Annotated in this window: 49 protein-coding genes and 1 pseudogene; 12 read left to right on the top strand and 38 right to left on the bottom strand. The window is 66.1% G+C overall.

The window, feature by feature from the left end:
- The 6 genes from JHC99_RS02790 to JHC99_RS02815 form a co-directional block, all read right to left on the bottom strand.
- On the bottom strand, nucleotides 1-597 hold a 597-nt coding region (locus tag JHC99_RS02790; RefSeq protein ID WP_292151947.1), incomplete at its 3' end, for a PhoH family protein.
- Entirely contained in the window at nucleotides 597-2006 is a 1410-nt protein-coding gene (gene miaB / locus JHC99_RS02795; protein WP_292151948.1) for a tRNA (N6-isopentenyl adenosine(37)-C2)-methylthiotransferase MiaB, read from the bottom strand. The genes JHC99_RS02790 and miaB, both read right to left, overlap by 1 nt.
- A gap of 61 nt (nucleotides 2007-2067) precedes the next feature.
- A complete protein-coding gene (locus JHC99_RS02800) occupies nucleotides 2068-2547 on the bottom strand; it encodes a Fur family transcriptional regulator (protein WP_292151985.1) in 480 nt (159 codons plus the stop codon).
- 5 nt (nucleotides 2548-2552) lie between these two features.
- Complete coding sequence (locus JHC99_RS02805; RefSeq protein ID WP_292151949.1) at nucleotides 2553-3041, bottom strand: GNAT family N-acetyltransferase; 489 nt, start codon at nucleotides 3039-3041, stop codon at nucleotides 2553-2555.
- A complete protein-coding gene (tsaB, locus tag JHC99_RS02810) occupies nucleotides 3038-3793 on the bottom strand; it encodes a tRNA (adenosine(37)-N6)-threonylcarbamoyltransferase complex dimerization subunit type 1 TsaB (protein WP_292151950.1) in 756 nt (251 codons plus the stop codon). The genes JHC99_RS02805 and tsaB overlap by 4 nt, the downstream gene beginning before the upstream one ends.
- A 74-nt stretch (nucleotides 3794-3867) precedes the next feature.
- Nucleotides 3868-4422 (bottom strand): NifU family protein, encoded by a 555-nt coding sequence (locus tag JHC99_RS02815; protein ID WP_292151951.1) that lies wholly within the window; start codon nucleotides 4420-4422, stop codon nucleotides 3868-3870.
- Between the two features lie 119 nt (nucleotides 4423-4541).
- Between JHC99_RS02815 and purH the strand changes: the two genes are divergently transcribed.
- Nucleotides 4542-6146, top strand: a complete 1605-nt coding sequence (gene purH, locus JHC99_RS02820) for a bifunctional phosphoribosylaminoimidazolecarboxamide formyltransferase/IMP cyclohydrolase (RefSeq protein WP_292151952.1) — start codon at nucleotides 4542-4544, stop codon at nucleotides 6144-6146.
- Nucleotides 6147-6179: 33 nt separating this feature from the next.
- On the opposite strand, the gene JHC99_RS02825 is transcribed toward purH, so the two are convergent.
- From JHC99_RS02825 to JHC99_RS02845, 5 genes are all read right to left on the bottom strand, one after another.
- Nucleotides 6180-6692: a phasin family protein gene (locus tag JHC99_RS02825; RefSeq protein ID WP_292151953.1), complete on the bottom strand. Its 513-nt coding sequence runs from the start codon at nucleotides 6690-6692 to the stop codon at nucleotides 6180-6182.
- Nucleotides 6693-6716: 24 nt separating this feature from the next.
- Nucleotides 6717-7487, bottom strand: a complete 771-nt coding sequence (locus JHC99_RS02830; RefSeq protein WP_292151954.1) for a creatininase family protein — start codon at nucleotides 7485-7487, stop codon at nucleotides 6717-6719.
- A gap of 73 nt (nucleotides 7488-7560) precedes the next feature.
- The gene (locus JHC99_RS02835; protein WP_292151955.1) at nucleotides 7561-8154 is read right to left on the bottom strand and encodes a TetR/AcrR family transcriptional regulator; all 594 of its coding nucleotides are present in this window, start codon (nucleotides 8152-8154) and stop codon (nucleotides 7561-7563) included.
- A gap of 1 nt (nucleotide 8155) precedes the next feature.
- Nucleotides 8156-9775 (bottom strand): DHA2 family efflux MFS transporter permease subunit, encoded by a 1620-nt coding sequence (locus tag JHC99_RS02840; RefSeq protein ID WP_292151956.1) that lies wholly within the window; start codon nucleotides 9773-9775, stop codon nucleotides 8156-8158.
- On the bottom strand, nucleotides 9772-10887 hold the full coding sequence (locus tag JHC99_RS02845; protein ID WP_292151957.1) for an HlyD family secretion protein: 1116 nt from the start codon (nucleotides 10885-10887) through the stop codon (nucleotides 9772-9774). The genes JHC99_RS02840 and JHC99_RS02845 overlap by 4 nt, the downstream gene beginning before the upstream one ends.
- A gap of 148 nt (nucleotides 10888-11035) precedes the next feature.
- On the opposite strand from JHC99_RS02845, the gene JHC99_RS02850 reads away from it, so the two are divergent.
- Both JHC99_RS02850 and nth read left to right on the top strand, forming a co-directional pair.
- A complete protein-coding gene (locus JHC99_RS02850) occupies nucleotides 11036-12361 on the top strand; it encodes an NAD(P)/FAD-dependent oxidoreductase (protein WP_292151958.1) in 1326 nt (441 codons plus the stop codon).
- Between the two features lie 65 nt (nucleotides 12362-12426).
- Nucleotides 12427-13116 carry an endonuclease III gene (gene nth / locus JHC99_RS02855; RefSeq protein WP_292151986.1) on the top strand — a complete coding sequence of 230 codons (690 nt, stop codon included), beginning with the start codon at nucleotides 12427-12429 and terminating at the stop codon, nucleotides 13114-13116.
- A 34-nt stretch (nucleotides 13117-13150) separates the two neighbouring features.
- Here nth and JHC99_RS02860 read toward each other — a convergent pair whose 3' ends face one another.
- Nucleotides 13151-15139 (bottom strand): hypothetical protein, encoded by a 1989-nt coding sequence (locus JHC99_RS02860; RefSeq protein WP_292151959.1) that lies wholly within the window; start codon nucleotides 15137-15139, stop codon nucleotides 13151-13153.
- 207 nt (nucleotides 15140-15346) lie between these two features.
- Between JHC99_RS02860 and JHC99_RS02865 the strand changes: the two genes are divergently transcribed.
- Both JHC99_RS02865 and JHC99_RS02870 read left to right on the top strand, forming a co-directional pair.
- Nucleotides 15347-15787 carry a VOC family protein gene (locus JHC99_RS02865; RefSeq protein WP_292151960.1) on the top strand — a complete coding sequence of 147 codons (441 nt, stop codon included), beginning with the start codon at nucleotides 15347-15349 and terminating at the stop codon, nucleotides 15785-15787.
- Nucleotides 15781-16404 carry a DUF6655 family protein gene (locus tag JHC99_RS02870; protein WP_292151961.1) on the top strand — a complete coding sequence of 208 codons (624 nt, stop codon included), beginning with the start codon at nucleotides 15781-15783 and terminating at the stop codon, nucleotides 16402-16404. The genes JHC99_RS02865 and JHC99_RS02870 overlap by 7 nt, the downstream gene beginning before the upstream one ends.
- 869 nt (nucleotides 16405-17273) lie before the next feature.
- Here JHC99_RS02870 and JHC99_RS02875 read toward each other — a convergent pair.
- From JHC99_RS02875 to JHC99_RS02950, 16 genes and pseudogenes are all read right to left on the bottom strand, one after another.
- The gene (locus JHC99_RS02875; protein WP_292151962.1) at nucleotides 17274-17798 is read right to left on the bottom strand and encodes a PIN domain-containing protein; all 525 of its coding nucleotides are present in this window, start codon (nucleotides 17796-17798) and stop codon (nucleotides 17274-17276) included.
- Nucleotides 17791-18612 (bottom strand): hypothetical protein, encoded by an 822-nt coding sequence (locus JHC99_RS02880; protein WP_292151963.1) that lies wholly within the window; start codon nucleotides 18610-18612, stop codon nucleotides 17791-17793. Before JHC99_RS02880 ends, JHC99_RS02875 begins: the two co-directional genes overlap by 8 nt.
- 92 nt (nucleotides 18613-18704) lie before the next feature.
- Nucleotides 18705-20027, bottom strand: a complete 1323-nt coding sequence (locus tag JHC99_RS02885; RefSeq protein ID WP_292151964.1) for a hypothetical protein — start codon at nucleotides 20025-20027, stop codon at nucleotides 18705-18707.
- Between the two features lie 568 nt (nucleotides 20028-20595).
- Nucleotides 20596-21039, bottom strand: a complete 444-nt coding sequence (locus JHC99_RS02890; RefSeq protein ID WP_292151965.1) for a DUF305 domain-containing protein — start codon at nucleotides 21037-21039, stop codon at nucleotides 20596-20598.
- On the bottom strand, nucleotides 21036-23129 hold the full coding sequence (locus tag JHC99_RS02895) for a heavy metal translocating P-type ATPase (protein ID WP_292151966.1): 2094 nt from the start codon (nucleotides 23127-23129) through the stop codon (nucleotides 21036-21038). The genes JHC99_RS02890 and JHC99_RS02895 overlap by 4 nt, the downstream gene beginning before the upstream one ends.
- The gene (locus tag JHC99_RS02900; RefSeq protein ID WP_292151967.1) at nucleotides 23126-23728 is read right to left on the bottom strand and encodes a cation transporter; all 603 of its coding nucleotides are present in this window, start codon (nucleotides 23726-23728) and stop codon (nucleotides 23126-23128) included. Before JHC99_RS02900 ends, JHC99_RS02895 begins: the two co-directional genes overlap by 4 nt.
- Nucleotides 23725-26946 carry a CusA/CzcA family heavy metal efflux RND transporter gene (locus JHC99_RS02905; RefSeq protein WP_292151968.1) on the bottom strand — a complete coding sequence of 1074 codons (3222 nt, stop codon included), beginning with the start codon at nucleotides 26944-26946 and terminating at the stop codon, nucleotides 23725-23727. The genes JHC99_RS02900 and JHC99_RS02905 overlap by 4 nt, the downstream gene beginning before the upstream one ends.
- An 11-nt stretch (nucleotides 26947-26957) precedes the next feature.
- Entirely contained in the window at nucleotides 26958-28166 is a 1209-nt protein-coding gene (locus JHC99_RS02910; RefSeq protein ID WP_292151969.1) for an efflux RND transporter periplasmic adaptor subunit, read from the bottom strand.
- Entirely contained in the window at nucleotides 28163-29416 is a 1254-nt protein-coding gene (locus tag JHC99_RS02915; protein WP_292151970.1) for a TolC family protein, read from the bottom strand. Before JHC99_RS02915 ends, JHC99_RS02910 begins: the two co-directional genes overlap by 4 nt.
- A gap of 631 nt (nucleotides 29417-30047) precedes the next feature.
- Nucleotides 30048-30470, bottom strand: a complete 423-nt coding sequence (locus JHC99_RS02920; protein ID WP_292151971.1) for a hypothetical protein — start codon at nucleotides 30468-30470, stop codon at nucleotides 30048-30050.
- The gene (locus JHC99_RS02925) at nucleotides 30464-30835 is read right to left on the bottom strand and encodes a hypothetical protein (protein WP_292151972.1); all 372 of its coding nucleotides are present in this window, start codon (nucleotides 30833-30835) and stop codon (nucleotides 30464-30466) included. Before JHC99_RS02925 ends, JHC99_RS02920 begins: the two co-directional genes overlap by 7 nt.
- Before the next feature lie 25 nt (nucleotides 30836-30860).
- A complete protein-coding gene (locus JHC99_RS02930) occupies nucleotides 30861-31067 on the bottom strand; it encodes a hypothetical protein (RefSeq protein ID WP_292151973.1) in 207 nt (68 codons plus the stop codon).
- A gap of 259 nt (nucleotides 31068-31326) precedes the next feature.
- On the bottom strand, nucleotides 31327-31509 hold the full coding sequence (locus JHC99_RS02935; protein ID WP_292151974.1) for a hypothetical protein: 183 nt from the start codon (nucleotides 31507-31509) through the stop codon (nucleotides 31327-31329).
- Nucleotides 31510-31727: 218 nt separating this feature from the next.
- Complete coding sequence (locus JHC99_RS02940; RefSeq protein WP_135196034.1) at nucleotides 31728-32075, bottom strand: putative quinol monooxygenase; 348 nt, start codon at nucleotides 32073-32075, stop codon at nucleotides 31728-31730.
- Between the two features lie 99 nt (nucleotides 32076-32174).
- Nucleotides 32175-32699: pseudogene (locus JHC99_RS02945) on the bottom strand (TMEM175 family protein); the annotation flags it as partial.
- Nucleotides 32700-32856: 157 nt separating this feature from the next.
- The gene (locus JHC99_RS02950) at nucleotides 32857-35427 is read right to left on the bottom strand and encodes an excinuclease ABC subunit UvrA (RefSeq protein WP_292151975.1); all 2571 of its coding nucleotides are present in this window, start codon (nucleotides 35425-35427) and stop codon (nucleotides 32857-32859) included.
- 166 nt (nucleotides 35428-35593) lie between these two features.
- On the opposite strand from JHC99_RS02950, the gene JHC99_RS02955 reads away from it, so the two are divergent.
- Complete coding sequence (locus JHC99_RS02955) at nucleotides 35594-36424, top strand: aldo/keto reductase (protein WP_292151976.1); 831 nt, start codon at nucleotides 35594-35596, stop codon at nucleotides 36422-36424.
- 127 nt (nucleotides 36425-36551) lie between these two features.
- On the opposite strand, the gene arsH is transcribed toward JHC99_RS02955, so the two are convergent.
- From arsH to JHC99_RS02990, 7 genes are all read right to left on the bottom strand, one after another.
- The gene (gene arsH, locus JHC99_RS02960) at nucleotides 36552-37304 is read right to left on the bottom strand and encodes an arsenical resistance protein ArsH (RefSeq protein WP_278069293.1); all 753 of its coding nucleotides are present in this window, start codon (nucleotides 37302-37304) and stop codon (nucleotides 36552-36554) included.
- On the bottom strand, nucleotides 37305-37721 hold the full coding sequence (locus JHC99_RS02965) for a GNAT family N-acetyltransferase (protein WP_292049194.1): 417 nt from the start codon (nucleotides 37719-37721) through the stop codon (nucleotides 37305-37307).
- Nucleotides 37721-38806: an ACR3 family arsenite efflux transporter gene (gene arsB, locus JHC99_RS02970; protein WP_292151977.1), complete on the bottom strand. Its 1086-nt coding sequence runs from the start codon at nucleotides 38804-38806 to the stop codon at nucleotides 37721-37723. The genes JHC99_RS02965 and arsB overlap by 1 nt, the downstream gene beginning before the upstream one ends.
- Entirely contained in the window at nucleotides 38803-39228 is a 426-nt protein-coding gene (gene arsC / locus JHC99_RS02975) for an arsenate reductase (glutaredoxin) (RefSeq protein WP_292151978.1), read from the bottom strand. Before arsC ends, arsB begins: the two co-directional genes overlap by 4 nt.
- A gap of 7 nt (nucleotides 39229-39235) precedes the next feature.
- Nucleotides 39236-39571 (bottom strand): metalloregulator ArsR/SmtB family transcription factor, encoded by a 336-nt coding sequence (locus tag JHC99_RS02980; protein WP_292151979.1) that lies wholly within the window; start codon nucleotides 39569-39571, stop codon nucleotides 39236-39238.
- 243 nt (nucleotides 39572-39814) lie between these two features.
- A complete protein-coding gene (locus JHC99_RS02985) occupies nucleotides 39815-40240 on the bottom strand; it encodes a DUF305 domain-containing protein (protein ID WP_135196042.1) in 426 nt (141 codons plus the stop codon).
- Between the two features lie 58 nt (nucleotides 40241-40298).
- A complete protein-coding gene (locus tag JHC99_RS02990) occupies nucleotides 40299-40574 on the bottom strand; it encodes a metal-sensitive transcriptional regulator (RefSeq protein ID WP_292151980.1) in 276 nt (91 codons plus the stop codon).
- A gap of 102 nt (nucleotides 40575-40676) precedes the next feature.
- On the opposite strand from JHC99_RS02990, the gene JHC99_RS02995 reads away from it, so the two are divergent.
- From JHC99_RS02995 to JHC99_RS03020, 6 genes are all read left to right on the top strand, one after another.
- The gene (locus JHC99_RS02995; RefSeq protein WP_292151981.1) at nucleotides 40677-43031 is read left to right on the top strand and encodes a heavy metal translocating P-type ATPase; all 2355 of its coding nucleotides are present in this window, start codon (nucleotides 40677-40679) and stop codon (nucleotides 43029-43031) included.
- A 147-nt stretch (nucleotides 43032-43178) separates the two neighbouring features.
- Nucleotides 43179-43673, top strand: a complete 495-nt coding sequence (locus JHC99_RS03000; protein ID WP_230974793.1) for a DUF305 domain-containing protein — start codon at nucleotides 43179-43181, stop codon at nucleotides 43671-43673.
- 117 nt (nucleotides 43674-43790) lie between these two features.
- Complete coding sequence (gene copC, locus JHC99_RS03005; RefSeq protein ID WP_045811500.1) at nucleotides 43791-44153, top strand: copper homeostasis periplasmic binding protein CopC; 363 nt, start codon at nucleotides 43791-43793, stop codon at nucleotides 44151-44153.
- 4 nt (nucleotides 44154-44157) lie between these two features.
- Nucleotides 44158-45072, top strand: a complete 915-nt coding sequence (gene copD / locus JHC99_RS03010) for a copper homeostasis membrane protein CopD (protein WP_292151982.1) — start codon at nucleotides 44158-44160, stop codon at nucleotides 45070-45072.
- A 62-nt stretch (nucleotides 45073-45134) separates the two neighbouring features.
- Entirely contained in the window at nucleotides 45135-45467 is a 333-nt protein-coding gene (locus JHC99_RS03015; RefSeq protein ID WP_292151983.1) for a hypothetical protein, read from the top strand.
- A 48-nt stretch (nucleotides 45468-45515) separates the two neighbouring features.
- On the top strand, nucleotides 45516-45662 hold the full coding sequence (locus tag JHC99_RS03020; protein WP_164952583.1) for a hypothetical protein: 147 nt from the start codon (nucleotides 45516-45518) through the stop codon (nucleotides 45660-45662).
- A 98-nt stretch (nucleotides 45663-45760) separates the two neighbouring features.
- Here JHC99_RS03020 and JHC99_RS03025 read toward each other — a convergent pair whose 3' ends face one another.
- Genes JHC99_RS03025 through JHC99_RS03035 form a run of 3 tightly spaced genes read right to left on the bottom strand, consistent with a single transcriptional unit; the run spans nucleotide 45761 to nucleotide 47929 of the window.
- Nucleotides 45761-46252, bottom strand: a complete 492-nt coding sequence (locus JHC99_RS03025) for a nuclear transport factor 2 family protein (RefSeq protein ID WP_165117299.1) — start codon at nucleotides 46250-46252, stop codon at nucleotides 45761-45763.
- A gap of 49 nt (nucleotides 46253-46301) precedes the next feature.
- Nucleotides 46302-46778, bottom strand: coding sequence for a DUF411 domain-containing protein (locus JHC99_RS03030; RefSeq protein WP_084375403.1), 477 nt, complete (start codon nucleotides 46776-46778; stop codon nucleotides 46302-46304).
- Nucleotides 46775-47929 (bottom strand): acyltransferase, encoded by a 1155-nt coding sequence (locus JHC99_RS03035; RefSeq protein ID WP_292151984.1) that lies wholly within the window; start codon nucleotides 47927-47929, stop codon nucleotides 46775-46777. The genes JHC99_RS03030 and JHC99_RS03035 overlap by 4 nt, the downstream gene beginning before the upstream one ends.
- Between the last annotated feature and the right edge of the window lie 204 nt (nucleotides 47930-48133).

The raw sequence follows: 48133 nt of genomic DNA on the forward strand, positions 1-48133 counted from the left end.
CCCCAGGATGTCGTTCAGCGCCTCCCAGATCGGGGCCAGATAGGGATCGACCTTCTCGTTCAGGTCGCCGGGCAGGAAGCCCAGCTTCTCGCCCGCCTCGACCGCCGGTCGGGTGATGACCAACCGGTCCACCTGTCCGCGCCGCAGCAGGGACGCGCCGTATGCGGCGGCCAGAAAGGTCTTGCCCGTCCCCGCCGGCCCGACGCCGAAGCTCAGTTCGTGGTTGGCCAGGACGTCCAGATACCGCGCCTGCGCGTCGGTCTTGGGCACGATGGCGCCGCGCTTGCCGATCGGCAGCGCCATGGGGTCCACCCGTCGGCCACCGCCGGTGACGCCTGTGCGGGCCGTGCCGATGGCGGCGCGGACGTCGGCCTCATTCACCTCGGCGCGCTTTTCCGCGCGGTCGGCCAAGGCCTCGATCACCTGTTTGGCATTGGCCCGGTCGCGGGCGCCGCCGTTGATGGAGATGCCGCCGCCCGGGGCCTCGATCAGCACCTTGAACGCGTCCTCGATCAGGGCGACGTGGCGGCTGTTCGGCCCGATGACAGCCCGCAGGGCGTCGTCTTCCAATGCAAGAAATTCTGACTCTCTGGCCACTACGCCGCCTTCTGCTGGAGCAACCGCCCCGTCAAACTGTTCTGCTCGCCACTGGCGATCTGGACCGGAACGATCTGGCCGATCAGATGATCCGCGTCCTCGACGTGAACCGATTGCAGATAGGGCGAGCGGCCGATCGCCTGACGGCCGTGGCGGCCCTTCTTCTCGAACAGGACGTCCAGCGTCCGCCCGGCCTGGGTTGCGTTGAACGCCGCCTGCTGTTCCAGCAACAGGGCCTGGAGCGCGTGCAACCGCTTGAGCGCCACCTCGGCCGGGACCGGCGCGGCCATGGTCGAGGCAGGTGTGCCCGGCCGCGGCGAATACATGAAGGAGAAGGCCGAGGCATACTGGACCTGGCGGACCAGATCCATCGTGTCCTCGAAATCCCGGTCAGTCTCGCCAGGGAAGCCGACGATGAAGTCGCCCGAGATGGCCATGTCCGGCCGGGCCTCGCGGATACGCACGATCAGCTCGATGTATTTCGCGCGGCCGTGCTTCCGGTTCATCAGCCTCAGGATGCGATCCGAACCCGACTGCACGGGCAGGTGCAGATAGGGCATCAGGGCCGGGTTATGCGCATGGGCGGCGATCAGGTCGTCGGCCATATCGTTGGGATGGCTGGTCGTATAGCGGATGCGGTCGATGCCGGGGACGGTCGCCAGGGCCGTCGTCAACTGCGCCAGCGACCAGACCTCACCGTCCGGCCCTGGCCCGTCATAGGCGTTGACGTTCTGGCCCAGCAGGGTCAGCTCGCGCACGCCCTGCGCCGCCAGACCGCGGGCCTCGGCAAGGATATCGGCGGCCGGCCGCGACCATTCCGCGCCCCGGGTATAGGGCACCACGCAGAAGGTGCAGAACTTGTCGCAACCCTCCTGCACGGTCAGGAAGGCAGTCGGTCCGTTGACGCCGCGCACTTCGGGCATGGCGTCGAACTTGGCGTTGGGGGCGAAGTCGGCGCCGATCCGTTCGCCGCGCGCGCGGGCCGTCCGGGTCAGCAGTTCCGGCAACTGGTGATAGGCCTGTGGGCCGACGACCAGATCGACGGCCGGCTGGCGGCGCATGATCTCCTCGCCTTCCGCCTGGGCGACACAGCCGGCGACGGCGATGGTCATGGCCCCCCCGCCCGATGCCGCCTTGTCCTGCTTCATCAACTTCAGCTTGCCGAGCTCGGAATAGACCTTTTCGGCCGCCTTCTCGCGGATGTGGCAGGTGTTCAGGATGACGAAATCGGCCCCCTCGGGCGCATCGGTCGTCGCATAGCCGAGCGGGCGCAGGACGTCGGCCATGCGCTCGGAATCATAGACGTTCATCTGACAGCCGTAGGTCTTGATGAACAGGCGTTTGGGCTCGGGCGAAGCGACGGCGAGTTCGGCCGCGCGCTCCGTTGCCGGAACGAGAGTGTCGGTCATGGCCGGTTCTTAATCGGTTTGAGCCCCCGACGCCACGTTCGGGCGCGGTGACCCCGTCCGATCAGGACAGGGAGCCCGGATCGACGCGGGCCGCGTGGCGCTTGAACACCAGACCCTCGCGGGCCTCGGGCTCGGCGCCCTCGATGGCCTTGCCGTAGAGCTCCAGCTTGTGGCCGATCAGTTCGAAGCCCAGCCGACGGGCGATCTCGTCCTTGAGGCGCTCGATCTCGGCATCGAAGAACTCGATGACCTCGCCCGTGCGGGTGTCGATCAGATGGTCGTGGTGGTCCTCGCCGGCCTCTTCATATCGCGACCGGCCGTCGCCGAAATCGTGCTTCTCGACGACCCCGGCCTCCTCGAACAGGCGGACGGTACGATAGACGGTGGCGATGGAGATGTGCGGGTCGATCGACGAGGCGCGCCGATACAGTTCCTCGACGTCCGGATGATCCTCGGCGTTCGACAGGACGCGCGCGATCACGCGCCGCTGTTCGGTCATGCGCATGCCGCGGTCGGCGCAGAGTTTCTCGATACGGTCCATAGTACTCACGATAGGGCTGCGGGGGCGTCGTGGGAAGCGTCGCCACACAAGTTGAGAACGAGAATAAGTGCGTCGGTTCGTCCCTGAGGGGTTTCATAGTAGGCCCGCCGTCGGCCGGTCTCGACAAAGCCTGCGTCGGCGTACAGGCCCCGCGCCGCGACATTGTCCTCGGCCACCTCCAGAAACAGGCGTTCGGCACCCGCGCTGCGGGCCATGGCACCGCCCGCCTCGACCAGCCGCCGGGCCAGGCCGCGTCGCCTTGCGTCAGGGCGGACGGCCAGGGTCAGGATTTCGGCCTCGTCCAGCACGACCCGACACAGGATGAAGCCATCCGGTGCCGCGATGCCGAAGACGCCCGCCTGACTGATCAGGTCCGCGAGCGCCGCCGCATCCCAGGGATGGTCGAACGCCCCGGCATGAACGGCGGCCAGGTTTTCCGCGTCGGCCGGGCTCGCGAGACCCAGAGGCCCGTGATCGGCGGTCGACGCGGTCACGGCTGCGGTCGCGGCGGCCGCGCCTGACCGGGCAGGCGGGTCGGCGGCGTGGCGTCCGGCGCGCGCAGATAGAGCGGGCTGGGCGGATGATCTGCCGGATCGGCGACGAAGGTCAGGGCGGCGAGGGCCTCGGCCGCGGGATTGACGATCAAACCGGTTGCCTCTTGCGATGGCATTCGCTCAAGCGTCGCCGCTTGCTCGGCCGGCGTCGGCCAATGGCGCGGGAGTGCGTCAACGATCAGAGGCGCGCCGCTCCCGACCAGAGACCACGCAAAGTTGTCCTGAGGCATCACCAAAAGGGCGCACGCGGCGTCCACGCTCAAGGCCTGCGCAGGCTCGTCCGCCATGCCGTCGTGAAAGGTTTGCAGGTAGACCTGCCCGCGCCGCGCGTCGATCGTGGCGGCGACGCCCATGAAGCCTGTCGGCTCAGGGTGTTTCGACTGCGCCAGCGCTGCCAGCGTCGAGATCCCGACCACCGGAATATCCAGCGCCGCCCCCAGTCCCTGCGCAAAAGCCAGTCCGACGCGCAGACCGGTGAACGAGCCGGGCCCGACCGTCACACCGATCCGGTCCAGAGCCTCGAACCCCCCCAGCGCCTCGCCGGCATCGGCCACCACGTCGCGCACGAAGCCGCCGATGCGCTCGGAATGGCCCTTGATCATCGGCTCCGAGCGCACCGCCAGCGGGCGATCGTCCTCGAACACCCCGACGGTGCAGGCCCCCAGGGCGGTGTCGATGACCAGCAGCTTCATCGGCAGGATGTTTCCCTGAGAGTATCTCGCGCTCAAGCAGCGAGCGACCGCGTCGTGAGCGATAGCGCCCTGGCTTATGCCACCTGCTCCACCCGCGTCACCTCGGGCACATAGTGGCGCATCATCTGTTCGACGCCGGACTTCAGCGTCATGGCCGAGGACGGGCAGCCGGAACAGGCACCGCGCATCTTGAGCGTCAGGACGCCGGTCTCTTCGTCGAAGGCGTCGAACAGGATGTCGCCACCGTCCTGGGCCACCGCCGGACGGACCCGGCTGTCGAGCAGGGCCTTGATCTCGGCGACCACCTCGGAATCCTCGCTGTCAGCTGAAACCTCGGGCGCATCGCGCAGCATGGGCGCGCCGGACGTATAATGGTCCATGATGGCGGCCAGGATCGGTGCCTTCATCTCCGACCAGTCCAGCCCGTGTCCGGCCTTGGTCACGGCGATATAGTCGGTGCCGAAGAAGACGCCTGCGACGTCCTCCTGCTGGAACAGGGCCTCGGCCAAAGGAGAGGCCGTCGCCTGATCGACGTTCAGGAACTCGCGCGCGCCATGCGGGGCGACATCGCGCCCAGGCAGGAACTTGAGCACGTTCGGATTGGGCGTGGGTTCGGTCTGGATGAACATGGTCGGGAAATGCGCCTGCGCGCGGCGGATCGCAAGGGCGGGCGGGGTGACCCGAGACCTCGATCGGTGCTAGAGGCGCGCCCGTCCCCTCCCCGCCGGATTCGCCCCCAGGACTCGCTATGCCCGCAGCCCCCGACTTTCCGCCCGCTCCCGACGTCGTCAAACCCGTCCGCGCCCTGATCTCGCTGTCGGACAAGGCGGGGCTTGAGGATGCGGCGCGCGCGATGCACGAGGCCGGGGTCGAGCTGGTTTCGACCGGCGGCACCCGCGCGGCCATCGCGGGGTTCGGCCTGCCGGTGAAGGACGTCGCCGACCTGACCGGCTTCCCGGAGATGATGGACGGCCGGGTCAAGACCCTGCATCCCGTGGTCCACGGCGGCCTGCTGGGCGTGCGCGACGCGGCCGAGCACAAGGCGGCGATGGACGAACACGGCATCGGCCCGATCGATATCGTCTGGATCGACCTCTACCCGTTTGAATCGACCGTAGCCTCGGGTGCCGGTTTCGACGCCGTGATCGAGAATATCGACATCGGCGGCCCGGCCATGATCCGCTCGGGCTCCAAGAACCATGGCTATGTCGCCGTGGCCGTGGACGCCGCCTCGATCGGCGAGATCGTCGCCGCGCTGAAGGCCGACGGCTCGACCTCCCTGGCTCTGCGGAAACAACTGGCGGCCCGCGCCTTCGCCCGCACCGCCGCCTATGACGCCGCCGTCTCGGGCTGGTTCGCCGGTCAGCTGGAAGACGCAGCACCGGCCCGCAAATCCATCGCCGGCAGCCTCGCCCAGACCCTGCGTTACGGCGAGAACCCGCATCAGACCGGTGCCTTCTATCGTACCGGCGAAACCCGTCCGGGCGTCGCATACGCGACCCAGATCCAGGGCAAGGAACTGGGTTACAACAACATCGCCGACGCCGACGCCGCCTACGAGCTGGTCGCCGAGTTCGAGGCCCCGGCCTGTGTCATCGTCAAACATGCCAACCCCTGTGGCGTCGCGGTCGGCGCGGACTTGTCGCAAGCCTACGCCCGCGCCCTGGAGTGCGATGCGGTCTCGGCCTTCGGCGGGGTCATCGCCGTCAATCGCCCGCTGAACGCGGCGGACGCCCGGGCCATCACCGACATCTTCACCGAGGTCGTCATCGCCCCCGGCGCCGACGACGAGGCCAGGGCCGTCTTCGCCGCCAAGAAGAATCTGCGCCTGCTGATCACCGACGGCCTGCCCGACCCGCACGGGCTCGGCGAAGTTTTCCGCAGCGTCGCCGGTGGCTTCCTGGTCCAGTCGCGCGACCGCAGCCACATCACCGCTGCGGACCTGAAGATCGTCACCCGACGCCAGCCGACGCCTCAGGAGATCGAGGACATGCTGTTCGCCTTCACGATCGCCAAACACGTCAAATCCAACGCCATCGTCTATGCGAAGGACGGCCAGACGGCGGGTATCGGGGCGGGCCAGATGAACCGCCGCGACTCGGCCCGCATCGCCGCCATCCGCGCTCGCGAGGCCGGCGAGGCCAAGGGTCTGGCCCATTCGCTGGCGCAAGGGTCAGCCTGTGCGTCCGAGGCCTTCTTCCCCTTCGCCGACGGTCTGCTGGAAGCCGTGGCGGCCGGCGCGACCTCGGTGATCCAGCCAGGTGGTTCCATGCGCGACGCCGAGGTCATCGCCGCAGCAGACGCGCAGGGGATTGCTATGGCCTTCACCGGCGTGCGGGTTTTCCGGCACTGAGACAAGCTCGCTCCCGGCAGGGAGTAGCCGTGTTTACCGCTTCAGGCGCGCCGCATTGGCGACGGCGGTGCGGTGGATGGGCTTCAGGGCCTCGGACTGGGCCTTCAGCATCTCGGCGTTGAGGGTCAGCATCTGTGCCGCCGCACGGCTCCACCAGCCCAGCGCATAGTCATACTGGACGGCGGCGAAGGCCTGGGGGCTGGCCGATGTGGCCATGGCCGAGGCGGCCTTGCCCGCGCGGGCCATTTCGTCGGCCGCCGTGTGCGACAGACGCTCGGACAGGGCACCCAGGTTGCGGGTCAACGACGCCGCCGACTCGGCCATGGCCTCGGACTTCTCCGAGCTCATCAGCGCGATTTCCTTGAGGTCGGTCTTGCGGGGATCGGCGACGCCGGCGGCCAGGATCTCCAGGCGGGCGGCGATGACGTCCCCGGCCGCCTTCATCATCTCGCCGCCGGCCACCGCCGTGGCGGTCGCGGAGGAGGCATTCTTGCCCACGGCGCGGGTGTCGCGCAGGAAACGGTCGAGCTGGCTGGTTGCGGTCATGCGTCGTTCCTGAACCCCGTTCACTCAGGGCGCAAGCGGCGATGTCTCGGCGGCGAAGCCGGTGACGTCACGGATCAGGGCAGGGACAGCCGCGTCGATGATCCTCTGGCCCTTCTCGGGCGAGGCCTGGCCGGGGTCCGAGCCGATGCGGCCGTCGGGGAACCGGGCGCGATAGTCGAGCGCGGAGCGGATCGGCCCGTTCGGTGCGATCTGGGGTGAATAGGCGGCGGTCTTGATCCGGTCGGGATAGGCGGCCTGGGTCACGGCGATCTCGGACGGGGTGGCGTGCATGCCGTGACCGGTCGGGAAGATCGAGTTGCACAGGCCGTTGACGCCGGGCAGGTCCCACCAGTTGCGCAGCTTCAGGATGAAGGGCGCATCGTCGCCCCGGAACGAATGGGCCGCATAGATCTCGCTGAAGGTCGCCTCGATGGTGGCGACGTTTCCACCATGACCATTCAGGAAATAGATCCGCTCGAACCCGTGCCGGCTCAGCGACGCCACCCAGTCCGAGATCGCCGCCATGAAGGTCGAGGGCCGGTACGAGATGGTGCCGGCGAAGGCCAGGTGGTGCTGGGCCATGCCGATGTTGAAGGTCGGCGCGACAGTCAGGCTGTCGTTGCCCGCCTCCGCGGCATGGGCGATGATCTCGGGACACAGCCAGTCAGTGCCGAGCAGGCCGGTCGGCCCGTGCTGTTCGTTGGACCCGATCGGCACGATCACAGTCTTCGACAGGGGGGCACCCGCGTTCAGCCGCGCGGCGATCTCGGGCCAGGACGACAGATGGATCAGCATGGGAACTCCGAAATCAGGCCGAGGCGTTACAGGTTAGCCCGGCCTGCGGTCCGCCGGAACGGTGAAGCCGGTATCAGGGTGCGAAAGCTGTGACAAAGCGCCGGGCGGCTTCGGCTGCGCGCGCCTCAAGCGCGATCGGCGGGTGGGGCACGCCCAGCATCGCGCGCAGATGGCTGTGCCCCAGCACCATGCCGGTGAACATCTCTGCCGCCGAATCAGGATCGGGGATCGTCAGCACCCCCTTTCGGTCCTGAAGGACCAGCCATTCCGACAGGCGGTGCAACGATTCGCGAGGCCCACCGTCATAGATGGCCAGCGCAATCTCGGGCGCGGCAGGAGACATCAGGGCGACGCCGCGTAGCCCCTCCCCCCGGTCCGTCCTCAACAGCTTTTCCAGCAGGGTGAGCGCCAGGGCGGTCAGGATGGCGACGGGTGCACCATCGGTCCGCAGCGGCGCCGTGATGTCGTCCGCGCGCCGGCCGGCGAGGGCCCGCGCCAGCTCCACCTTGGAGGCGAAGCGGTTGTAGAGGGTCTGTTTCGACACCCCGGCCCGGCGCGCGATCTCCTCCATCGAGACGGTGACGCCACGCTCGGAGAACAGGGCCAGGGCGGCGTCCAGAATGGCCTCGCGTTTTCTCTGATCGATCTGTCCGGCGACGCGGGGCATCTCAGTGCGCCTCCATCGGCGGGGCGGCGGGATCGACCTTCACCGGCCTGGCCAGCAGAGTCACGCAGGCCGCGATGGCGCACCCGATCCCCAGAACCGCAAAGGCGTCGCCGAACGCCAGCGTCGTCGCCTGTTGGTGGAGGATGCCGTACATGGCCTTCATGGCGGCCCCCTCAGGGTCGATCGATCCGCCCAGTCGCTCGGTCAGGCCGGCCAGCATCTCCTGCATCCCGCTGTTGGCCTGGCTGATGCCGCTGGTCAGCTCGCCCATGTGGGCTGCCGTATTGGTCGTCAGCGAGGTGTTCAGAAAGGCCAGTCCAAAGGCCCCGCCGACGTTGCGGAACAGGTTGACCAGCCCCGAGGCACCCTTGACCATCGATGGCGGCAGAGTGGACATCGTCACCTGCTGGGACGCGATCATGGCGATCATGGATCCGGCACCGCGCATCGCCTGCACCCCGGCGAACTGCCAGAATCCCCACTCGTCGGTGACGACGCGGGCATCCCACATTCCCCAGGCGCACAGCATGAAACCGCCGAACATCAGGATCCGTGGATCGACCTTGCGCACCAGTCTTCCGGCGAACGGCGCGGTCGCGAACATGGCCAGGCCCGTCACCAGCATCGTGGTCCCGATCTCCGATGGCGAGTAATGCCGCACCCGCCCCAGGAAGACCGGCAACAGGAAGGTGCCGCCGAACAGGGCCACCCCGACCATGAAGGTCATCACGACGCCGACCGTGAAGTTGCGGTTCAGGAAGGCACGCAACTCGACGATCGGATTGTAGTAGACCAGGGTACGCCAGATGAAGGCGGGTCCGCTGACCGCGGCGACCACCGTGAGCAACAGGATCAGGTCGTCGGCGAACCAGTCGTTCTTTGAGCCTTCCTCAAGCACGAATTGCAGGCTCATCAGGAAGGCCGCCATCAGCCCCAGGCCCCACCAGTCGAACCCGGACTTCAGGGAGGGATCGCCCTTGTCGAACCGGGCATAGCGCCAGACCAGGAACAGCGACAGCATCCCGGGCACGACGTTGATGAAGAACAACCAGCGCCAGCTCAGGGCCTCGGTCAGATGTCCTCCCAGTGTTGGCCCGACCGTCGGGGCCAGAGTCACGATCAGGCCCATGACCACGCTGGCCGTGATCCGCTTTTCCGGCGGGAAGGCGGTGAAGACGACGGCGAACACCGTGGGAATCATGGCTCCGCCCACGAAACCCTGCAAGGCGCGGAACGGGATCATCACCTCGATCGAGGTCGCCAGCCCGGTCGCCACGCTCATGATCAGGAAGCCGGCACAGGAAATCAGGAACACATTCCGGGTTCCCCACAGTCGCGACAGGTATCCCGACAGGGGGATCATCACGACCTCGGGGATCAGGTAGGCGGTCTGGATCCAGCTGATCTGGTCGGCGGAGGCACCCAGGCCGGCCTGGATCTGGGGCAGGGACGAGGCGACGATCTGGATGTCCAGGATGGCCATGAACTGGCCGATCACCATCCCGGCAAAGCCGAGCAGCAGGAAGGTCCAGTTGATCGCGGGCCGGGCGGGCGGTGCCCCCACGCCGCCCGTTGTCGCCGTCGCCCCGCCGGCGGGGGCTGCGGCGGCGGCGGCAGTCATTGCCTTGAGCCGGACGGGGTCGCGTCGGCCAGCCGGGTCTGGCCCAAGGCGGCCTCGGCGAACGAAGCACCGCCCTGGCTCTTCAGATCCACCTTGACCTCGACCGACAGGCCGGGCCGGAGGGCGGCTCCACCCGCCGCGCGATCGACGACGATGCGGACGGGCACCCGCTGGGTGATCTTGGTGAAATTGCCGGTGGCGTTCTCGACCGGGATCAGAGCGAACTCCGACCCCGTGGCCGGGGCGAAGCTGTCGATACGGCCGGTGATATGCTGGCCCGGAAAGGCGTCGGCACCGATCTCGACGGTCTGGCCCAGACGCAGCCGTCCCAACTGGGTCTCCTTGAAGTTGGCGACCACATAGACGTCACCCAGGGGTACGATCGACAATAGCTGCCCGCCGGTGCGGACATACTGGCCGGGACGCACGCCGCGCGCGCCGACGACCCCGGCCGTGGCGGCCCGGATGACGGTACGGTCCAGATTGGTGCGAGCCACCTCGACCTGGGCGCGGGCCTGTTCCACGGCGGCGAGCGACTGTTGCCGCGTCGAGCCGAGCACGGCGGCGGTGCGCTGTTCGGCGACAAGGGCCGCCTGGGCCTGGGCCACGGTGGCGGCGGCCGAGGTGGCACCGGCCTGCTCAGTCTGGATACGTTGTTGCGAAACCCAGCCTTGTTCCGCCAGCTTGCCGTAACGATCGACCTGGGCGCGGGCCAGACCCGCCTGGGCCTGGGCCTGGGTGACGCCGGCGGCGCGCGACGCGATCAGGGCCTGCTCCTGGGCCGCACGGGCATCGACGTTGTCCACGGCGGACAACAGGGCGGCCAGGTTGGCCTCGGCCTGAGCCAGCTGGGCGCGTGCGTCGGAATCGTCCAGCCGGACCAGGATCTGGCCGGGCTCGACCCGCTGGTTGTCGCTGACCAGGACCTCGGTGACATAGCCGTTGATCTGGGGGCTGACGATGGTGGTGTCGGCCTGGACGAAGGCATTGTCGGTCGCCTCCCACCGCTGCTTGCCCTGCCACCAGAAGAACCCGCCGATGACAAGGATGATGAAGACCACGCCCGCCGCGATCAGGGGCAAACGCTTCTTGAGGGCAGGAGAGACGGCCATGGGGCAACTCGATCAGACTGGACGCGCGGCGTTCGGGGAGGAAACGGTCCCGGGGAGGACGATCGCAAAAATAGACCCAATCGTCTAAAAATCAATGCGTCGCGAAGAAGACTCGTGAACACGTCATGTTTCCGGCTATTCCAGCCTTGTGACCGCCTCCTCCGCGCCCTTGCCGTTCAACGCCGACATCGTGGTGATCGGTGCCGGTGCCGCAGGGTTGGGGGCTGCGCGTCGGTTGGCGGGGACAGGGCTTTCGGTCGTGGTTCTGGAGGCGCGTGACCGGATCGGTGGCCGGGCTCACACGATCGACCATCGCCAGATCCGGCACCGCGGCGGCAGCGAGGTCATGGCGCTGGATCTCGGATGCGGCTGGCTCCATTCGGCCGACGAGAACCTGCTCGCGGAGATGGGCCGCGACGCCGGCTTCACGATCGACGAGACCCCGCCGCCCTGGCGTCGACAGACCTTCAACCTGGGCCTGACGCCTGCAGAACAGTCGGCGTTCGGGGCGGCGTTCGAGGCCTTCGACGACCGCATCGCCCAGGCCGCCGCAAGGGGCGAGGACGGCCCGGCCTCGGATCAGTTCGCATCCCCCGACAGCGACGAGGCCCGCTGGAACGCCCGGATGGACGCCGTCTCCGGGGCCCTGAACGGGGCCAGGTTCGCCGAGGTCTCGACCCTCGACTACGACGCCTACCGCGATACCGGCGTCAACTGGCGGGTCCGCGAGGGCTACGGTCGGCTGGTCGCCTCGCTTGGCTGCGACGCCCCGGTCGTGCTGGATTGCCCCGTCACCCGCATCGACCGCTCCGGCGCGCCTCTGCGGATCGTGACGCCGCGCGGCACCGTCCTGGCCCGCGCCGTGATCCTGACCGTGCCCACCAGCCTGATCGGCGGCGAGACGATCCGCATCGAGCCACCGGTCCCGGCCCTGATCGAGGCGGCGCTCGGCGCTCCCCTCGGGTTGGCGTCCAAGCTTCACATGACGGTCGAGACGCCTGAGGACTTTCCCGCCGACAGCCAGTTGTGGGGCCGCACCGACACGGCCCAGACGGGCGGCTATCACCTGCGTCCGTTCGGCCGTCCCATGATCGAGGGCTATTTCGGCGGCGACCTGGCCTGGGGGCTGGAAGGCGAGGGCGAGGCCGCCTTCTTCGACTTCGCGGCCACCGAACTGTCGAACCTGCTGGGCTCCAGCTTCCGCCGCCGTCTCGCCCCGATCGCCACATCGATGTGGGGCGCGGAAAACTGGTCGCGTGGGGCCTATTCCCACTGCCTGCCGGGTCAGGCCGACGCGCGTCGCAGGCTCAAGCAACCGATCGAGGACCGCATCTTCGTCGCCGGTGAGGCCACCGCCGAAGCCTTCTACGGCACCGCTCACGGGGCCTGGGAGGAAGGCACGCGGGCCGCCGTCGATGCCCTGGTCTCGCTCGGCATCGACCCGCGCGAGACCGGCGGATACGACGAGGCATGAAGCCGCCCAAGTCCGCACCGCGCGGCCGGAAAGCCGCGCCTGCGCCTTTGAAACGCCCCGCCGTCATGACGGGCGCGGTCATTCCGACCTGGGGATGGCCGCCCGACGAGGATCGGGTGGATCAGATCTTCGAGCGGCTGGCCCGCGTCATGCCGGAACCCCGGACCGAGCTGACCTTCCATAGTCCCTACACCCTGGTCGTCGCCGTCGCCCTGTCGGCCCAGGCGACGGACGTCTCGGTCAACAAGGCCACCGACCGGCTGTTCGCTGTCGCCGACACGCCGCAGAAGATGCTGGCCCTGGGCGAGGAGGGGCTGATCCCCTTCATCGCGTCGATCGGCCTGTACCGCGGCAAGGCGCGCAACGTGATCGCCCTGAGCCGGATCGTCATGGACGACTACGGCGGCGAGGTTCCCCTGACCCGCGAGGCCTTGCAGACCCTGCCCGGCGTGGGGCGAAAGACCGCCAGTGTCGTCCTGAACGAACTGGGCATCGAGGCCGCCATTGCGGTCGACACCCACGTGTTTCGCGTCTCGCACCGCCTGGGTCTGGCCAATGCCGCGACGCCCGACAACGTCGAGGCCCAGCTGTTCAAGGTCGTGCCCGAGACCTTCCTGCCCAAGGCTCACCACTGGCTGATCCTCCACGGCCGCTACACCTGCACGGCGCGCAAGCCCAACTGCGGCGGCTGCCTGATTTCCGACCTGTGCCCCTCCCGCGCCGGGCTGATGGCCGCGGGCGAGGCGAAGGCCTGATCCTTCTTCCACAAGGGGAGAAGGGAGGCGTTTCTCAGTCCTCGGCCAGGACGATCACCCGGTCCTCGGGCAGGTATTCCAGCACCTCGGACTTGGACGGATTGACCACGACCCCACCCATGTTCCGGCCGTCGTCGTCGCCGTCCACGCGCTTCCTGCGATAGCCGATGGCCGTCTCGCCCCGCTGCCGGGCCGCCTCGGCGATCGTGTAGAAGCTGAGCGGCAGGGCCAGGTCCACATAGTCGCCGACCGGGCGCATGTAGATTTCCGATCCGTCCTCGTCCAGCAGATCGTCGAAGATCGACGACAGGTATTCGTTCTCCGACGCCTGAGCCAGCATCAGGCTGACCAGTTTGTTGGACACCACGAAATCGTCGGCGCGGGTGACCTCGGCCAGCTCGCGGTTCCGGATATCGATCATCTCCGACACCACCGAGATGTGCTCGCCGAGCCGTTCGGACAGTTTCCTGAGGTGCAGAAGGGTGATCAGCGTCCGCGTATCGGCCGACTGGGCCTCCATGTGATCCGAATAGCCCAGCACCATGACCGAGTCGTAGGACAGGGGGTCCAGCCCCTCCAGTGACGCCGCGTGGCTGGTGTCGATCCGCTTGGCCTCGAGCTTCATGTTCTTCGATCCCATCGGCATCGACAGGATCTCGGATTCGAAATCGGGGATGTCGCCGGCGACCGTCAGGACCGAACCCGGCTTGACGTATTTCGATAGCTCATGGGCAATCATCGGCCCGCGACGGTTCCAGCCGATGATCAGGGTCCGTTCGGCAGTCCGGCGCACAGCCTTGCGCGTCTTGATGGCGGTGGGCTCGACGGCACCGTCGGGCATGGGGGTCAATCTGATGGCCTCATCGTCCTCGGCGATGATGATGGCGCGGGTTCCCGCGACGATGACCTGATCCATCGGCGGGTTCATCTTCACCCGCCCGTCGGGATAGCGTAGGCCGATCAGGGCCGAATCCTCATAGCCCATGACCGCGTCGCCATAGGTGACGCCGACCAGTTCCTCGAGCTCGGTCGTGTAGATCTCGCAGCCGTCGAAATCGAGCAGTTCGGAATAGACGGCCGACAGCCCCGCCTGACGCGACGACTGGACCACGATGCGCGAGATCAGGTCGTCGGCCAGGACCAGTTGCACCTCGTCGCCGCCGACGATGCGGGCGACCTCGGCATTCTTGGCGTCACGCAGTTCGGCCGCGATCCGATAGCGTTCGTCGCGGCGCTTGGGATCGTTGGTCAGGGCCAGGACGGTCTTGATGACCTGGCTGTCGGGATCGTCGGCCCCCTCGGGCGACACCACGATGATCGAGCGGCAGGTCTGTGCGTTGATCAGCGACAGGTCAAACAGGTCGGTCGGATCGCCCGAACGGCAGATGATGCGGGTGTTCTTGAGCTCCGGCACCTTGTCGGCGATCTCGTCCTCCATCTCGACCTTGTCCTTGTTGGCCATGATGACGATGCGCGGCTTCTTGCGGCTCTCGTTGGCGACGACCAGCTCGGAGATGATGTCGAAGATCGACGGCGACCAGTTCAGGATCACCGTGTGATCCGCCTCCAGCACCCGCGACCGCCCCTTGCGCAGGGCCTCAAGCGCCGAATCCAGACCCGCCGAGATGATGGAAATCAGGGCCGAGAAGACCAGGATCCCCATCAGGGTCACGAACAGAGTCAGGAACCGGAACGGCCAGCCCGAGTCACCGCCCATGGTGCCGGCGTCCATCGTCCGCATCAGCGACTGCCATGCCGCCTCAAAGAAGTTGAACCCGCCGTCGGGCCCAAGCCGCGTCAGGGCCAGCATCGTGGCGGCGAACAGGATGACGATGAAGGTCACCAGCGACAGCCAGCCGACCAGGGCGATCGGCCCGGCGGCCATCGACTTGTCGAACTCGTACTTGAGCTTTTCCGCCAGGCTGGCCTCGCCGACCTGCTGGCCCTTGGTGGTGTTCGGTTTCGGCGCGGCCGCGCCCTTGGACGCGGCGCGAGCCGCGTTCGCACGAGTCAGTGATCCCATGATACGTTTTACTGTTTCCCCGCCGCGCATTCCCCCGCGCGACGTCGTGATGTCCGCCGATCCCCCTGACCGGCGATCTCGGCCCGATGCGCGAAGCGTCGAAGGCGTTGAACCGCGTTATGAATACGCCCAAGCCGGACGCTTTAGAAAGCGCAGATTTCGGACTATGACGGCGCAAAGACACCGTGCGGAAACCGGGCGACAGACATGCGATACCTTCACACCATGGTCCGGGTGGCCGACCTGGACGCCGCCCTGCATTTCTGGCGCGACCTGCTGGGTCTGGTCGAGACCCGCCGGATCGACAACGAAAAAGGCCGGTTCACCCTGGTCTTCCTGTCCGCCGACGCCGATGTGCTGCGCAGCCAGGCCGAGCGGTCGCCCGAGGTCGAGCTGACTTACAACTGGGATCCGGAGACCTATTCCGGCGGCCGCAACTTCGGCCACCTGGCCTATAGGGTCGACGACATTCACGCCGCCTGTCAGCGACTGATGGACGGCGGCGTGGCCATCAACCGCCCGCCCCGGGACGGTCACATGGCCTTCGTCCGCTCGCCCGACGGCATCTCGATCGAACTGCTTCAGGAGGGTGAGGCACTGGAACCGGTCGAGCCCTGGATCTCGATGCCGAACACGGGCGCATGGTGATGCGGGGCGCCGTCTGTGCCGTTGTGGCCGGGATGGCCGGCCTCGCCGCCGCCTGCGCCTCCACGACCGAGAGCAATCCGGGACGGACGGCGACCGAACAGCTGCTGATCGCCCGCGCCGCCGACCGGGCGGTCGAGGGGCTGACCCTGCCGGTGCCGCGCGGCAAGTCGGTCTTCGTCGACGACGCCTATTTCCGCTCCGAGAACGCTCCCTATGCGGTCAGCGCGGTTCGCCAGGCCCTGTCGGAAGCCGGCTATGCCCTGGCAGAAAAGCGCGAGACGGCAGAGGTGGTGTTCGAGATGCGCGCCGGGGCTCTGTCGCTGGAACAGATGCGCCGTGTCGTCGGCCTGCCGCCGCTGGCCGTACCGATCAACGAGAGCTTCAACGTCGTCTCCCTGCCGGAACTGTCGCTCTACAGCCGCCGCGACCGGGTCGGCGTCGCGGAGTTCACGGGCTTCGTCTACGACGCCAGGACCGGCGCGCCTCTGGGTGCCGTCGCCCCGATGATCGGCCAGTTCCGCATCCGCAGCCACAAGGTGCTGATGGTCATCGCCTGGGGCCAGCAGTCCGTCGATCCCGGCGAACGCGACCCCGGCGACAGCTGGCGTCAGTTCTGACCACTGATGGGCCAGACGAGGCCGGACGGCCATGATACTGTAGGGAAGGAATGGTGGACGCGACAGGGATTGAACCTGTGACCCCCTCGATGTCAACGAGGCGCTCTCCCGCCCGCGACCAGAAAGTGACACTGTGGCCAATCTTACAACCGGCTGGATCATGCCAAGCCCAAATTCAATTTCTTGACCGACGAATGCCATCAAATTCAATGACCTAAGCGGTCAGCCCCGAGAATCAGTTGATCGTGGAAGCTATAACGACGGTGGAAAGCTGAGCCCCCATCCGCAACCGTGACCGCCGTCATTTGCGCGCTCGTTCCATCTGGTTTCACCCTTTTAACTCTGTTGCTGGCTAGTTTCTGGCTAGCAGCACACACAGAGGCGTGGGCGTTCCGAACGGGTGCCGACGATCAATCGCCTGACTGAATGTCCGAGAAGCGCCATGAGCGGACATTGGCATGCCGCCGGACTCCGGACATTCAGCTGGGCCTGTCGATGTCAGATACTGAGATCGCCTCGTAGCCCAACAACCGAGACCGCACAGCCCTCAGCATAACTTCAGCTCGGATTGGCCGCTCTACAGATTTTATGGGCACTGACACAGTTTGAAATTCAGGCGTTAGGCGCACACGTCCTCACCTAGCAGGGTTCTTGCGACGGTCTCCCAGAGAGGAGGCGCATGGCCTCCATCTTAGGAGGAGGCTGTCATGAACATGGTCCTGAAGCGGGGCTCGCACGAATACAAGGTTCTGCGTAATGCGGACATCGCCAATGATCGCTACGTCGGCCTGATCGACGGCAAGATCATCATCGAAGCCGACACGCCGGAGGGTGTCTTGGCATCGTTGATCCGAGCAACGGCTTCGCAGTCAGGCGGCAGCAGGATCAGCGAACAGGTCGGCATCGACCCCTTGGGTGAGGTCGGGCACGGGGGGCGTGCAGATCGTCAGTAGCGTGCCGTCATCACGTCGAACCTTTCCGTTCAACCGCAGCAGGTCCTTGTTGTCGAAGGTGTGCATCTCGCTGACGTTTTCCAGCACGGCTACGGCGAGATGTAGGGCGTCCTGGGGCTTCTTGAGGCCATCGGCCATATGTAATCTGAACAGGTCTCGCGCCTTCACGCCCACGTCCCAGTCCGCAACGACCGTGGTCACCCAGTCCTGGGCCAGCAGGTTGGCGAACGGGTCTTGATCGCTGGCGGCCATGGCGACCCATTCGTCACCACACTTCATCTTTACGACTTCGGCCAAGGCGATGGTGGAAGTCATGATCTGGCGTCGCCCTTCACCGGCTAGGCGGACGACGTATCGGGTGGCGGGGAACTTGTCCGGCTCCTGCGCAATGTGGCCGATCCACACGCATGAATCCCAGTAGACGATAGGCGGACTAGGCAAGGTTACCGTCCCGGAAGCGATCCGTGTAGTCAGTCGAGTCCATCCCGCTGGCGAAAGAGCGATCGAACAGTTCGGTGTCGGAGACCGAGCCGGGCCGGACGTGCACGATCTTCTCGGCCGTCATGCCCGAGACCTTCCCGCCGTTGCTGTATTCAATCCAACCCCGAATTCTGACGCGCGCGTTCTGCCATATGTCTCGCAGTGACGTTTCGGCAGCAAACTGGTTCTGGAGGTCTTCTGGGATGCGGCACCAGATGATGCGGCCCCGGACGCGCTCCTTCAGCTTGAGCGCCGGCTGGCGCCTAAACTGGCCCGCATCGACGAGGTAGCCCTCCAAGGTCCCCCGAGCGCGCTTCGGCGACACGGCGGGGGTCGCAGCTTTCAATACCTCAAGGCCTAAGCGGGCGCTGGTCGGCGTCACGTTCAGCGATACAAACCCATCATCCTCGGGCTCGATCGACGTCAGCCCCACGCCGTTGAGGTTGCGGGCGAGAAACCGCTTTAGAACGATACTGTCGAGTTGAGGCGCCTCGTCTCCGTCCAGGGCATCGGACAGTCCTTGGTAGGCTTCGAACGTAGCCAGATCGGCCGATGCGAAGATAGCGGGACCCGTGCCGGGAAGCGTTACGATCTCACCCGTCGCGGTGAATGGGCTGTTGGTAGACGCAGCCACCAGCTTCCAGTCGTAGCCCGTGGCGTTCTCGCCACGCAGCAGTTCGAATGCGTCGGCGATTTGCAGCATCGCGTCGTGCACGGTCAGAAAGTCGGGGTGATCCGACGATGGCTTGACCGTGATCTTGATCCTGCGTGGCACTGCCGTCGCCCCTGCTGCCGGAGGACATTCACCCTCAGCGCCCCCCAATGCAAGCTATTGGCCGGCCCTGGTTAAGGTCGTCCTACATTGGGCTAGTGCTTGAGGTTGTTGCCGCCCTTGCCGCGACCGGTGTCGAGACGCTGATACTCGCCCAAACAGATTTTGCAGACGGCGACGTCGTCCGGCATAAAGTCGTAGGCGAGGTTCTGAGCGGCGTCGAAGGTTTCACACTGAAACTTATGCGAGTCGCCCCTCTTGCTCTGCCGGCCAGGGGTGTCGCGGAGATGCACGCAGGACGTCCGGTGAATCTTGGCGTATTTCTGGTGCAAGCTGACCATGACGGTGTATTCGCCCGGCTGTCCGTCGCGGGGGCCTTTGAGGCGGATGACGTTCTCATCGACCGTCGGCGCTTCCGCTGCTACCGCGCCGGCGCGCCGAGCCGCCCTCAGGGCCTCCGCCCTCTCATCGACGAGGTCCATGAAATTGTCCCAGGTCCAGATGTCGTCATCGATGCCGGACTTCATCGCCGGCGTCGTCTTGATCGTCGTGTGGATGCGCTGGAAGTTGTAGTGGTAAATATAAAGCGCCAGAGCCCGTTTCAGGTTGATCAGCGTTTTCGAATGGAGCGCTGACTTCCGCGCGAACCGGCCCAGATTCTGACGCAGCTTTTGGAAGAAGCTTTCGATGTGGTTGGTTGTGATCCAGTCTTCGTCTGGCACCCCGCTGCGAACGACGGGAGGGTGCATCTCGCGCTTGGGACGCTTTTTCTGCCGGTAGGGCATTTTGACGCCGGTGTATTCCTCGACGACCAGTTGCTGCTCGTTGTCGTCCTGCTTCTTCACCGTTGCGTAGTCGATGTCGTCGCCAAACTCAGACGCGACAGCCTCGTAGTAGGCGCGGTGGGAGTCAGTCGTGAGTTGGATGCGACCAGCGCATCGCGCTTTCAGGTCCGCAATGAACAGCTTCGCGTCCGCGTTGCCACGACCGCCGACATGCCACGCAACGATCAGTTTGCTCACGGGGTCGATCGCTATCCAAACCCAGAAAACACCCTGACCCTTGGGCGCGCGCATCTGGTTCCTGAGCAGCGTCATGCCCCGGATGCCAACGAATGAGAACATCTCGTCGGCCTCGACATACCGGACGGGGAGATCGCGCATCTTCTGGTCGAGGAAGTCGATAGCGGTGTCACCGGCATCAGCGAGAAGCTTCAGCACGGTCACTTGGCTCGGACGGCCAGACTGTCCCGTGTTGCCGTCCTTAGTCCGCGCCAGAGCATTGATGCCCTGGCGTTCCATCATATCCCGAAGGATCGCGGACCTCTTGCTGGTGCTAAGTCGGTTGACCATCGACAAGCGTATGCGCCAGCCATCAAAATGAGCCGTGAAATTCTCTACCGGGTCAACATTGATCATATGCAGAGGCTAGTTCAGTTCCTCATTGCTGATTGTTGCGGGGGGCAGCCCGGCCTGGGCCAGCCGATGATTGCGAAGTTTATCCCATCAGGGTCCTGACGCCGAGGATGTCGTCATCTGTCCCGACCGCCTCCTTGTGGCGCTAGCTTATCAGACGACCTGTCGAGAACTACGGCCTGGGTAACGGCCTTATGGCGATGAGGATGTATGACTATGTCAGCCCGCGCCGCGAAGAGGCCGGCTGATCCGATCAGACACAGAAGACCTATCCCACCCGCGACCATGCGGCTGCCCCGGTCCGTTGGTCCCATCACAAAGCAGACAGCGCCGACGCCACCCATGATCACGGCGTAGCCGAGGTAGAGCGGCACCTTGTGCGAGCCGAAGAGGATGAAGGCGAAGCAGAAGGCAACGCCGCCCGCGACGACGCTGGCTACAGCGGCAACCGTGACGTCCACGGTCAGGTTCGGCGGCGGTGGAGGCTTCTGCCGCGACCGTCTGGTCTTCGGGCGGCCCTCCTTCCAGCGCAGGTCGCGTCCCCGGATGGTAAGCCGCTTCCCGGCCACCGTCAGGGCCTGACGCCAGGAGCCGGAACATCCTCGTGTCGGGCCAACAGGATTCTCATCCTTGTGATCTCGGCCTCCTGAGCCGCGATGATTTCCCGAGCAAGGCTTTGGACGTCCGCTCCCTCACCGTGCTCGATGGCGACCTTCGCCATGGCGACGGCCCCATCATGGTGCGCGATCATGCCCCGGAGGAAGTCGATGTCGGCATCCCCCGTGTAGGCGATTGCCATGTTCCGGTGCATCCGGTCGTTTGCTTCGCGATAGGCCTGCGTAGAGGGCGCATCCGCGGTCGGCGCGGCTTGGGGGTCATGAGTGCCGGCATGCTGAACTTGTGACGTGGTGGCCGCATCCGATGTGGGGCGAGCCCGTCCTGACAGCATGCCAAAGGCGAAGGCCGACAACGCGAGGAACACGGCGATGGCGGTTGCCCATCCGATGCGTTTCATGAGGACTTCCCCTTAGGGGCCGGGCTTGTGCCAACGTCGGCCCTGCCATTCGATGCGCCGACGCGGCGGGTGGGGTCGCGATAGCCCAGGAGCCGGAGCGCGTTGAATACGACCAGAAGGGTCGAGCCTTCGTGCATCGCCACCGCAGGCCCGATGCCAAGTCCTAAGATGGTTGCGGGCACAAGGAAGGCGACCACCCCCAGGCTGACAACCAGGTTTTGCATGATGATGCCGCGTGTCCTGCGGCTCAGCCCAACCGCGAACGGCAGTTGCGAGAGATCGTCGGACATCAGGGCGACGTCGGCGGTCTCCAGAGCGACATCGGAGCCAGCCGCGCCCATGGCGATGCCTACAGTCGCCGTGGCCATTGCGGGGGCGTCGTTCACGCCGTCCCCAACCATCGCGATCTTACCGTCAGCGCGAAGGCGTTTGATGGCCTCGACCTTGTCCTCGGGCATGAGGTCTCCCCAGGCTTCGGTCAGGCCGACCTGGCTGGCGATGGCCTGAGCCGCTTTCTGATGGTCTCCCGAGATCATGATCATCCGAGAGACACCCAGCCCACGCAGGGCATCGAGCGTCGTGCGGGCTGCGGCCCGTGGCGTATCGAGCAGTCCGATCACGCCGAGATCGCGCTCACCCCGGCGGACGACCATCAGGGTTCGGCCCTCCAGCCGCAGGCGGGTAACGGCCGCTTCCGCCTCGTTGGTGAGCGATGCGATCCCGTCCACGCCGAACATCTCCGGCTTGCCGATCCATACCTGCCCACCATCATATTGGGCCGTCACGCCCTTCCCGGTCAGGCTCTTCAGGTCAGAAGCCGCTGCGACCACCACGCCGTCAAGGCGCTTCAGGCCGTCACGCGTTATCGCCTCCGCCAGAGGGTGATCGCTCAGCCGCTCGACCGCGACGGCGGTTGTCAGAAGGTCGAGTTCCTTCGCGCCGCCTACCGGCACGATGTCTGTGATCCGGGGCCGTCCCTCTGTCAGGGTGCCGGTCTTGTCGAACGCTATGGCGTTGAGCGATCCCAGGTTCTCAAGGGGGGCTCCGCCCTTGATCAGGACGCCGGCTCGGGCCGCACGAGCGACACCGGAGAGAACTGCGCTTGGCGTGGCGATGGCGAGGGCGCACGGGCTGGCCGCTACCAGGACCGCCATGGCCCGATAGAAGCTGTCGCGGAACGGCTCATCGACCACGACCCAGGCGAAGAGCAGGATGAAGGCCAGGCCAAGAACCACCGGCACGAAGATCCGCTCGAAGAGGTCGGTAAAGCGCTGGGTAGGGGACTTCTGGGTTTCGGCCTCGCTCACCATACGGACGACCTTCGCCAAGGTCGTGTCAGTGGATTTGCGCGTCGCCTCGATCTCGATCGATCCGGACCCGTTGATCGTCCCCGCGAAGACGATCGAGGCAGATGCGATCTGCGCGGGTCGCGCGCGGGCGGCCTCGGCATCGGTCACCGGTTGTTTGTCGACAGGCATGCTCTCGCCAGTCACCGGGGCCTGGTTGATGCTGGTCGCACCGACCACGACAAAGCCGTCCGCAGGCAGCCGTTCGTTCGGTCGAACCACGATCGTGTCGCCGACCGCGACCTCTTCGACCGGCACTTCTACAACCTCGTCGCCGCGACGGACGTGGGCGGTGCGAGGCGCGAGATCGGCCAGGGCCTCGATCGCGCGTTTAGCGCGCCCCATGGCGTAATGTTCTAGAGCGTGGCCGATGCTGAACAGGACGAGGAGCAACGCCCCTTCCGCCCAAGCACCGAGCGCCGCTGCACCGGCGGCGGCCACGAGCATCAGGGTGTCGATCTCGAATCGCCTGTTGCGGAGGTTGTCGAAGGCCTCGCGCACCGTGAAGAACCCGCCGAAGGCATAGGCGACCACATAGAGCGCGATAGGCAGCCAGGCCGGGATGCCGGCGACAAGCTTTTCAAGCCCGAAGCCCAGGGCCAGCGCGGCGCCGCTCGCCAGCGCGAAGATCACCTCGGTGTTCGGCCCAAGCATGCCTCCATGCGCATGGGGGTCGGCTCCGGCCTTCTCGCTGGCATGATCGTGGCCATCACCGGTTCGATGGTCAGTAGCGGACGAACTCATCGGATCGCCTCCTCGTTGTTTCCGGCGCGAGCCGCGTTGCGGAGAATTTCGACACCACCCTTGATCGCGAGCGCCGCGACCAGCAGTCCGACCACGAGGTCTGGCCAAGCCTGGTCGAGCCACAGCACAAGCCCGCCAGCGACGAGAATGCCGCCGTTTGCGGCGAAGTCGTTCAGGCTGAAGGTTTCGGCGGCCTCCATGTTGACGTCGTCGGAGGTGACCCGCTTCAGCAGTAGCAGGCAGATCAGGTTCACGATCGCCGCGATCATGGCTAGACCCATCATGGTCCAGCCGACGGGCTCCGCGCCGAAGTACCAGCGCCGGCCGACGTCGATGACGACGCCGACGGCGAAGAGGAGCAGCAACACACCGGACAGACGGGCTGCACCTTGTTTCCAGGACAAGGCACGACCCACGGCCAGGAAGCTGATCAGGTAGACGACCGAGTCCGCGCCGTTATCGACCGCGTTCGCCAAGAGGGCGCTGGAGTCGGCAAGAATGCCGCCGGCCCCCAAGCCTACGAACAAGAGCGCGTTGAGCACCAGAACCAGCAGCAGCGTCTGTCGCTGCTGCTGGTCGCTGAAGGCGTCGCCGGTCAATCGTCCATCCCTTCCGACGACCTGTGCTTGACGGCCCTGGCCGCGAAGGTCGGCAGGACAAGCAAGGTGAGGATGGTCGCCGTCAGAAGACCTCCGATCACCACTGTCGCCAGCGGCTTCTGGACCTCGGCCCCGGCTCCATGCGCCAGCGCCATAGGGACGAAGCCGACGATGGCGACCATTGCGGTCGTCAGCACGGCGCGCAGGCGGCTGGCGGCACCCTCGATGGCGGCGTCGTAGGGCTTGAGGCCCGCTGTCAACCGCTCTCGGATCGCCTGCATCAGGACCAGGCCGTTCAGGGTCGCCACGCCCGAGACGGCGATGAAGCCCACCGCCGCAGAGACCGAGAAGGGCATCCCGCGCAGAAGCAGCGCCAGCGCGCCGCCGACCAGAGCCAGAGGCACGCAGGCGAACACCAGGCCCGCCTCCGCGAACGACCCCAGCGCCAGGAACAACAGCACGCCGATCAGCACGAAGACGATCGGGATGACGAGACCGAAGCGCTGCACCGCCCGCTCAAGGTTCTCGAACTGGCCGCCCCATTTCAGATAAACGCCCGCCGGCAGGTCGATCTTCGAGACCTGGCTCTGGGCGTCAGTGACGAAACCGCCGAGATCGCGACCGCGAACATTGGCCTGAACCACCATGCGGCGACTGCCGTTCTCGCGACTGATCTGGTTCGGGCCTTCACCGACCTGAATGCGCGCGACCGAGGACAGCGGCACGATGACCCCCGTGTCGGAGACGATCGGCAAGGCTGCCAGAGACGCCGGATCGTTGCGGGCGTCGTCGGGTAGCCGCACGACGACGTCGAAGCGTCGGTCGCCCTCGAAGATGCGCCCGGCCTCGGCGCCGCCGACGCCGGCCGAAACCGCCTCACTGACATCCGCAGCGGACAGGCCGTAGCTGGCGGCGGCGATGCGATCGACACTGACCGTCAGGGTCGGCAGGCCAGAAGCCTGCTCGACCCGAACGTCCGCCGAACCGGTCGTCGCCCTGAGCGAAGTCGCGACCTGATCCGCGACCCGCTGAAGCGTGTCGAAGTCATCGCCATAGACCATTACGGCGAGATCGGTGCGGACGCCCGAGATCAGTTCGTTGAACCGCAGTTCGATCGGCTGGCTGAACTCGAAGTTGTTGCCGATCTGAAGCGCCGCGACGCCCTCGATCCGCTCGATCAGAGCCTCCTTCTCCAGGCTCGGATCAGGCCAGTCCTTGCGGTCTTTTAGCACGATGACGCTGTCGGAGATGTTCGGCGGCATCGGGTCCACCGCCGCCTCCGCCGTGCCGGTGCGCGAGAACATCGTCTCCACCTCGGGCTGGGCCTTGATGGCGCGCTCAAGGGCCATCTGCATGGCGAGGGATTGCTCCAGCGAGGCCGATGGCACACGCAACGCCTGCATGGCGATGTCGCCCTCATCGAGCGTGGGAATGAACTCCCGGCCCAGCGACATGAAGGAGACCGCGCCGATGGCGAGGGTCGCCACCGCCGAGATCAGCACGATCTTGGGCCGCGAGACCGCTGCCTGGATCGCCGGCTGGATGAACCGACGGGCGAACCGCAGAATCCAGGTCTCGTGTTCGACCGCCTGACCGTCCGGACCGACGTGAACCGACTTGGGATCACGCACGAGCAGGGCTGTCATCGCGGGCACGAAGGTGAAGGAGAAGATGAAGGCGCCAATCAGAGCCAGCATGACGGTCGCGCCCATGGGCTGGAACGTCTTGCCCTCAACACCTTCCAGCATCAGCAGCGGGGCGAACACCAGAAGGATAATCAACTGTCCGAAGGCGGCCGGCTTGACCATCTGGCGAGCCGACTGAATGGCCACGTCCAGTCGCTCATGGCGGGTCAGCATCCGCCCCAGAGCGGCCCGGCGCTGGGTCAGCATCAGCAGAGTGTTCTCGATCACCACCACTGCGCCATCGACCATCAGACCGAAATCGAGGGCGCCCAGGCTCATGAGGTTCCCGCTGATGCCGAACCGGTTCATGCCGATGACGGCGAACAGGAAGGACAACGGGATCATCAGGGCCGTGATGCTCGCCGCTCGGATGTTGCCCAGCAGCAGGAAGAGAACGACGATGACCAGCAGCGCGCCTTCGGCCAGGTTCCGGGCGACCGTCGAGATGGTCGAGTTGACCAGTTCGCTCCGGTTCAGCACCGGCACGGCGACGACGCCGGGCGGCAAACTGTCGTCCACGACCGACAGCCGTTCGGCGGCGGCTTGAGCCACGGTGCGGCTGTTGCCGCCCGCGATCATCAGCGCCGTGCCCAGCACAGCCTCGTGCCCGTCGCGGCTGGCGCCGCCCAAACGCGGAGCCTGACCGATCTCGACCGTGGCGACGTCAGCGACCCGAACAACCAGGCCGCCGCGATTGACGACGGGCGCCTGGGCCAGATCGTCGATCGTCAGCGCCAGGGCATCGGTGCGCACGACGAGGGCTTCGCCCGCGCGTTGGATGTAGCCCGCACCCGCCTGGGTATTGGCGCGCTCGACCGCCTCGACCAGATCGTTGAGTCCGAGCCCATAGGCGGCCAGTTGCGAGGCATTGGGTCGGACGGCGTATTCCTTGACGTAGCCGCCGACCGTATCGACCCCGGCAAGACCGGTGGTGGTTCGCATCTGGGGCGCGATGATCCAGTCCTGAACCGTGCGCAGATAGGTGGCGCGCTGTTCGGCGGTCGTCAGTCGGTCGCCTTCAGGGGTCAGATAGGCCCCGCCGGCCTGCCAGCCCGGTTGGCCGGGCTTGGACAGGTTCTCGGTGTTGAAGGGCACATAGTCGACCGTCCACATCAGGACCTCGCCGAGGCCCGTCGTGATCGGTGACAGGCCCGGTTCCACGCCCTCGGGAAGCCCTTCCGACGCGGCCGCCAGCCGTTCAGCGACCTGCTGACGGGCGAAATAGATGTCGGTCTGGTCAGTGAAGATCGCTGTGATTTGGCTGAAGCCGTTGCGCGATAGCGACCGCGTGCTGGTCAGTCCTGGTATGCCGGCCAGGGCCGTCTCCAGTGGATAGGTGACCTGACGCTCGATCTGTTCGGGAGCCAAGGCGGGGGCGACCGTGGTGATCTGCACCTGACGGTTGGTGATGTCGGGGACGGCGTCGATCGGCAGTTTGGTCAGTTCGAACAGACCCAGCGCCGCGACGAGGCTGACGGCAAGGACGATGAACCAGCGGAACCTAACGGACGCCGTGATGATGGATGTAAACATGATTGTCGCCCCTAGTGGCCGTGCTCGGCCTCGCCCTTGGCGAGTTCGGCTTTGAGGAGGAAGGCATTGGCCCCGGCGATGCGTTCGGCCCCGGTCAGGCCGTTCAGGATTTCAGTGCGATCTCCGGCTTGCCGACCCGCAAGGACCGGAACAGCGCGAAAGCCCTCGGCCGTTCGGACGAACACGACGGTGGCGCCCTCGACGGTCTGGATGGCGTCAGATGGCACGGTCAGGCCGCCGCCTTCACCGCCCGTGACCACGGAGCCTGAGACGGCCGATCCTGCGGGGGGCAGGCTGCCGCCCGTCGGTCGCGCGCGGATGACGGCTCCACCACCTTGTGCGCCCGCCCCAGCGGCAACGCCGGTGACGACGGCGTCGAACTCACCGTTGGGACCCTGCACACGCACCGACGATCCAGCGCGAACCTGAGCGGCAAGTGCCGGCGGCGCGTTGAAGACGATCTCGACCCGCGCGGGGTTCGTGACCTCGGCGATGATCCCGCCTTGAGCAGCAAAGCCGCCAGGTCCCACCTGAACGCTGGTGACGACGCCCGAGATGGGGCTCGTCACGCTGAGCCGACCCGCCGCATTGGGCGATCCAGCGGCCGAGGCCCTGGCTCGCGCAGCACGAGCCGACGCCTCGGCGCCGAGCGCCTGCGCATGGGCGACCTCGGCGTCGCGGCGGGCGACCACGCCCTGATCGGCGAGGCTCTCTTCGCGACTGTGCGCTTGCTCGGCGGCGACGGCGTTGGCCTGGGCGGCATCCGCATCGGCGCGGAGGGTGGCGGCGTCGCCGCTAACCAGGATGGCCAGCGACTGACCGGCGCGCACCGATTGCCCCGGTGCGACCAGAACGCGTTCGACACGACCGCCAACACTGGCGGCGACAGCAGCCCTGGCGTCGACCATCGGCTCCACCCGGCCGGACAGACGGGTCTCACCACCGCCGCCGCCCGTGACGGCGACAACCGAGATGTTCGCGGCGGTGATCTGCGCCGCCGTCAGGACGACGACGCCTTCCTGGCCGACCCCTTCCTCGGCGTGGCCTTCCTCACCTTCGGCATGATCGCCTTCTTCCCCGGCGTGCTCTCCCTCAGCGGACGCTGCGGGCGCTTCCGCTGATGACCGCGTCATCATGTAGAAGCCCGCGCCGCCAAGGACGACGACGGCGGCGGCCCCAGCCATCAGCCAGGTCTTGTTGATCCGTGATGTGCGTTTCATTGCGATGTTCCAAAGGGGGCGCGGCCTTGCAGGCGCGCGAGATCGATTTCCGCCCGGACCCGCGCGAGGCGAGCGTCCACGGCGGCGTTGCGGGCGGAGATCAGCGCGGCCCGAGACGACCGCAGTTCCAGTTGCGAGATGCGGCCCGCTTCAAAGCCGATGCGCGAAAGCCGGTAGGCTTCCTCGGCGGCGGACACGCCGGCGTCAGACGCGGAAACCCGGCTGGTCGAGGCGGACAGGCGAGCAAAGGCGGCGTTGCGATCAGCCTCCGCTTCCTGACGGGCTCCCATCAGTCGCGCATCGGCAGCCCTGAAGTCGGCCTGGGCTGCGTCGATGTTGCCTCTGTTCCGATCGAACAACGGCAGCGGGATGCTCAACCCGAAGGTCAGGGCGGTTGCGTCTTCAGCTTCGTAGCGACGCACACCGACAGAGGCGCGAACGTCGGGTCGGGCGCGAACCCGCTCCACCTCGATCCGGCTCTCAGCAGCCGTTCGCTCGGCTTCGGCCACCCGAACTTGCGGAGTCGCGCCGACCGTCGTCGCCGCAGTGGCCGGCACCCGATCGATCAGGCTGGTGTCGATAGATGTGACCGGCACCGGCAGCATCGCAACAGCCGTGAGACGGGCGAAAGCCGCGTCTCGCTCAGCCTTGGCTTCATCCAGCGTCGCTCGTGCCGCAGCGGCTTCGCTCTCGCCCTGGATGCCCCGCAGCAGGGGCTCGCGCCCCTCTTCCACGAGGATCAAGGCCGCGCGAGTGTCGGCGATAGTGACGGCCAACGCCTCCTCGGCCAGCAAATAGCGGCGCTGGGCGGCTTCGGCTTCGGCGTAGACCAGAGCCAGCCTGCCGCCGGCCTCGACCGTGGCTAGATCGCGCCTCAGCCCGGCGGTGCCGGCGTCTGCCTGGGCCACCGCCACCCGCGCACCGCGACGGCCCCAGAGTTCGAGGTCCTGCGTCAGCGACAGAGTAGTTTCGGCATTGTCGTAGCCGGAGAAGGGGCCGGAGCCGAAGGCGTTCTCCGCCTCCAGCCCGAGTTCAGGGTTGGGGCGAACCCGCGCCTGACGCACTCTAGCCTCGGCCGCGTCCAGAAGCGCATCGGCTTCTAGAGACGTCGGCGCCAAGCCAATACGTTCGAGCAACGCGTCGAAAGACGGTGCAGGGTCAGCCCACGCGGGGCTGCTAAGCGCCGTCGCAAATGCGACCATGGCGCAGCCGAACGCCAACTGCGTCCGGCGTATAATGAGGGGTGGCATTTGAATGTCCCAGAGATTGCTGACGAGGTGCGCGCACGGGCGCGCGGCTCGTCAGCCCCTAGGTGGACGCTTCAGCCCGTTGGGCGAATGTGAAGTCAAAGGCGCGTTGCTCGGCTTGAGCGCGGGCGTGGCCGAGTGATTCTTTGAGAACTTCAGCGGGGCCGGTTGCGGGAGCGCCACGCCGCTGTGATGACAATGACCATGAGCGCAAAGGCCATGATCAGCCGAGGGCGAGTCTGTCGGCTCGTCGGGTAGAGAGACCGAAGTAGATGTCTGGGTGACTTCGGCTTCGACTGCGCAGGTCGCCGCGTCTGCCACCGGCACAAGAACGAACACGGCGACGAACAGCGCAAGAAGCGCCGCGATCATCCAGTGTCTGTTCGAGGTCAAACCCATGAGGCCACATACCACGGATGGTCGTCCAATCAACGTTCGGATCGTCGCACCCAATAACAATCAAGCAAGGCTATTGTGTCCCACAGCCGGGTGTCGGCCTGTGCGTAGTCCGACCGCATCGTCGCTATCATAGAGGACTGGCGCTCTTCACTATTTTAACGCCGTCCCAAAGAGGTCGACCAGACTGCTATCCAAGACGCGCGGAGCCGAAATGAACGTCACCCGGTGGACGAAGTCACCCGGCCGGCGTGAATGGCGGGAGGAACCAATCTTCCTCGGCGAATACCAACTCGCCTGCGAACGGCTTGACGCCGTCAAGGCTCCGGCGGCGGTCATCGACCGCGATGGTTACATGGGCACGGAAACCTTTATTTTCCCAGTCCGCGCCGGCGATCCTGAATTCGCGATGACAGGTTTCGATTGCGCCCGACCGGAACATCAGTCCGATCGTTCCTCCCATGCGACCGACTAACCGGTTTGACGAGGCTGGGACAACCAGTGTCGATAGGTCTCTCACCAGGCCACCAAGATCGATCGGGCCGTGTGTTTTGGCGATCGTCACGTGCCAGTTGGCGGGAATGATGTTGCTGAAGCCGTTAGAGCGTGCCCACGTCTCGACTTGAGCAGCGTTGGCCAGGGGCCTGACAACGGTCAACATGACAAGGTGCCGTATTCGGTCAGGAAGCTGACCATGGCTTGAGCCTGCTCAGCCGATCCCAAAATGACGTAGACTGCCACGCTCCAATCGACCGCACCCGCTGGGACACCGTATTCGTGAGTGGCAGCGTCGATCGGCACATCATTCTGGTTCACAAACCGCATGTGAGCGATCAGATCGGCGTGAATCTGCCGACCCAGCCAGGCTGCGATAGCCTCGGTGGCGCAGCCATCGATCCTGATCACGGCAACAACCTCGCCTCCGTCCAGCGGTCGGGTTCCGATGAACACGTCCTGCCCGCCCGGCGTGACCTCTGGGCCGAGGAAGTGCTGCAAAAGGCCGTGGCCCAGCGGGAGATACGTCATGTGACGAGGCTCGCTGTCAGGCCGTCTAGTCCTTGACCAGGTTTATCGGCGGCTTGCGCGCCATACGCTCCGCGAGCGCCTTAATTTTCTCGCGAGAGGGTTGGGAGAACTCGGACACGACCTTGGGATCAGCGATTTCTCCGTCGTCTATGAACGGGCTGCCGTCGGGGTTGATCTGGCCGGTGGTGCGCTTCAGTTCCTGAAGGAGAGCGGCGCGTTCTGCCTTGTTCATCAACTGCCTCCTGCGCCTATGGCGACTCTTACCAAAATAGTGCCGAGTGACCAAATACGACCACTTGATCGACTCGTCTTTCGCAAATCGAGTCAAAAAACGCCGTCATGAGTCCGTATTCTGATTTGAGCGCTCCTATATCGATAACGCGGAGTCCAGCCTAATTATTGACCGCGTCCGGTACACTATATCTGAACGGTTGGACTCGAGTCTAAGGCGAACTCCGACCTTGTTTCATCACCGTTATTAGAATGCCGGTCTAGTGGACGGTGGCGTGACAGGAGCGGCGCAGCAACGACTGGACGGCGCCTTCGAAAGTGGGAGAGTGAACACAGTCGCGGCCATCGATGGTGCCGACGAACTGGACGGAGCCGTCCACACATCGGCGACGGACAGCCAGTTTGGCGAAGGGGATCGAGACGAAATCAGTTCTGTGCCGCATTGGGACATCTCCAGAGTTGGTCTGGAGGTCGTGTCTCGGGACAGGACGCCCCTCAACGCCTGATTTCAAACTGTGTCAGTGCCATTTTATGAACTACCTTGACCGACAGCGCGCACTGCAGGAGTATTAAGCAGCCCCCGGCGCTTGCGCTTCCACATACTTGGCCAATCAGCACCTGCATCGGGAAGAGAACAGCCAGGCAACTGGCGAGCCGCGCCTCAGTCCCGGACCTCACCGCTTTGGTCGGTAAGCTTGAACGCCAGAACTTGTGCGTCTTCGATCTTCGGGAGGCCGTCGAGCAGTTCCGGTGTCTTGGCGACGAGTGCACGGCCAACCTTTCCTGCCAGATGAGCTAGCCTCCCCGCGTCTCCCGGAAAGGTGTCGAAGATGGCGAAGTCGTCGTGACCGAAGCGGAGCGCATACCATGTCGTCGTGTCCGGCTCCTCCATCACGGCAGCCAGTCCGTCGCGCAGGAAGGCCTCGACATCAGCCTCCTTGCCGGGCTTTGCGCGCAGTCGCACGAACAGGGCCTTATTCACGGGTGAGCGGGATTCAGCATTGGCCATCACGGTCTCCTTTCGAGTCCAGGGCGACATGCAAACGCTCCACCGCAGTATTGGCTGCGCCTGAACTGCACAGCGTCTGCGCCGCACAGTGGGGGACGACTACCCGTCCGACACGTCTCTCAAGCTCGGCTCCTCGCCCGGATGGTAACGAGGCCTCGGCTGGGGCAGGAAGAAGAAGGCGACCGCGAGGAGGGTGACGGCCACGCCGATCCGCGGCGAGAAGGCTGAAATCGGAACCGCGACGATCTGGGTGCTTGCGGCAAGCCCGTAGCGACGCGTCATCTGCTGGATGAAATCCGCCGCGAGCCGCTCGTCCATCGTCCGTCGGCCCACCACGCCGTAGAACCATTTGGCCATCCAGGCGCAGGCGATAAGGGCGACGCCAGTTGTGAATACCACTGACGCGACGGGCTCGAACGCTGTTCCGAGATGGAAGACCCAGATGCGGATCGGGTACGGGACGACGACGATCGCCAGCAGGAACAGAAGGTTGATCGCGCCGAACCAGTGATCGCTCCGGGCGTAGATCCGACCGGAGTAATGGTGCTGCAGCCAGTAGGCGCCGATCACGACATAGCAGAGGAGCAGCGCCAGATGCTCGCGCCACTGTTCCGCCATGGCATGGAAAAGATCGGTGTAGCCCTGCGGCCCGGGGCGACCCCGGCACCTTGATCTCGACGATCAGCAGTCAGGGCGATCGCGAACACGGCATCGCTGAAGCCCTCGAAGCGGGTCAGGCCTCGCTCCGCGCCATGGGTCTTCGCATGAGGGCGTGGGGTCATCAGTTAGGATCCCGTTCCATGTGTGAAAGCCCCTTTGCGGCTGCCCCGCCCTGTAGAGCACGATCGAGATATAATGCCGTTCGGCTCTCCGGGGACGCAGCCACGACAGCCGGCGGGCCGCTAACGACGATCCGCCCGCCCTCGTCTCCGGCGCCGGGCCCGATGTCGATGACCCAATCGCTGGCCGCCGCGACCTTCATGTCGTGGTCGACCAGGATGACGGTGTTGCCGGCGTCGACCAGGGCGTTGAGTTGGCCGAGCAGGCGCTCGACATCGGTTGGATGAAGACCTGTGGTCGGCTCGTCGAGAACATAGAGCGCCCCGCCGCGCTGGGCGCGTTGCAGTTCCGTCGCCAGCTTCACCCTTTGCGCTTCGCCGCCCGAGAATTCGGTCGCGGGCTGTCCGAGGCGGAGATAGTTCAGCCCGACCTCGCGCAGCACCTTGAGCGAGCGGCAGACGTTGGGCGCGTCGCCGAAGAAGTCCCAGGCCTGCTCGACCGTGAGCGCCAGCACCTCGGCGATGGTCTTGCCGCTGTAGGTGATCTCAAGCGTCTTGGGATTGTAGCGGGCGCCATGGCAGGCGGGACACGGGGCGTAGACGCTGGGGAGGAACAGCAGTTCGACCATGACGAACCCCTCCCCCTCGCAGCGGGGGCAACGCCCTTTGGCGACATTGAAGGAGAACCGCCCGGCGTCGTAGCGGCGCTTACGGGCTTCGGGTGTCGCCGCGAACAGGGCGCGGACGTGGTCGAAAAGCCCGGTGTAGGTGGCCAGGTTGGAGCGAGGTGTGCGGCCGATCGGCTTCTGGTCGACCTCGATCAGCCGCCGGACCCCTTCCAGCCCGCCGACGATCCGACCCTCGGTCGGGACAGCGGTCGCGTCCTCGAATCCGGCTTCGTCATCCGCATCATCCCTGGCCGAGGGCGCGGCGCCAAGAGAGCCGGCAACCAGCTCGACCAGCGCCTTGCTCACTAGGCTCGATTTCCCCGAGCCGGAAATGCCGGTCACCGTGGTCATGACCCCGAGCGGGATGTCGCAGTCGACCTGCTTGAGGTTGTTGCGTGAGACGTCTTCCAGCCGCAACCATGCGGCGGGCTCGCGCTTCCGGCTCGCAATCCCGGCCCCTTCGTCGAACAGATGTCGTCTTGTCTCCGACGCGGCGACCGCGCCGAGCCCCTCGATTGGACCGCTGTACAGGATTTCGCCGCCGTGCTCGCCGGCTGCTGGCCCGACGTCGACGATCCAGTCGGCGCGGCGGATGATATCCATCTCGTGCTCTACGATGAACAGCGAGTTTCCGACCGCCTTCAGGCCCTCGAGTGCCCGGAGCAGGGCCTCGGTGTCGGCGGGATGCAAACCGGCCGACGGCTCGTCCATCACATAGACGACCCCGAACAGGTTCGAGACGACCTGGGTCGCCAGCCGCAGCCTCTGCAGTTCGCCCGGCGACAATGTCGGCGTGCTGCGTTCCAGCGTCAGGTAGCCGAGGCCCAGATCGAGGAGCACGGAGAGACGACGGCACAAGTCCCCGGCGATGCGCTCGACCACCAGGGCCTTCTCGGGATGCGTCTTGCGCAACGCCTTCAGCTTGCCGGCGTTCGCCTCGGCATAGGGCGCGAAGATTTTCGAGAAGCGGGCCATGGGCAGGCCGCTCATTTCGGCGATATCGAGGCCCTCGAAGCGGACCAGCAGGGACTCTCGACGCAGTCGCTTGCCGTCGCAGACCGGGCAACGTCGGCCGATCATGAAGCGCGCCGCGCGCGCCTTCATCATTGCGCTCTGAGTTGTGGCGAAGCTGTGCGTGACATGCCGCTTCGCGCTCGAGAAGGTGCCCATATAGGCAGGCTCCGTCTTGCGCCTGATCGCCCGCTGGATCTCCTCATGGGTCCACCCGGGATAGACCGGGACCTGTGGCTGCTCCTCGGTGAACAGGATCCAGTCGCGCGTCTTCTTCGGCAGGTCGCGCCAGGGCTTATCGACGTCGACGCCGAGGCTGATCAGGATGTCGCGCAGATTCTGGCCGCCCCAGGCCATCGGCCAGGCGGCGACGGCGCGCTCGCGGATGGTCTTGGAGGGATCGGGCACCATCGAGGCTTCGGTCACCTCATGGATTCGGCCCAGGCCGTGACAGCGTGGACAGGCGCCTTCGGGCGTATTGGGCGAGAAGGATTCGGCCTCAAGATGCGGCCGTCCCGGCGGATAGTCGCCGGCGCGCGAATAGAGCATGCGCAGCAGGTTGGAGAGGGTCGTCACGCTGCCGACCGACGATCGGGTGGTCGGCGAGCCCCGCTGCTGCTGCAGCGCAACCGCCGGCGGGAGCCCCTCTATGAGGTCGACCTCCGGGACTTCCATCTGGTGGAACAGGCGGCGCGCGTATGGCGAGACGGATTCCAGGTAGCGGCGCTGGGCTTCCGCATAGAGGGTGGAGAAGGCGAGCGACGACTTGCCGGACCCCGACACGCCGGTGAACACGACCAGCGCGTCGCGCGGGATGTCGACATCGATGTTCTTGAGATTGTGCTCTCGCGCGCCACGAATGCGGACGAAGCCGGTCGCCTTGAGCTCTCGCATGCGAAAATCCTGACCTTCTGTTAGTCCCGCCCAGCCCGTTCGGTTGCATGGGACGGGGATATTCCGGGCCTTCGTCATGGATGACTCGACGCCGGACACGATTAGCCGGAGGCGAAACACGGTCCCGGGCGTTCGCTTCAAAGACGTCCGAGGCCAAGAGACCGAAATGCGAACCGTGACGCTTCCCGACCACGCCGAAGTCTCCGCCCTCGGACAGGGGACCTGGCGGATGGGCGAAGACCCGCGCCGACGCGAACAGGAGATCGCCGCCCTTCACGCTGGCGTCGACCTCGGCATGACCTTGATCGACACCGCCGAGATGTACGGCGACGGCGCGACTGAAGACTTGGTCGGTGAAGCCTTGGCCGGGGTTCGCGATCAGGTCTTCCTGATCAGCAAGGTCTATCCGCAGAACGCCGGGAGGGGTCGCCTTGAGAAGGCGTGCGAAGGCAGTCTGAAACGCCTGAAGACAGACCGGCTCGACCTCTATCTGCTGCACTGGCGCGGCTCCGTGCCGCTCGCCGAAACCATCGAGGGCATGAACGCCCTCGTCCAAGCCGGAAAGATCCGGCGATGGGGGGTGAGCAACTTCGATCACGCGGACATGGAACAGCTGTTTCGGGCCGGCGGACAGGCCTGCGCGACCGACCAGATCCTCTACAATGTGACCGAGCGCGGCGCGGAGTTCGACCTCTTTCCGCTGCTGAACCGAAACCTGATACCGGTCATGGCCTACAGCCCGATCGGCCAGGGCGCGCTGCCGGCGTCCCCTGCCCTATCGGCTGTCGCCAGGCGCCACGGCGCCACGCCGTACCAGGTCGCCCTAGCCTGGGTCCTACGCGATCCGCGGGTCATCGCCATCCCCAAGGCTGGCGATGCGGCGCACGTCGCGGACAACCGCCGCGCCCTGGACTTGGCGCTGACGCGGGACGATCTCGCCGCCATCGACGCTGATTTTCCGGCTCCAACCCGCAAGACGCGGCTCGCCATGCTCTGAAGAGTGACTGGCGGTTGGCGAGCTTGCAAGTTCGGCCAAGCGCCAACAGCGGTCATTGGCGAAGTTGCGAGAACCAGACATGAGCTTGGGTTCGATGACCGAGCTTAACTGCGCCGATCCCGGCACCTCATTGTGCCGCGATGGCGATGGATGACAAATCGGACGCGGCGTCGACCGGAACGCCCTCCGCCTTTCGTTCGGAATACCGATCGACGAGCTGGACGGCGTGGGGCCGGACCAGAATGGTGAAGCGCACCAGTTCCTCCATCACGTCGACGATCCGCTCATAGTAGGCCGAGGGCTTCATCCGGCCGGCCCCGTCGAACTCCTGGAAGGCCTTGGCCACGCTCGACTGGTTGGGGATGGTGATCATCCGCATCCAGCGGCCCAGAAGGCGCAGGGTGTTGACGGCGTTGAAGCTCTGCGACCCGCCCGACACCTGCATGACGGCGAGGGTCCGGCCCTGCGTCGGGCGCATGCCGCCCTGGCTCAATGGCAGGTGATCGATCTGCAGCTTCATCAGCCCGGAGACCTGGCCGTGCCGTTCCGGACTGCACCAGACCATGCCCTCCGACCAGAAGGCGTGTTCGCGCAACTCGCGCACCGCCGGGTGGTCGTCGTCGCCGGGCGCGCCCGGCAGGGGGAGGTCGGAGGGGTCGAAGATCCGGGTCTCGCATCCCATGCGCTGCAGTAGGCGGGCCGCTTCCTCGACGCAGAGCCGCGAATACGACCGCTCGCGCAGCGATCCGTACAAGAGAAGGATCCGCGGCGCCGGGTCGGTCGAGCCCAATCCCCGGGCGGGCTCGGCGGACAGATAGGCCGCGTCCAGGGCCGGCAGGTTATCCGGATCCGGCAGCGAACGCAGACGGGTGAAGGTCATTCAAAGGTCCTTGGTCAAATAGACGGCAGACGCCGGGCAGAGGTCCGCGAACTCGCGAGTTTGCCGGATCGCGGGCGGCGCGGACTCACGATCGGCGGCGACAAAGCCGCGCCCGGTGAAGAAGCGCTCGGCCGTCGTGGTGAGCAGGTGCAGACGTGCAGCGCCCAGGTCGCCGGCGGTGGTCTCGGCGGCGGCCAGCACCCGACTTCCCAGGCCGCGGGCCTTCTGGTCGGCAAGTACGACCAGGGAGCGCAGCAGCAGGTCGCGCCGCTCCCCTTCCAGCCCGCCGTAGCCGATGACCGCGCCGTAGTGGTCGGCGCTGAAGTATCGCCCGGCGCCCGGCTCAGGCAGGTTCTCGCCACGCAGGGCCGCGATCAGATCGACATCGGTCGAGTCGACCAAATGCAGACTGACCATCAGCCGGCGTCCTTCGGCGGGGCCGTGTCCGGGAACCAGCGTCGGCCCATCCAGAGCGCGACCGACACGAGCAGGATCAACACCGGCACCTCGACAAGGGGGCCGATGACGGCCGCGAAGGCGACCGGCGAGGTCAGGCCGAAGGCCGCGATGGCCACCGCGATGGCCAGTTCGAAATTGTTCGAGGCCGCGGTGAAGGCCAGGGCGGTGGTGCGCGGATAGTCGGCTTCGATTAGCTTGCCCATGAGGAAGCTCACCACGAACATGACGAGGAAGTAGATCGTCAGGGGAATGGCGATGCGCAGGGCGTCCAGCGGCAAAGCCACCACCTCCCCGCCCTTGAGGCTGAACATGACCACGATGGTGAACAGCAGAGCGATCAGGGTGATCGGCCCGATGCGCGGCAGGAAGCGCCGCTCGTACCAGTCGGCGCCGCGGCGAGCGATCAGGCTGCGTCGGGTCAGGAAGCCGGCTAGGAACGGTAGGCCAAGGTAGACGAGCACCGCGCCGGCGATGGTCCAGACGCTGACGTCCTCCACGCTTCCCTGCAGGCCGAACAGGGGCGGCAGGACGGTGAGGAAGATCCAGGCATAAAGGTTGAAGAACAGGATCTGGAAGATCGAGTTGAAGGCTACGAGGCCGGCGACATACTGGTTGTCGCCCCGCGCCAGCTGGTTCCAGACCAGGACCATGGCGATACAGCGCGCCAGCCCGATCAGGATGACGCCGGTCATGTATTCCGGCTGATCACGCAGGAAGATCACCGCCAGGGCGAACATCAGCACCGGGCCCAGCACCCAGTTCTGGAACAAGGACAGGGCCAGGACCCGCTTGTCGGCGAAGACGCGCGGCAGTTCCTCGTACCGGACCTTGGCCAGCGGCGGGTACATCATCAGGATCAGACCGATGGCGATCGGGATATTGGTCGTGCCGATTGAGAGGCTGTCGACCCAGGTCGGCAGGCCCGGCGCCAGCGTCCCCATAGCCACGCCCAGGCCCATGGCCACGAAGATCCACAGCGTCAGCCAGCGGTCGAGGAAGGACAGGCGACGCGGCGCAGCGTCCTCCACGCGGGTGTCGATCATCGCTTCACCCGCTGGCCGGCGGCGTCGATGACGACCTCGCCGTCCTCCTTGGTGAAGGGCTTGAGATCATCGGCGGGCAGGAGGTCCAGAACGGCCTCGGACGGTCGGCACAGGCCGACGCCGAGAGGACTGACGACGATCGGGCGATTGAGCAGGATCGGATGGGCCTCGATCGCATCGAGCAACTGATCGTCCGTCAGGCCCGGGTCCCCTAGGCCCAGTTCGGCGAAGGGCGTGCCCTTCTCACGCAACAGATTGCGCAGCGGCTTGCCGGCCCGTTCGGCCAGCCAAGCGACCATGGTCCGCGACGGCGCGGTCTTCAGATACTGCACGACATGCGGCTCGATGCCGACGTGGCGGATCAGCTCGAGCGCGTTGCGCGACGTCCCGCAGGCGGGGTTGTGATAGATGACGATGTCCACGGGATCCTTAGGGGCAACAGGGCGCGAGTTCAGCCAGCAGGGTTTCGCACAGGTCCGCCCTGCCCCCGCAGCAGTCCTTGAGCAGGAAGAGGACCAGGTCGCGAAGCCGATCCAGGTCGGCCCGGTAGATGATCGACCGGCTGCGCCGCTCCGACCTGATCAACCCCGCGCGCGTCAGGACGCCGAGATGGGACGACAGGGTGTTGGCCGGGATCACCAGATGGTTGGAGATGTCACCGGCCGGCAGACCATCGGGTTCGTGACGCACGAGGAGGCGAAACGCCTCCAGCCGCGTCGATTGCGCCAAGGCGGCGAGAGCGAGAATCGAAACTTCGGTTTCCATATTTCCAAATTAGTCGAAATATGGAAGTGTTCAAGCCCGCTCGTCTGCGGGTGCGGCAGTTCAGGCATCGGTGACGACCTGATCTTTGACGACTGCCGCCTAAAAGATCGCAGAGTAGCGACAGCCGAGTTTAAGGGTCGCTGGGCTATACTCTCCGTCGAGACCATGGACTTTGGCCACGAGGTCGACAGTTGGCCGATTTCGCACGTCTGTCGGTCCGGACGCGGTGCGCTGATCTCGCGATCAGGCGGCGGGAGCCGCCGACGCTCCCTTCTGGGCGAGCCAGGCGTCGATCAGGGTGATTTCGCGCTCCTGCGCCGTGATCACCTCCTGGGCCAGGTTCCGCGCTTGGGCGTCCTTGCCTTGCGCGAGCTCCACACGGGCCATCGAGACGGCGGCGACGTGGTGACCTCGCATCTGCTTCATGAAGTCGATGTCCGCGTCCCCGGTGAAGGCGGGCATCGCCTCCATCATCGTGTTCATCGAGGCCTTGTAGCCTTGGGTGGCGACGGAGTCGCCGGGCGCAGGCGCAGCCATGCCGCCCTCCATTCCGCCATGGGCGTCCGCCGCTGCGGGGGCCTCAGGCGCGGCTACGGCGGGCTCTTCGGCTTGCGGGGAACAGGCCGTAGCCAAGGCGCAGGCGGCGAGGACGAGGCTGATGCGTTTCATGACGGCTCCTTGGGATCCCGACGTTAGCGACCAGGAGGGCCCATTCGTTCCGCCAACTCTACCGTCCGGCCCGCGCCAAGAGCTCGATCAGCTCGCCGGCCTTTGCCTTGCGATCCTCGGGATCGGCGCCGGTCATAGCGCCCATGACGCAGTGGTCGAGGTGATCCCGTAGCACTTCGGTCTCCACGCGATGGAGCGCGGCTCGAACGGCCTGAAGTTGGGTCAGCAAGTCGACGCAATACCGGTCATCTTCAACCATGCGGCAGATTCCCCGCACCTGGCCTTCGATCCGGCTGAGCCTGTTGAGGACTTTGGGTTTCGTGTCGGTTTGCATGCGGCCTGTCCTCCTGAGCACCCCCATATACCCCAGACGGGTATCTTGCGATATACCCCCCATGGGTATATGTTAGCTCTTCGGTCAGCCGGAGAGAGCGACATGTCCACGCATCCTCACAATCATGCCTCGGGTCACGCCTGCTGCGGGGCGAAGGCCTCGGATGGCGCGGCAACGGTCAAGGATCCCGTCTGCGGCATGTCGGTCGATCCGACGGCCACCGCTCACCGAGCCAGTCATGACGGTCAGGACTATTTCTTCTGCTCGGCGGGGTGCCGGACCAAATTCATCGGCGATCCGATGCGTTACCTGAACCCTCCCGTGGAGGCCGAGCCGGCCGTTCCCGGCGCCATCTACACCTGCCCGATGCACCCCGAGATCCGGCAGGAAGGCCCAGGCTCCTGCCCGATCTGCGGCATGGCGCTTGAGCCGGAGACGGTCACGGCGGAGGCCCCGCCCAACCACGAGCTGATCGACTTCACCAGACGCTTCTGGGTCGGTCTGGTCCTGACCCTGCCGGTCTTCGCCCTGGAAATGGGCGGACACCTGGCCAATCTCCACATGTTCATCCCGGGCCAGATGTCGAACTGGATCCAGTTCGCTTTGGCGACCCCCGTGGTTCTCTGGTGCGGCTGGCCCTTCTTCGAGCGCGGCTGGACATCGCTGCGCACCCGGCGGCTGAATATGTTCACCCTGATCGCCATGGGGGTCGGCGTGGCATGGCTTTACAGCGTCGTGGCCGTCGTCGCGCCAACCCTGTTCCCGCCCGCCTTCCTGAAGGCCGACGGCAGTGCGCCGGTGTATTTCGAGGCGGCGGCGGTCATCACCGTGCTGGTCCTCGTCGGGCAGATTCTGGAACTGCGCGCCCGCGAACAGACGTCGGGCGCGATCCGCGCCCTGCTGGACCTCACGCCCAAGACCGCGCGCCGAATCCGGGCGGACGGCATCGATGAAGATGTCTCGCTTGACCAGATCGCCGTCAGCGACCGCCTGCGGGTAAGGCCCGGAGAGAAGATCCCGGTCGATGGCGAACTCCTGGAGGGTCGGGTCGCTGTCGACGAATCCATGGTGACCGGCGAGTCCATGCCGGTGACCAAGGATGTCGGCGACCGCGTCGTGGCCGGCGCGCTCAACAAGACCGGATCCTTCATCATGCGCGCCGACAAGGTGGGCGCCGACACCCTGCTGGCGCAGATCGTCCAGATGGTGGCCCAGGCCCAGCGCAGTCGCGCCCCGATCCAGCGGCTGGCCGATACGGTCTCCGGATGGTTCGTTCCCACGGTGATCGCGATCGCCCTGCTCGCCGCCGTCGTCTGGGGCCTGGTCGGTCCCGAACCCCGCCTGTCCTACGCCCTGGTCGCCGCCGTTTCGGTGCTCATCATCGCCTGTCCCTGTGCGTTGGGTCTGGCGACGCCGATCTCGATCATGGTCGGGGTGGGACGTGGCGCCCACGCCGGCGTCCTGATCAAGAACGCCGAGGCGCTCGAACGCTTCGAGAAGGTCGACACTCTCGTTCTGGACAAGACCGGCACCCTGACGGAGGGCCGTCCGTCGGTGACGGCGATCCTGCCCGCCCTCGGCTTCGTGGAAGCGGACATCCTGCGTCTTTCGGCCAGCCTCGAGCGGGGCAGCGAACATCCGTTGGCCGACGCAATCGTCCGGGCAGCCAAGGACCGGGACATCCCCCTTACCGAGGCCGCGGACTTCGACAGCCCGGTCGGTCGCGGCGTTCGCGGGACGATGGAGGGTCGCCAGGTCGCCCTGGGCAACACCCGTTTTCTCGGCGAGCTTTCGATCGACGTCTCCGCGCTGGAGCCGAAGGCGGAGGCCCTTCGCCACGACGGCGCCACCGCCATATTCGTGGCGATCGACGGAAAGGCGGCCGGGGTCATCGGCATCGCCGATCCCATCAAGGCCACCACGCCGGCTGCGATCCTCGCGCTGAAAGCGGCCGGTCTGCGGCTGGTGATGATGACCGGGGACAACCGGACGACGGCCGAAGCGGTCGCGCGGCGCCTCGGCATCGACGAAGTCCAGGCGGAGGTTTTGCCGCAGGATAAGGCGTCTGTGGTTCAACAGCTTCGTTCGCAGGGTCGGATCGTCGCCATGGCGGGGGATGGCGTCAACGATGCCCCTGCCCTCGCCGCAGCCGATGTCGGCGTCGCCATGGGGGCGGGTTCGGACGTCGCCATCGAAAGCGCCGGCGTCACCCTGCTGGGCGGCGATCTGCAAGGCATCGTGCGCGCACGGCGTCTGTCCCGCGCGGTGATGGGCAACATCCGCCAAAACCTCGTTTTCGCCTTCGGCTACAACGCCCTTGGCATCCCCGTGGCGGCTGGCCTGCTTTATCCCGTCTTCGGCTGGCTTCTCTCGCCTGCCCTTGCGGCGCTCGCAATGGCGCTCTCCTCGGTCAGCGTCATCGGCAATGCGCTGAGACTGCGCGCGGTGAGGCTTTAGCCAGGATAGGCAATCAACAGTCCGCCCACCCACCCAAGGGAGGAACCGGCTGTGACGGGCCGGATTGATTCAGACGCTGACCGCAGTCTCCAGGCTTTCGCAGCGGCAGGCGAAGACGAACTGAAATTTCTGAAGAGGATACGGACGATGTCTCATCAACAGATGGACCACGGCGGGCAAGGCAACGCTCGTGGACTCGGCCCTTATCGGAGCCTGTACCTCGAGTTGGCGCTCGATTTCGTCATCATGTACCTGGTCATGTACACGATGATCGCCACGCTCGGTCACTTCTATCTCAATTTGAACAACGTCTACATGACCCTGATGATGGTCGCGCCGATGGCGGTCCTCATGCTCGTCTTCATGCGGTCCATGTACCCGTCGCGCAAAACGAACCTGGTCATTGGAGCGGTCGCCGTCGTGATCTTCGTCGGCAGCTTCGTCGGCATGCGCACCCAGGCGTTCGTTGGCGACGACGAATTCCTGCGATCGATGATCCCGCACCATTCCGGGGCTGTGTTGATGTGCGAGCAAGCCTCCCTGACCGATCCGGAGATCATCGCCCTGTGCGACGGCATCGTGCGTGGTCAACAGGAGGAGATCGCCCAGATGCAGGCGCTCCTCGAGAAGCGTCGCCGCTGACCCCGGCGTGCGGGGGAAGGCCTCAGCCGCCGCCCGCTTCCTCTTCATAAGGGACGCGGTCGTGTGGCGCGTAGAGAAGCAGAAGGCCGGGACCGGCCAAACGTCTGGAGACTGAGTATGCGTTACTTCAACCCCGCACCCTTCATCGCCGTCGCGGCGGTCGTGGCCTTCGCCGCCGGACCGGCGGCGGCCCACGCTCGCCTGGTCAGCGCCACCCCGGCGCCCGACTCCACCGTGGCCGCGACCCGGACGCTGACCCTGACCTTCAGCGAACGCAGCGTTCCCGCCTTTTCCGGCTTCGACGTCGTCAATGCGGCGGAGGAGAAGATCGCGATCCGCACCTCGGTCGCCGAGGACGGCAGGACCCTCACGGGCGCGCTGGCTCGCCCGCTGGCCGCCGGCGCCTACCGTGTCGACTGGCGTATCGCGTCGAGCGACGGCCACCGCATGACGGGATCCTACACCTTCACGGTGCGCTGACGCCGTGCTGGAAGTCGCGGTCATCGCGCTTCGCTGGCTTCAATACGGCGGCGGCGTCGTCCTTCTCGGCGCGCCGCTGTTCCTTCTCTACAGCTTCAAAGACGCCGACGCGCCGAACCTGGAATGGTCGCGACCGACATTGCGCCTCGCGGCGATCATCGTCGCGCTCGGCTCGCTCGCCGCCCTGGTGGCCCAGACTGCCGTCATGGCGGGGTCGCTGAGCGAAGCCGTGAAACCCGCGTCTCTGTCCTTTATGGTCACCGGCACAGCCCTGGGCATGGCGATGGTCGTGCGGGCCGCCGCCGCCTTGCTTGGGCTTGTCGCCTTGGTCGCCCTGAAACCCGGTCGCGCGCTCTGGAGCGTGACGGCCGCCTTGGGTCTGATCGTGGCCGCCAGCTTCGCATGGACGGGTCACGGCGCGGCCACCGAGGGTCCGGGCGGGCCCATCCATCTTGTCGCCAACATCACTCACGCGGTGGCAGCGGCCTTGTGGCTGGGCGCCCTGGCGGCGTTGACGGCCCTGCTTCTGCGCCGAGCCGGTCCGGACGACTTTGCAATCCATCGCGCCCTGCATGGCTTCGCCGGCATTGGAACGCTCGCGGTCCTGTTGCTGGTGCTGACCGGTCTCGTGAACAGCTGGTTCCTGATCGGTCCCGAGCGCGTGGCTTCGATCGCGGGCAACCTCTACGGCCAGCTTCTGGTCGCCAAGCTCGTCCTCTTCGGTTTGATGCTTGCGCTGGCGGCGAGCAACCGGTTCCGGCTGACGCCGACACTGGGCTATGCGCTGGAGACGGGCCAACCCTCCGTCGCCGCCATGAGCGCGCTCCGGCGCAGCCTGTTGATCGAAACGGGTCTGGGACTCGCCCTGATTGGCGTCGTGGCGGTCATGGGAACCCTGCCGCCCCCGGCGTCTCTGTAGGCTCGATTGCGATGATCAAAATGAGATCGTCGCTCCGCCGACCGTTGAAGTATGATCAGACAATGCCGTTCCTGCGTCATGACCTCCTCCGACTGACGACCGCGCTGCTCGCGGCGTTTGCCGTGCTGTTCGTGTCCACCGCTTCGATCGCCTGCGAAGCTCCGGTCGATCAGGATATAGCGCCCATGTCGATGAGCGGCGACGGCGTCCCGTGCGAGCCGAAGACCGTCAGGATCTCGTGCCATAAGGCGTGTCTGGCCATCTGCCAGGGCCTTGTCCCCCAAGGCGGTGAATCCACCCCCGCACGGGTCTATGCGTCTGTCCTCTATCCATCCCTTGATGCGCGGCATGCCGATTTCACCGTGGAGGCGGACGACCCGCCCCCACGACGCTGATCCTGTTGAAGATGACCGGACTCATTCAATCAAACAGAGATCAAAACCATGAAACGCACTCTCACCCTCGCAGCCCTGGTGCTGCTGGCTTCCGGTTCAGCCGCCTTCGCGGCCGCGCCGGACGCCGTGGCGCAGGCCGTATGCGCTTGCTGCGACGCTATCGCAGCCTGCGCGGAAGCCTGCACCTGCTGCTGATCGTATTATCGGGGACGCCCGCCCGCGAGGGCGGGCGTCTTCCCGATGTTCCTCACCGACGTCGCAGGGCCGGCGACCCGCTGGCGCGGGCCTGAGCGTCAGCCGGGCGCGCGCGACGACCAGTGAATGTGGTGGATGCGCCAGCCGTCGGCATGGCGTTTGAGGACCATGGTTTCGGTCGTCAGGCGGTCTACGGCGCGGCCGTTGAATTGGCCCGTGGTGCGGCCTTCGCTGGTGATCCAGGCGATGTCCCCGTCGGCCCATCCCGATCTGCGCGTCACCGTCGCTTCAGAGGCGGCGGCGAAGGCGGCGTCCGAGCCCAGGTGATGGGACGCATACTCGTCGCGCGATCGCTCCGCGCCACCCTCCTCGAAGATCATCACATCCGGCGCCATAATTGCCAGGGCGACGTTCGTGTCGCCGGCCTTCAGGGCGACGTGAAAGGCGTCGACGGCCGCCGCCGCGTCCGCAGCTTCCGCGGCGACCGAGCCGGCGGCTTGGGCATGCCCGTGGGCGTGGTCCTGGGCGAAGGCGGGTGTCGCCGAAAGAACGGCGAGCGACAGGACGAGGGCGAGAGAGGTGCGGGACATGGCGAACTCCGGATTGTGGGTGATCTGAACGGGCTGAGCGCGATCTGCGTCAGGCCGGCGGGTTGTGGCGGGCGAACACGCGGGTCGCGCCCGAGCGAAGCACCAGCAGGGTGTCGTAGGGCTCCTTGCGCCCCTGCGGCGTCTCCATGCCGGGCGAACCGAGCGGCATGCCCGGGACCGCGACGCCCACCGCCGCCGGTCTCTCGGTCAGCAGTCGAATGACGTCCGGGGCCGGCACATGACCCTCGACCAGATAGCCATCGATCAGACCGGTATGACAGGAGGCGAGCGCGTCCGGCATGCCCCGGCTGCTCCGGACCGATTGAAGGCTTGGAAGGACGGTGATGGTGGTGGTGAAGCCCGCTTGGCGCATGTGCGCGATCCAGGCGTCGCAGCAGGCGCAGGTGGGCGTCTTGAAGACCGTGAGGTTTCTGGACGGACGGGTCTGGGCGCAGGCGGACCCGCCCATGCCGATGAAGACGGCCGCGCCCATGAGTAGACGACGGTTCAGATTGGCGGGATTCAAAAGGGTTCTCCCTGATCGCTGTGGACGGATCGCTGCGCCTCGACAGGGTCGGCGCGCTGCGGCGCCAGCCGCGCCCGCAACCACCGTCGGCCAGGCTGCTCGACGAAGACATGGATGGCGGCCGCGGCGGCGAGCGTCAACACAAGCATGGCGGCCAGTTCGACCAGGCCCATTCGATAGTCCGCACCCCAGCCGGAGAACGCCTGCGCCGCATTGCGCCACACCATCAGGATGGGGATGTGGACGAGATAGAGGGCGAACGACGCTTCGCCGGCGAACAGAAGGACGGGGTGAGACAGGAAGGTCCGGACCGGAGCCTTGGCCAACAGGGCGAGCGACAGGATGAAGGGACCGGCCGCCGCCACGATGACCCGGTCGTCGGCGCCGATCTGCATGAGCGTCAGCAGCAGGGTCGTGGCGACCAGGGCGCCCATGAGGGACATTCGCGGCGAAGGCGTCCAGCGCTGACCGAGATAGTAGAGGCCAACGCCGTAGAGGAATTCGGGAATGATGCGCAGGATCCCGAGGCTGTCCTCGGCGCGAGGCAGCATCCGGCCGAACCAGGCGCGGTAGAAGGCGTCCAAAGCGACGAAAAACAGCATGGCGAGTGCAATCAGGACCCACGGCCTGGCCCGCAGCCGGAGCGCGAGGGCGGCATAGGCGGGGAAGGCCAGATAGGCGAACCACTCCGCCGACAGCGACCAGGCCGGTCCGTTCCAGAGCGCCATGCTCTCGCGCGGGAACCACGCCTGTACGAGCAGAAGGGTGCCCGCGAAGTCGACGGGATTAAACCGGCCAGGCTCCAGCCCGACGCCGAACACAGGCGCGATCAGCACCAGCCCAAGCATGGCCAGGAGGATGAACAGGTGAGCCGGATAGATCCGGGCCAGGCGCGCCGCCAGGAATCGACCGTAGTTCGGGGCCCGGTCTCCCTGCAGGTAGACGTGGGTCAGGATGAAGCCCGACAGGATGAAGAAGACATCCACGCCCAGGCGCGCGCGGTTCAACAAGCCCGCGCTCTCCGCCGGGAGGGTCCAGTAGAGCTGGAAGTGGAACAGCACGACGCCGAGGGCGAGAAAGAACCTCACGCCCGTGAGCGGATCGAGCACGTCGGGGAATGGAACCCGCCTGGGCCCTGCTCTGTCGCTCACGTCTTTTCCCCGGACGACAGGGCGCGTCCCGGTCGTCTCTGGTATCTACGCGGGCGACGGCTCGTCCCCTCGTGAGGGGACCGGAAGGCCGGCGCGTATGGCAAGTGGGGCGTGACGCAGGTGCGCAATGACTGACGACATGAATGAGTTGATCGCAGCGGTCGGGCCGGGCGACGCCGGCCGGCTGGTCGGCATGGAAGACGC

Source organism: Brevundimonas sp. (genome assembly GCF_016463485.1).
GTDB lineage: Bacteria > Pseudomonadota > Alphaproteobacteria > Caulobacterales > Caulobacteraceae > Brevundimonas.

Coding starts and splice junctions, on each gene's coding strand:
- miaB (WP_292151948.1), bottom strand. CDS start 2,006: ATGACCGACACTCTCGTTCCGGCAACGGAGCGCGCGGCCGAACTCGCC.
- JHC99_RS02800 (WP_292151985.1), bottom strand. CDS start 2,547: ATGGACCGTATCGAGAAACTCTGCGCCGACCGCGGCATGCGCATGACC.
- tsaB (WP_292151950.1), bottom strand. CDS start 3,793: ATGAAGCTGCTGGTCATCGACACCGCCCTGGGGGCCTGCACCGTCGGG.
- JHC99_RS02815 (WP_292151951.1), bottom strand. CDS start 4,422: ATGTTCATCCAGACCGAACCCACGCCCAATCCGAACGTGCTCAAGTTC.
- purH (WP_292151952.1), top strand. CDS start 4,542: ATGCCCGCAGCCCCCGACTTTCCGCCCGCTCCCGACGTCGTCAAACCC.
- JHC99_RS02825 (WP_292151953.1), bottom strand. CDS start 6,692: ATGACCGCAACCAGCCAGCTCGACCGTTTCCTGCGCGACACCCGCGCC.
- JHC99_RS02830 (WP_292151954.1), bottom strand. CDS start 7,487: ATGCTGATCCATCTGTCGTCCTGGCCCGAGATCGCCGCGCGGCTGAAC.
- JHC99_RS02835 (WP_292151955.1), bottom strand. CDS start 8,154: ATGCCCCGCGTCGCCGGACAGATCGATCAGAGAAAACGCGAGGCCATT.
- JHC99_RS02840 (WP_292151956.1), bottom strand. CDS start 9,775: ATGACTGCCGCCGCCGCCGCAGCCCCCGCCGGCGGGGCGACGGCGACA.
- JHC99_RS02845 (WP_292151957.1), bottom strand. CDS start 10,887: ATGGCCGTCTCTCCTGCCCTCAAGAAGCGTTTGCCCCTGATCGCGGCG.
- nth (WP_292151986.1), top strand. CDS start 12,427: ATGACGGGCGCGGTCATTCCGACCTGGGGATGGCCGCCCGACGAGGAT.
- JHC99_RS02860 (WP_292151959.1), bottom strand. CDS start 15,139: ATGGGATCACTGACTCGTGCGAACGCGGCTCGCGCCGCGTCCAAGGGC.
- JHC99_RS02865 (WP_292151960.1), top strand. CDS start 15,347: ATGCGATACCTTCACACCATGGTCCGGGTGGCCGACCTGGACGCCGCC.
- JHC99_RS02870 (WP_292151961.1), top strand. CDS start 15,781: ATGGTGATGCGGGGCGCCGTCTGTGCCGTTGTGGCCGGGATGGCCGGC.
- JHC99_RS02885 (WP_292151964.1), bottom strand. CDS start 20,027: ATGATCAATGTTGACCCGGTAGAGAATTTCACGGCTCATTTTGATGGC.
- JHC99_RS02890 (WP_292151965.1), bottom strand. CDS start 21,039: ATGAAACGCATCGGATGGGCAACCGCCATCGCCGTGTTCCTCGCGTTG.
- JHC99_RS02895 (WP_292151966.1), bottom strand. CDS start 23,129: ATGAGTTCGTCCGCTACTGACCATCGAACCGGTGATGGCCACGATCAT.
- JHC99_RS02905 (WP_292151968.1), bottom strand. CDS start 26,946: ATGTTTACATCCATCATCACGGCGTCCGTTAGGTTCCGCTGGTTCATC.
- JHC99_RS02910 (WP_292151969.1), bottom strand. CDS start 28,166: ATGAAACGCACATCACGGATCAACAAGACCTGGCTGATGGCTGGGGCC.
- JHC99_RS02915 (WP_292151970.1), bottom strand. CDS start 29,416: ATGCCACCCCTCATTATACGCCGGACGCAGTTGGCGTTCGGCTGCGCC.
- JHC99_RS02920 (WP_292151971.1), bottom strand. CDS start 30,470: ATGTTGACCGTTGTCAGGCCCCTGGCCAACGCTGCTCAAGTCGAGACG.
- JHC99_RS02925 (WP_292151972.1), bottom strand. CDS start 30,835: ATGACGTATCTCCCGCTGGGCCACGGCCTTTTGCAGCACTTCCTCGGC.
- JHC99_RS02930 (WP_292151973.1), bottom strand. CDS start 31,067: ATGAACAAGGCAGAACGCGCCGCTCTCCTTCAGGAACTGAAGCGCACC.
- JHC99_RS02935 (WP_292151974.1), bottom strand. CDS start 31,509: ATGCGGCACAGAACTGATTTCGTCTCGATCCCCTTCGCCAAACTGGCT.
- JHC99_RS02940 (WP_135196034.1), bottom strand. CDS start 32,075: ATGGCCAATGCTGAATCCCGCTCACCCGTGAATAAGGCCCTGTTCGTG.
- JHC99_RS02950 (WP_292151975.1), bottom strand. CDS start 35,427: ATGCGAGAGCTCAAGGCGACCGGCTTCGTCCGCATTCGTGGCGCGCGA.
- JHC99_RS02955 (WP_292151976.1), top strand. CDS start 35,594: ATGCGAACCGTGACGCTTCCCGACCACGCCGAAGTCTCCGCCCTCGGA.
- arsH (WP_278069293.1), bottom strand. CDS start 37,304: ATGACCTTCACCCGTCTGCGTTCGCTGCCGGATCCGGATAACCTGCCG.
- JHC99_RS02965 (WP_292049194.1), bottom strand. CDS start 37,721: ATGGTCAGTCTGCATTTGGTCGACTCGACCGATGTCGATCTGATCGCG.
- arsB (WP_292151977.1), bottom strand. CDS start 38,806: ATGATCGACACCCGCGTGGAGGACGCTGCGCCGCGTCGCCTGTCCTTC.
- JHC99_RS02980 (WP_292151979.1), bottom strand. CDS start 39,571: ATGGAAACCGAAGTTTCGATTCTCGCTCTCGCCGCCTTGGCGCAATCG.
- JHC99_RS02985 (WP_135196042.1), bottom strand. CDS start 40,240: ATGAAACGCATCAGCCTCGTCCTCGCCGCCTGCGCCTTGGCTACGGCC.
- JHC99_RS02990 (WP_292151980.1), bottom strand. CDS start 40,574: ATGCAAACCGACACGAAACCCAAAGTCCTCAACAGGCTCAGCCGGATC.
- JHC99_RS02995 (WP_292151981.1), top strand. CDS start 40,677: ATGTCCACGCATCCTCACAATCATGCCTCGGGTCACGCCTGCTGCGGG.
- JHC99_RS03000 (WP_230974793.1), top strand. CDS start 43,179: ATGTCTCATCAACAGATGGACCACGGCGGGCAAGGCAACGCTCGTGGA.
- copC (WP_045811500.1), top strand. CDS start 43,791: ATGCGTTACTTCAACCCCGCACCCTTCATCGCCGTCGCGGCGGTCGTG.
- JHC99_RS03015 (WP_292151983.1), top strand. CDS start 45,135: ATGCCGTTCCTGCGTCATGACCTCCTCCGACTGACGACCGCGCTGCTC.
- JHC99_RS03020 (WP_164952583.1), top strand. CDS start 45,516: ATGAAACGCACTCTCACCCTCGCAGCCCTGGTGCTGCTGGCTTCCGGT.
- JHC99_RS03025 (WP_165117299.1), bottom strand. CDS start 46,252: ATGTCCCGCACCTCTCTCGCCCTCGTCCTGTCGCTCGCCGTTCTTTCG.